Origin of the sequence: Allokutzneria oryzae, assembly GCF_042429765.1 — a bacterium.
Classification (GTDB): Bacteria; Actinomycetota; Actinomycetes; order Mycobacteriales; family Pseudonocardiaceae; genus Allokutzneria; species Allokutzneria oryzae.
Map to the genome: position 1 here is coordinate 1 of NZ_JBHLZU010000014.1, position 57,671 is coordinate 57,671.

The 57,671-nt window shown below is 68.1% G+C and carries 44 protein-coding genes, 2 tRNA genes and 1 pseudogene (1 of these 47 running past the window's edge); 25 read left to right on the forward strand and 22 right to left on the reverse strand.

The annotated features are described in order from the left end of the window. Positions 1 to 302: 302 nt before the first annotated feature. From ACFFQA_RS16380 to ACFFQA_RS16395, 4 genes are read right to left on the reverse strand one after another with little or no spacing between them, the layout of a single operon-like run. Entirely contained in the window at positions 303 to 1,025 is a 723-nt protein-coding gene (locus tag ACFFQA_RS16380; protein ID WP_377852819.1) for a hypothetical protein, read from the reverse strand. Between the two features lie 60 nt (positions 1,026 to 1,085). Beyond that, the gene (locus ACFFQA_RS16385; protein WP_377852820.1) at positions 1,086 to 3,152 is read right to left on the reverse strand and encodes a hypothetical protein; all 2,067 of its coding nucleotides are present in this window, start codon (positions 3,150 to 3,152) and stop codon (positions 1,086 to 1,088) included. A gap of 5 nt (positions 3,153 to 3,157) precedes the next feature. After that, positions 3,158 to 4,141 carry a hypothetical protein gene (locus ACFFQA_RS16390; RefSeq protein WP_377852821.1) on the reverse strand — a complete coding sequence of 328 codons (984 nt, stop codon included), beginning with the start codon at positions 4,139 to 4,141 and terminating at the stop codon, positions 3,158 to 3,160. 52 nt (positions 4,142 to 4,193) lie between these two features. Beyond that, complete coding sequence (locus tag ACFFQA_RS16395; protein ID WP_377852822.1) at positions 4,194 to 4,892, reverse strand: Crp/Fnr family transcriptional regulator; 699 nt, start codon at positions 4,890 to 4,892, stop codon at positions 4,194 to 4,196. Between the two features lie 549 nt (positions 4,893 to 5,441). Between ACFFQA_RS16395 and ACFFQA_RS16400 the strand changes: the two genes are divergently transcribed. After that, positions 5,442 to 6,095: a recombinase family protein gene (locus ACFFQA_RS16400; protein ID WP_377852823.1), complete on the forward strand. Its 654-nt coding sequence runs from the start codon at positions 5,442 to 5,444 to the stop codon at positions 6,093 to 6,095. Next, the gene (locus ACFFQA_RS16405) at positions 6,041 to 6,910 is read left to right on the forward strand and encodes a recombinase family protein (protein WP_377852824.1); all 870 of its coding nucleotides are present in this window, start codon (positions 6,041 to 6,043) and stop codon (positions 6,908 to 6,910) included. Before ACFFQA_RS16400 ends, ACFFQA_RS16405 begins: the two co-directional genes overlap by 55 nt. A 728-nt stretch (positions 6,911 to 7,638) precedes the next feature. Here the strand turns inward: ACFFQA_RS16405 and ACFFQA_RS16410 are convergent. Then, complete coding sequence (locus ACFFQA_RS16410; RefSeq protein WP_377852825.1) at positions 7,639 to 7,986, reverse strand: DUF6355 family natural product biosynthesis protein; 348 nt, start codon at positions 7,984 to 7,986, stop codon at positions 7,639 to 7,641. Positions 7,987 to 8,285: 299 nt separating this feature from the next. Here ACFFQA_RS16410 and ACFFQA_RS16415 point away from each other — a divergent pair, with 299 nt between their 5' ends. The 3 genes from ACFFQA_RS16415 to ACFFQA_RS16425 are packed head-to-tail and all read left to right on the forward strand — an operon-like array spanning position 8,286 to position 10,908. Next, positions 8,286 to 9,353, forward strand: coding sequence for a sensor histidine kinase (locus tag ACFFQA_RS16415; RefSeq protein WP_377852826.1), 1,068 nt, complete (start codon positions 8,286 to 8,288; stop codon positions 9,351 to 9,353). Next, a complete protein-coding gene (locus ACFFQA_RS16420; protein ID WP_377852827.1) occupies positions 9,350 to 10,306 on the forward strand; it encodes a hypothetical protein in 957 nt (318 codons plus the stop codon). Before ACFFQA_RS16415 ends, ACFFQA_RS16420 begins: the two co-directional genes overlap by 4 nt. Beyond that, positions 10,303 to 10,908, forward strand: coding sequence for a response regulator transcription factor (locus ACFFQA_RS16425; RefSeq protein WP_377852828.1), 606 nt, complete (start codon positions 10,303 to 10,305; stop codon positions 10,906 to 10,908). The genes ACFFQA_RS16420 and ACFFQA_RS16425 overlap by 4 nt, the downstream gene beginning before the upstream one ends. 142 nt (positions 10,909 to 11,050) lie before the next feature. Here ACFFQA_RS16425 and ACFFQA_RS16430 read toward each other — a convergent pair whose 3' ends face one another. From ACFFQA_RS16430 to ACFFQA_RS16440, 3 genes are all read right to left on the reverse strand, one after another. Next, positions 11,051 to 11,416, reverse strand: a complete 366-nt coding sequence (locus tag ACFFQA_RS16430) for a hypothetical protein (RefSeq protein WP_377852829.1) — start codon at positions 11,414 to 11,416, stop codon at positions 11,051 to 11,053. A gap of 28 nt (positions 11,417 to 11,444) precedes the next feature. Further along, positions 11,445 to 11,771 (reverse strand): DUF6355 family natural product biosynthesis protein, encoded by a 327-nt coding sequence (locus ACFFQA_RS16435; protein ID WP_377852830.1) that lies wholly within the window; start codon positions 11,769 to 11,771, stop codon positions 11,445 to 11,447. 147 nt (positions 11,772 to 11,918) lie between these two features. Then, entirely contained in the window at positions 11,919 to 12,797 is an 879-nt protein-coding gene (locus ACFFQA_RS16440) for an NAD(P)H-binding protein (RefSeq protein ID WP_377852831.1), read from the reverse strand. A gap of 75 nt (positions 12,798 to 12,872) precedes the next feature. On the opposite strand from ACFFQA_RS16440, the gene ACFFQA_RS16445 reads away from it, so the two are divergent. Then, positions 12,873 to 13,655, forward strand: a complete 783-nt coding sequence (locus ACFFQA_RS16445) for a helix-turn-helix transcriptional regulator (RefSeq protein WP_377852832.1) — start codon at positions 12,873 to 12,875, stop codon at positions 13,653 to 13,655. A 28-nt stretch (positions 13,656 to 13,683) separates the two neighbouring features. Here the strand turns inward: ACFFQA_RS16445 and ACFFQA_RS16450 are convergent, their stop codons facing one another. Then, complete coding sequence (locus ACFFQA_RS16450) at positions 13,684 to 14,046, reverse strand: hypothetical protein (RefSeq protein ID WP_377852833.1); 363 nt, start codon at positions 14,044 to 14,046, stop codon at positions 13,684 to 13,686. 196 nt (positions 14,047 to 14,242) lie between these two features. Further along, on the reverse strand, positions 14,243 to 14,563 hold the full coding sequence (locus ACFFQA_RS16455) for a DUF6355 family natural product biosynthesis protein (RefSeq protein WP_377852834.1): 321 nt from the start codon (positions 14,561 to 14,563) through the stop codon (positions 14,243 to 14,245). Positions 14,564 to 14,786: 223 nt separating this feature from the next. Here ACFFQA_RS16455 and ACFFQA_RS16460 point away from each other — a divergent pair, with 223 nt between their 5' ends. The 5 genes from ACFFQA_RS16460 (at position 14,787) to ACFFQA_RS16480 (ending at position 30,450) form a co-directional block, all read left to right on the forward strand. Then, the gene (locus ACFFQA_RS16460) at positions 14,787 to 15,155 is read left to right on the forward strand and encodes a hypothetical protein (protein ID WP_377852835.1); all 369 of its coding nucleotides are present in this window, start codon (positions 14,787 to 14,789) and stop codon (positions 15,153 to 15,155) included. Positions 15,156 to 15,573: 418 nt separating this feature from the next. Then, complete coding sequence (locus tag ACFFQA_RS16465; protein WP_377852836.1) at positions 15,574 to 21,756, forward strand: DEAD/DEAH box helicase; 6,183 nt, start codon at positions 15,574 to 15,576, stop codon at positions 21,754 to 21,756. Next, positions 21,753 to 24,083 carry a hypothetical protein gene (locus ACFFQA_RS16470; protein ID WP_377852837.1) on the forward strand — a complete coding sequence of 777 codons (2,331 nt, stop codon included), beginning with the start codon at positions 21,753 to 21,755 and terminating at the stop codon, positions 24,081 to 24,083. The genes ACFFQA_RS16465 and ACFFQA_RS16470 overlap by 4 nt, the downstream gene beginning before the upstream one ends. A gap of 791 nt (positions 24,084 to 24,874) precedes the next feature. Next, positions 24,875 to 30,058, forward strand: coding sequence for a P-loop NTPase family protein (locus ACFFQA_RS16475; RefSeq protein ID WP_377852838.1), 5,184 nt, complete (start codon positions 24,875 to 24,877; stop codon positions 30,056 to 30,058). Between the two features lie 197 nt (positions 30,059 to 30,255). Further along, complete coding sequence (locus ACFFQA_RS16480; protein WP_377852839.1) at positions 30,256 to 30,450, forward strand: hypothetical protein; 195 nt, start codon at positions 30,256 to 30,258, stop codon at positions 30,448 to 30,450. A 187-nt stretch (positions 30,451 to 30,637) separates the two neighbouring features. Here ACFFQA_RS16480 and ACFFQA_RS16485 read toward each other — a convergent pair whose 3' ends face one another. The 4 genes from ACFFQA_RS16485 to ACFFQA_RS16500 all read right to left on the reverse strand — a co-directional run bounded on the left by ACFFQA_RS16485 (position 30,638) and on the right by ACFFQA_RS16500 (position 32,780). Beyond that, positions 30,638 to 30,904, reverse strand: a complete 267-nt coding sequence (locus ACFFQA_RS16485) for an AbrB/MazE/SpoVT family DNA-binding domain-containing protein (protein WP_377852840.1) — start codon at positions 30,902 to 30,904, stop codon at positions 30,638 to 30,640. Then, positions 30,901 to 31,032, reverse strand: coding sequence for a hypothetical protein (locus ACFFQA_RS16490; protein WP_377852841.1), 132 nt, complete (start codon positions 31,030 to 31,032; stop codon positions 30,901 to 30,903). Before ACFFQA_RS16490 ends, ACFFQA_RS16485 begins: the two co-directional genes overlap by 4 nt. A gap of 171 nt (positions 31,033 to 31,203) precedes the next feature. Then, a tRNA-Leu gene (locus ACFFQA_RS16495) sits at positions 31,204 to 31,286 on the reverse strand. Positions 31,287 to 31,427: 141 nt separating this feature from the next. After that, positions 31,428 to 32,780 (reverse strand): M20/M25/M40 family metallo-hydrolase, encoded by a 1,353-nt coding sequence (locus ACFFQA_RS16500; protein ID WP_377852842.1) that lies wholly within the window; start codon positions 32,778 to 32,780, stop codon positions 31,428 to 31,430. 107 nt (positions 32,781 to 32,887) lie between these two features. On the opposite strand from ACFFQA_RS16500, the gene ACFFQA_RS16505 reads away from it, so the two are divergent. Then, positions 32,888 to 32,973: transfer RNA gene (locus ACFFQA_RS16505), tRNA-Leu, on the forward strand. Here ACFFQA_RS16505 and ACFFQA_RS16510 read toward each other — a convergent pair. Next, a complete protein-coding gene (locus ACFFQA_RS16510) occupies positions 32,952 to 33,128 on the reverse strand; it encodes a hypothetical protein (RefSeq protein WP_377852843.1) in 177 nt (58 codons plus the stop codon). The genes ACFFQA_RS16505 and ACFFQA_RS16510 overlap by 22 nt on opposite strands. Before the next feature lie 147 nt (positions 33,129 to 33,275). Between ACFFQA_RS16510 and ACFFQA_RS16515 the strand changes: the two are divergent. Beyond that, a pseudogene (locus ACFFQA_RS16515) lies at positions 33,276 to 33,341 on the forward strand (MerR family transcriptional regulator); the annotation flags it as partial. Positions 33,342 to 33,417: 76 nt separating this feature from the next. Continuing rightward, positions 33,418 to 33,561: a hypothetical protein gene (locus ACFFQA_RS16520; RefSeq protein ID WP_377853059.1), complete on the forward strand. Its 144-nt coding sequence runs from the start codon at positions 33,418 to 33,420 to the stop codon at positions 33,559 to 33,561. A gap of 431 nt (positions 33,562 to 33,992) precedes the next feature. Here ACFFQA_RS16520 and ACFFQA_RS16525 read toward each other — a convergent pair whose 3' ends face one another. Continuing rightward, positions 33,993 to 34,403, reverse strand: coding sequence for a hypothetical protein (locus ACFFQA_RS16525; RefSeq protein ID WP_377852844.1), 411 nt, complete (start codon positions 34,401 to 34,403; stop codon positions 33,993 to 33,995). Positions 34,404 to 34,406: 3 nt separating this feature from the next. Then, the gene (locus tag ACFFQA_RS16530; protein ID WP_377852845.1) at positions 34,407 to 34,637 is read right to left on the reverse strand and encodes a hypothetical protein; all 231 of its coding nucleotides are present in this window, start codon (positions 34,635 to 34,637) and stop codon (positions 34,407 to 34,409) included. Positions 34,638 to 34,785: 148 nt separating this feature from the next. Between ACFFQA_RS16530 and ACFFQA_RS16535 the strand changes: the two genes are divergently transcribed. After that, positions 34,786 to 35,220 carry an HD domain-containing protein gene (locus ACFFQA_RS16535; protein WP_377852846.1) on the forward strand — a complete coding sequence of 145 codons (435 nt, stop codon included), beginning with the start codon at positions 34,786 to 34,788 and terminating at the stop codon, positions 35,218 to 35,220. Between the two features lie 634 nt (positions 35,221 to 35,854). Here the strand turns inward: ACFFQA_RS16535 and ACFFQA_RS16540 are convergent. Genes ACFFQA_RS16540 through ACFFQA_RS16550 form a run of 3 tightly spaced genes read right to left on the reverse strand, consistent with a single transcriptional unit; the run spans position 35,855 to position 39,912 of the window. Continuing rightward, positions 35,855 to 36,736 carry a prenyltransferase/squalene oxidase repeat-containing protein gene (locus ACFFQA_RS16540; RefSeq protein WP_377853050.1) on the reverse strand — a complete coding sequence of 294 codons (882 nt, stop codon included), beginning with the start codon at positions 36,734 to 36,736 and terminating at the stop codon, positions 35,855 to 35,857. Positions 36,737 to 36,783: 47 nt separating this feature from the next. Continuing rightward, complete coding sequence (locus ACFFQA_RS16545) at positions 36,784 to 39,735, reverse strand: type 2 lanthipeptide synthetase LanM family protein (RefSeq protein ID WP_377852847.1); 2,952 nt, start codon at positions 39,733 to 39,735, stop codon at positions 36,784 to 36,786. 3 nt (positions 39,736 to 39,738) lie between these two features. Beyond that, entirely contained in the window at positions 39,739 to 39,912 is a 174-nt protein-coding gene (locus ACFFQA_RS16550) for a hypothetical protein (RefSeq protein WP_377852848.1), read from the reverse strand. A gap of 157 nt (positions 39,913 to 40,069) precedes the next feature. On the opposite strand from ACFFQA_RS16550, the gene ACFFQA_RS16555 reads away from it, so the two are divergent. From ACFFQA_RS16555 to ACFFQA_RS16570, 4 genes are all read left to right on the forward strand, one after another. Beyond that, complete coding sequence (locus tag ACFFQA_RS16555; protein ID WP_377852849.1) at positions 40,070 to 40,630, forward strand: serine hydrolase domain-containing protein; 561 nt, start codon at positions 40,070 to 40,072, stop codon at positions 40,628 to 40,630. Next, positions 40,564 to 41,025: a serine hydrolase domain-containing protein gene (locus ACFFQA_RS16560; protein ID WP_377852850.1), complete on the forward strand. Its 462-nt coding sequence runs from the start codon at positions 40,564 to 40,566 to the stop codon at positions 41,023 to 41,025. The genes ACFFQA_RS16555 and ACFFQA_RS16560 overlap by 67 nt, the downstream gene beginning before the upstream one ends. Positions 41,026 to 41,073: 48 nt before the next feature. Then, the gene (locus ACFFQA_RS16565; RefSeq protein WP_377852851.1) at positions 41,074 to 41,250 is read left to right on the forward strand and encodes a hypothetical protein; all 177 of its coding nucleotides are present in this window, start codon (positions 41,074 to 41,076) and stop codon (positions 41,248 to 41,250) included. 408 nt (positions 41,251 to 41,658) lie between these two features. Beyond that, a complete protein-coding gene (locus tag ACFFQA_RS16570; RefSeq protein ID WP_377852852.1) occupies positions 41,659 to 42,564 on the forward strand; it encodes a sterol desaturase family protein in 906 nt (301 codons plus the stop codon). Here ACFFQA_RS16570 and ACFFQA_RS16575 read toward each other — a convergent pair. Together ACFFQA_RS16575 and ACFFQA_RS16580 are read right to left on the reverse strand one after the other, a co-directional pair. After that, positions 42,520 to 43,530, reverse strand: coding sequence for a 3-oxoacyl-ACP synthase III family protein (locus ACFFQA_RS16575; RefSeq protein ID WP_377852853.1), 1,011 nt, complete (start codon positions 43,528 to 43,530; stop codon positions 42,520 to 42,522). The two genes, ACFFQA_RS16570 and ACFFQA_RS16575, sit on opposite strands and share 45 nt — an antisense overlap. Further along, the gene (locus ACFFQA_RS16580) at positions 43,527 to 43,820 is read right to left on the reverse strand and encodes an acyl carrier protein (protein WP_377852854.1); all 294 of its coding nucleotides are present in this window, start codon (positions 43,818 to 43,820) and stop codon (positions 43,527 to 43,529) included. Before ACFFQA_RS16580 ends, ACFFQA_RS16575 begins: the two co-directional genes overlap by 4 nt. A 126-nt stretch (positions 43,821 to 43,946) precedes the next feature. Between ACFFQA_RS16580 and ACFFQA_RS16585 the strand changes: the two genes are divergently transcribed. From ACFFQA_RS16585 to ACFFQA_RS16610, 6 genes are all read left to right on the forward strand, one after another. Beyond that, a complete protein-coding gene (locus ACFFQA_RS16585) occupies positions 43,947 to 46,031 on the forward strand; it encodes an MMPL family transporter (RefSeq protein WP_377852855.1) in 2,085 nt (694 codons plus the stop codon). Continuing rightward, on the forward strand, positions 46,028 to 46,285 hold the full coding sequence (locus ACFFQA_RS16590; protein WP_377852856.1) for a phosphopantetheine-binding protein: 258 nt from the start codon (positions 46,028 to 46,030) through the stop codon (positions 46,283 to 46,285). The genes ACFFQA_RS16585 and ACFFQA_RS16590 overlap by 4 nt, the downstream gene beginning before the upstream one ends. Positions 46,286 to 46,350: 65 nt before the next feature. After that, positions 46,351 to 46,941 carry a hypothetical protein gene (locus ACFFQA_RS16595; RefSeq protein WP_377852857.1) on the forward strand — a complete coding sequence of 197 codons (591 nt, stop codon included), beginning with the start codon at positions 46,351 to 46,353 and terminating at the stop codon, positions 46,939 to 46,941. A gap of 79 nt (positions 46,942 to 47,020) precedes the next feature. After that, complete coding sequence (locus ACFFQA_RS16600; RefSeq protein ID WP_377852858.1) at positions 47,021 to 54,379, forward strand: SDR family NAD(P)-dependent oxidoreductase; 7,359 nt, start codon at positions 47,021 to 47,023, stop codon at positions 54,377 to 54,379. Further along, the gene (locus ACFFQA_RS16605; protein ID WP_377852859.1) at positions 54,376 to 56,562 is read left to right on the forward strand and encodes a hypothetical protein; all 2,187 of its coding nucleotides are present in this window, start codon (positions 54,376 to 54,378) and stop codon (positions 56,560 to 56,562) included. Before ACFFQA_RS16600 ends, ACFFQA_RS16605 begins: the two co-directional genes overlap by 4 nt. Further along, positions 56,543 to 57,671 carry the 5' portion of an amino acid adenylation domain-containing protein gene (locus tag ACFFQA_RS16610; protein WP_377852860.1) on the forward strand. It continues 566 nt past the right edge of the window, so 1,129 of the gene's 1,695 nt are visible here — the first part of the coding sequence; the start codon lies at positions 56,543 to 56,545; its stop codon lies off the right edge, out of view. The genes ACFFQA_RS16605 and ACFFQA_RS16610 overlap by 20 nt, the downstream gene beginning before the upstream one ends.

The following is a 57,671-nucleotide window of genomic DNA, read 5'->3' on the forward strand; positions in this document are numbered from 1 at the left end:
CTTCCACTTCCTCAGCTTCGCGACCCTCGCAGCGGCCCTGACCTGCTACAAAAGACTCTCCAAATAAGACACTCCCTTAGCAGCCTTCATCCCCTTGGGCGTCGGAGTAGAGCAGCACGAGCAGGCCGCCCGTCCGCACCTGACCACCAGACGAAAACCACCCACTTCGGACTCCCCATCAGCTCTGCGAATGCCCGAGTACCCAAGTCCTTGGTCGTTGCCCCCCGCGGCGTCACGTCCCGACCAAGACCGTGCCGCGCTGTTCAAGGCAGCGCGGCACGGGAGTTCGGCGCTACTGGGCATCATCCTCCCAACAGAGAGGTCAGGCGAGCCCGCAAATCTTCCCTGCCGTAACTGGAGAAAGCATTGCCCAGTAAGAAGACCAAGCGCTCGCGAACGACGTCGTCCGCAGTCGTGAGGACTTCATCCACGAGTGTTCCCGGGGACTCGGGCTGCCGTTCAGGAGACAGGATGTCCCGGAGTTCTTGGAAGTGTTGGGCGATCACCACAGCCTGTTCCGGGCTGTCCTGGTTGTCGATGAACCACGAGGCGGTCGCACGAAGCGGATCGAGGATCAACGACCGCGCATGCTCCTCCGCCCGAAGGCGTTGTTCCACCTGCCAGGACAACGCCGCGCGACGACCGTTCTCTCTTTCCCGTGCCTCGACAACGGCGAGCATTTCCTCATCCGGCTGGATCGACACGCAGTGACCGCGCGCCCGCACGGGTGCTCCCGGAACCGGCATCCAGCTGAACAGCGCCGCGTTCAACTCGCCTTGCAGCCGTTCGAACTGGGTCAGTGTGCGCCGCCTGCTCATCTCGTCAGCACGGTGCGCCACGTGCGCCTGCGCCATGCTGAACATCGCGGGCGGTGGCGACTCTGCGCCGACCCACTGCGCCTCGATGATGACTTCCGCTTGGAAACACAGGAGTTCGTCAGCACTGTTAAGCGACAAGTTGTACGTGTCGCTCTGCACGGGGTACCACGTCGTGCCCGCCCTCCCCTGGCTGACGGCCATCGTCACGCCATCGACGTGGGCGTACCGGCGAGGTCGCCACCAACGCCATTCTGCTAGCGGCACGTCTCATCCTCCTGGAACCACAAGGGGATCGACCTCGTCCAGCCGGGTCAACAGCTGGTTCACGACGTCGTCCACCGGGTCGGTTGCGGGTGAACTCGGATTGGGTGGTGTCGGGTGGAGTCGGCTGGCGTAGTACAACTGCGCGATGCGGCTCGACTGGTGGCCGGTGGACTCCACCAGCGGTTCGACCATTCCCTCGCGCTGGTCGGGTGGGAGCTTCGCCGCAGTGCGGAGCCAGCTCGTGACGGCGGGACGGAGGTCCTCCGGCGGCATCTTGTCGAGTGCGTCCCGCCAGAAGGAGGTCGCCACGTCGGCGTCGATGACGTCGGTCTGGCCTTCCAGGACCTTCGCGACGCCTTCGGCCAGCACGTGAAGGCGCCGCGGGGTGGCGCTGTCGAACCACGCGGACAGGTACCGCAGGAATCGGGAGACGGTCAGGTCAGCGCCAATCTGCCGCAGCGCCGACAGAACCGCTCGCGCGACGTTCTCGTCCTCCGTGCTCGCCAAGTGCTTGAGCCGGGTGAGCGCGACGCGCGGGAACGCCCTGCCGATCCCGCCGCACACCTCGGCCGTCAGCAGTTGCAGGTCCGAACCCGCGCCCGCGGCGGTGGACCACTCCCACAACTTGGCCCGCACGTCCGCGCCCAACGACGAGTGGGTCGCCACTGTGGTGAGCAGTCGCACCGCGATGGAACGAGTGGAGCGGTTCGACGTCTGCGCCCACTGCTTCGCCAGCGTGATGGCGACCTCGTAACCGCCCTCGGCCGCCAGCTCGGCGGACCGATCCGCGATCAGCTCCAGCTCTTCTTGGCTCAGTTTTCGGATCGCTCCCGGAAGCCCGCTGATCCAACTGAGCATTTCCTTGTGGACCGCCGGGTGCTCCCGCCAGAAGTGTTGGAGGACAAGGGTTCCGCGGCCTCGTGTCAGGAACTCCCGCGTATCCACGTCAAAACGCTTGGACCCGAGGGTGCCGAGCCGTGAGTACGGACTCGGTCGAAGCAAGGGCGCTGGCCGCTCTGTGGCCAGGCAATTGTTCTCCAGCATCCGATCAGCCGCGTTGGCAATGTGCTGGAGGGCCGCACCTTCCAGCACGGCCGCCGCCATGAGCAAGCAGAGCCATTCGGCGTCGCCCGCTTGTTGCTTCTCCTCGATCGCCTTGCGGAGTTCGGGAGTCCAGTCGTCCAGTTCCCGGTCGAGCGCGCCGCGGAGCGCCTCAACCGGGTTCTTCCCCCTACGGATGCTGTCCGAGACCACTTCCACGACGTACTTGGCCCGCGGCGGCCACAGGTCCTCCAACTGCGCGGAGCAGCCGCTGTCCGCGATGAGTGTCTCGGCGTCGCCTTCGGTGAAGTACTTGGCGAAGACAGCAGCGGACGACGGTTTGCGCAGTCGGTGCGTTCTCTGTGGGAAGGAGTCGTTGAAGATCTTCATCTGCTCGTACGGGACGATCAGGATGAGGTAGCTCTGGTACTCGCGGAGAAGCTCGGTGAACTCCACAAGTCCTCGTCGCACATTCTCCAGCGCACTGCCGCCGCCGCGCAGATCTCCGATCACCACCGCCGGCTCGTGTTCGACCAGCAGATCGTCAGCACGCAGCTCCTCGATGAACTCCTCTCGGACGATCAGCCCGGGCTGCTTCCGCTGGAGTTCGTGCCCGAGCCGCAGACCGGCGGCGAACTGGCCGCCGTCGTGCTCTGAGGCCGTCAGCAGCACGACCCTGCGCGTGTGCAACACCTGGAGCGCCGATTCGGCGTCCCCTCCAGGTTCCTTGTCGAGAAGGCCCGGAGGCACCACGTACAGCTCCGCCAAGCGCTCCAGCGCTTCAGGGTCTTGGAGACCGCGCCCTGCGGGCTTCTCAGACCGAGGTCGTGCCACCTGTTCCGCGAACTCCGCACTCAGGAAGACCTTCTCGATTGTGACCAGGTCCCTTCCTGCGGTCTTGTTGCGGTTTCCGTTGACCGACAGCGCATCCGGGGAAAAGGGAACCTCATCGACAGAGGCCTCAGGCAACGGCTCAGGAAAGGCTCCGGGCTCGAGGATGCCGAAGGAGTCGACGTCGGCGAAATCCACCGAACTCACTCCTCGGCCGAGTCGTTCGCGCCACTGACACGACGCCCGCTCGACGCGCCGAAGTTGGAGTCACCGCGTGTGGTGAAGGTGCCGGAGTACTCGTACTTGTTCGAGGACCGGTCGATGTTGCCGCCGGCAGTGACGTTGCGGTTCCCGGTCACGGCGATGCCACCGCTGGTGGCGCGCGCGGAGCTGGCGTCGATCCCGCCGCCCACGTCGCGAGTCTGGACGGCCTCTTCCGCATTCCCCATCACGGTGTTCGCCGTCAGTGGTCCGACATCGGCTTTGTGCTCGGGCGCACTGTCCTGACCGGGCTCGGGCTGCCCCCACAGCAAGCCCGACCTGAGCAGGTCACCAGACGGTACGGGCACTCGCAGGTAGCCCGTTCCCGCGTAGTCCTTGGCCTCCACCTCCAGCGGTGCCTCGACGAACTCGCTCGGCTGCCTCGCGGTCCGGCCAGCCCGCACGACCTGGTCCATCACAGAACGGGACAGCACCGACGCCACGAACGTGACCTTCGGGTCCGAGTGGTCGAGCAGCGCGCGGACCGACTCGGAGTCCACCATGCGCCCGGTGTCGACCATGACCGTGCCGTTCGGCGAATCGGTGAGGATCTCATCGAACGCCTGGACCGGACCGAGGTTCAGGCTCGTGCGGACCCGGAGGTCGATTCCGGCCAGCTGGGGCTCTCGGGCCCGCTGCCGCAGCTCGCTCTGGAGGGCGTCGAAGAAACTGTCCACCACCGTGCCGACCAACGTCGGGTTGAACCCGATCAGGTACCCGTCACCGCGGTAGGCGCGGAAGCGGGACCCGTGCCACAGCTCAGCCGCCCCCACCCGGCGGGCAGCGGACTCGATAGTGCTCGGCAGCACTTCCGCGATGATGTTCTGCTGGACGTCGTTGTGCTTGCTGAAGCCTCTGACGTCCACCGCGAGAATCCCGATGATCTCACCGAGATCGCGAGTACCGGCGGGCAAAGCGTGTTCCACGGGTGTTCCTCCGTCGTCCGAAGTAGGTGACGAGGAGGAGACTGCCGCCTTTTCACGAGCGGTTCTGTCCAGAAGTGGACACAGGGCCGCCGGTGAACGCCGAGACGTCGACGACCTCTAGCCGACCCCGGCCGGTGGTGATCAGTCCAGCCGCCTTCCACTCGGCGAGCACGGGCGTGATCGCCGAGCGCGCCAGGCCGAGGGTCGAGGCCAGCTCCTCTTGGGGCATGGCGATCGTGGTGGGGCACGGGTGGTCGGGTCCGGCCGCGTCGAGGAACGCGGCGATGAGATCGGTGAGCCGGGCGGCAGTGGTGCGGTGGGCGAGCCGCCAGGCGTGGGCGGCGCTCTCCCGCAGCTTCCCGAGCATGTAGCTGCTCATCTGGCCGCCGATCGCGAGGCTCTGGACGAGTTCGTCGAAGCGCTTCCTGGACAGCTTTGCGGTGATCCCGGGCTCGATCGCCTGCACGGTGGCCGAGCGCGTGTGCCCGTCCAGCCAGGACAGCTCGCCGATGACGTCGCCGGGTCCGCGGACCGCGAGCATGATCTCGCGTCCATCGGGTTCGGCGTAGACCACCTTCAGTCGCCCGGCGAGGCACAGCGACACCCAGCCGCTGGAATCTCCTTGGTTCACGAGTCGTTCCTGAGCGCGGTGGTGGCTGCGCACGCCTTGTTGCGCGAGAGTCGCCCAAGCGCTGGCAGGGACGAGAGATCGCAACCCCCGTACCCGACGGGACTGATTTGCCTCACTCACAGTTCAGTGTCTAGCCGCTGGCGAGTTCGCGCGGACCATCCCGGCGGAAGATCACTCAAAGAGCCTCACGCGACCACGGTGAGTCAACTTCTCGGCGCCAGGAATTCCCTCGAGAGCGACACACATGGAATATGCGATGGTGCCCGACAGTGCCGTGGGTAATGAGAATTCACACAAGCGAGCCAATCAAGTGGTAATGACGGACATGTGATTCGAAAGAGCGTGGCGGCGCTACAAGCCCACCGCAGTCGTCGACGCATGCCCGTCGAACGATGCCCGGAGGCCGTTTTCCTTGCAGAGAAAGGAGTTCCCGGGCAGCACCGGCTCCCCACCGTGACCCGGCATAGCTCATGGCCAGGGAGCCGCCGTCCTCACCCTCACACCAGCCCTGGTAGTTGCTGACCTGCACCACATCTGCTGGAGCAGCGGCTTGGTTGCGCTGGTCTGTTCGGGTGGCGCGGTGGCGTGTGACGTGGTGCGGAGTTCGTGGATGCTGTTGCGTCTCGTCGTCAAAGTTCGCCACAGCAGTCGGGTGAGGTGGCTGGTGGTGTGCGGTTTGCGTTCTACGGCCGGATGTCGACCAGCGAGTTCCAGGATCTTCAGACCTCGCGGGCATGGCAGCGGGCGGTGGTGGACGAGCTGATCGAGGGTTCCGGCGAAGTCGTGGTCGAGTTCTTCGACGAGGGCCAGTCGAGGCGGCGGTCGTGCTGGGACTGGCCGGCGGCCTCGGCGTTGCTGGCGGCCGCGGAGGAGCCGGATCGTGTGTTCGACGCGGTCGTGGTGGGCGAGTACGAGCGCGCCTTTCACGGTGATCGGTTCCAGCAGGTGGTGGCGCGGCTGGCCGCGTTGGGTATGCAGGTGTGGTTACCGGAGGCGGGAGGCCGGGTCGAGTTCGCCAGCCCGGTGCACCAAGCCCTGATGGTTCTGCTGGATGCCCAAGCCCGGCGTGAGGTCGCACGTGCCCGGCAGCGGGTGGTGGCTGCCATGCGCGCACAAACTCGACTGCAAGGCCGCTTCCTTGGCGGACGCCCGCCATACGGATACCGATTGGCCGAAGGCGGCCCGCATACCAACACCCTGCACGCGGCATGGGGGCGGCGGGTGCATGTGTTGGAGCCGGATCCGATCACCGCGCGTGGGTGCGGTGGATGTTCACCCAGCGAGCGAGCGGCCGGTCAATCGCCTCACTCGCACGGGAGTTGAACGAGCGTGGTGTGCCGTGTCCGTCCAATGTGGATCAAGCGCGGAACTCCCATCGCTCGGGGGCACGGTGGATCGTGCGGACCATTGCCATGATCTTGGCGAACCCGCGCTACACCGGGCGTCAGGTCTGGAACCGACAAACCACCAAGGGCCACGGCGCAGGTGGGCGAGCCGATGGCAGAGGCTCCGGGGCTGCGAGCTGGAATCCGGTGCAGGAGTGGGAGGTATCCGAGCACCTGGCCCACACGCCGTTGGTCGATGAGGACACTTTCGTCGCGGTACAGCGCATACGCGCTCAACGGCCTACCAAGGACGGTGACACACGCGACTACGTCTTGGCCGGGCTCGTGGTGTGCGGGGTATGCGGGCGCCGGATGGACGCCCACTGGATTTACCACCGGCCTACATACCGGTGTCGCCACGGCTACACCAGCGGCACACCCCGCCCCAGCGACGCACCCCGCAACGTCTACATCCGCGAGGACCGCCTCCTTCAGGCTCTGCCCGGCCTGCTCGAGGAGCTTCGCCTCGTCCAGGCCGACTTAGCAGAGCCGTTCGCCCTCGCCGAGGCCCTCCGACGACACGAACTGGAGATCGTCTGCAACCACCAGGGCCGCTGCCTGAGACGAGCAGCGCCACCGAAGATCATCAGCACATTGACTTCACCCGGCCAGACAGCACTCGCGCTGGACTGGAACGTCAACGCCGCCGACCATCATCGGCAGCAGGGCGCATCAGCATCCGCAGCGATGCAAAGCCGGACGGACACGGCCCCGCATAGAAACAACCCCACAGATCGACGATCCGTGGAGTAAGGGAGTGTCCGAGGACTCGAACACGTATTCGTCGCATCTATGCACAGGATGCGTGTTCATGCGACAGATCATAGCGTCGACGTTCGGCGGCTCGTTGCCTCACGCGTCCACTTTGGACTGACGCTCCTGGCTGCACCAGCAATGGGCGCCGAGTGAGGGCAGGGCTGCAGGCGCAACATGACGTTGGTGCCCGTCGTGGCCAGGCTCAGCCCCGCACCCGGCCATCACCTGCATGGCCGAGAGTCAGCCGGCCGAGTGAGCGTGGATATCACGTACGGCCGCCGACAAACACCTGCTGCTCCTTGACACCCGAAAGCCTTTGCCTTCCAAGGAATCTGCCTTCATTGGGCGAGCCTCCACGGTCGACATTCCCAGGAGGATGGCTCTCCTCCGAGTAGAGCCACCCATCTCCTTGTCGCAGGTCGCGCCGGGAGCGACCGCCTATCTGTCCTCTTTGGATGGTTGGCCGAGCGCGGTCGCCCAGCGGTTCTCCGGTTTCGGCGGCCGCTCCCGCCCACCAGGACACGAAGGTTCGCTGTCTCGCCCGCAGATCACGAGAAGTTCTCCCAGTCACAGCCCCGGGAAGGTTGACACCACCGTTCCCCCTGGTCAGGTGGTCGACCGGCGGCGCCAACCCGTCCACTGATTCAGCTCACTTCCGCAGCGCGCGAGTGTCAGCCACCTCGCTTTTCGCGTTGCGACTCAAGCCAAACAAGCAGAAGTGCCCGTCAGCAGATCGGATTGCTCTGGTCCACCCACGCGTTTTGCACGGTTCCTGTTGAGTCGATGATGTTCGAACCAGGCCTGGTGCACTTGTACTGATCGGGCCCCATGATGTAGTCGAGCACGATCTTCTGGCCGCGATCCGTGCAATTACCCCACCAGGAATGAACGGCGCTCATCGAATCACGCTTGTACCCGCAGAACGGTGCCTTCGTTACCCCCACGTCCGATCGCGATACTCCGCCGCTGTGCACATCAGCGACAGCCGCCCCCACTGCAGGGCCTCCGGCCACCGAAACGCCAGTCGCGAGCACAGCAAGAACCACCACGCGCGTTGGCAAGAACTTCTTCACCGCAGCCACCTTCCTCTCATTTCGAAATACGTCAACGGCCGCAGGGCCGCACATGAGCCAAACATCGCCCGCAGGCGCATACGATGGGGCTGACCACCCGCAGCAACGAGCGTTTCCCCTGTCAGCCCGATGCGAAACGCAGCCTGCGCACATGAGAAACGCACAGCAGCGACGTTCGCGCAGCAGGAAGCTGCGCATGCAGCTGGCGAACCGACCGCGTGAACAGGCCAACCGGCCATCCGGAACAATGAGTGAAAAGGGCCACGGCCCGTGGACTGATCGATCCAGAGGCGGTGGCGGTGGCGCTTGACCTGGACCGCCTCGCAAGGTGGTCGCCGCCGCTCCTGCTCGTCGGCTACCTGGGGTACTCGGTCGCCGAGACCGCCACGAGACTGCCTTGGAACATCACGGTGGTGACCGTGCTGTGCGCGCTGGGCTATCTCCCGCTGCACCTGCTCCACGTTCGCGCTGAACCGTCGAGGCCGCGCGCGATGACATTGCCCGCGCAGGTGGTGCTGACCTATCTGCCCCTGGCTCTCGGGGCTGAGTGGGCAGGAGTCGGCGGTCTGCTCGCCGGCGCGCTCGCGGTGAGCCTGGCGCGGCCATGGGGACCTGTGCTGTGCGGCACGACGATGCTCGCGCAGGCGGCTCTCGTGCTCGTGCTGCGGCTCGACCTACTCGTGCTCGGCGATGTCGTCGCGCTCGGGTTCGGCTCTGTCGCGCTCGCGGTGCTGCCCGTGATCGCCGATGAGCTGCGGGCCAACCGCAGTGCCATTGCTGACCTCGCGGCCTCCCGCGAGCGGCTGCGCATTGCCCGCGATCTGCACGACACCCTTGGCCACGGTCTCACCGCCGTCGCGCTGAAAGGTGAACTCGCGACGATCCTGTTGCGACGAAAGGACAAGAGGGCCCTAGTCGAGATCGAGGAGCTGACTAAGGTCGCACTGGACACGCTGGAGTCGCTGCCACACCTCGGGGACACCGGCCGCGAGCTCGACCTCGACGAGGAAATCGCCTCGGCCGCAGCCCTGCTGCGCTCCGCCGGAGTGCGGTGCACTGTCGCGCACGTGGACACGACGCCGCCGGAGGTGTCCGACGTGTTCGCTTGGGCCGTGCGGGAAGGAGTGACGAACATTCTCCGGCATAGCCACGCCATGAGCTGTTCGATCTCCGTAACCGTCCACAAAGGACAGCATCGCCTCGACGTCGTTAACGATGGAGTTCTCGCACGCGCGGAGAGGGAGGGAGTCGGTCTCGCCGGGCTGTCCGAGCGCACGGCGGCACTCGGCGGCTCCGTCTCCGCCTCACGCGGCGCGGGCGGTCAGTTCACCTTGTCCGTGACGGTACCGGCGCGGAGTTCGTCATGACCGGCCGTGCGAGGCTCGATGTTCCTGCGGTCTACGTCGTCGCGTTCTGCTTGACCGCAGTGCTGAGCCAGGCCGCGACCGCGTGGAGCGAACTCCGCTCACCCGTCGCGCTCGGCGTGCTCGCGGTCGACGTGCTCGAACTCGCGATCACTCTGGCGCTGCTCCGGCGGACCGACCTGGCGCTGTCCCCGCCCCCGCTGGTGCTCACGGCACTCGCCGTACTGGGCTTTGGCAAGCTCGTGCTCGCGGGCTGGCCAGCTGGCGGCCCCGCGTTCCTCGCCTGCGCGGCGCTATTCGTGCTCCCCGCTCGCACCGCGCTGGCCGCGTTCGCGGCGATCGTTCTCGCGCCGTCGGTGTTCGGCCCGTACCCGTGGTCGGTGCCGGTCTTCGTGTTCCTCTTCGGCGGGGTGCTCTACGTGCTCCTGCGGTTCGTCCTGCTGGTCCGCGAACTCCGGGCGTCGCGAGCGCGGCTCACCGAGCTCGCCAGGTCCTACGAACGCGAGCGTGTGCTGCGAAACCTGCGACAGGACGTGGGAGCACGCCTTGCCGAGATCGCTGACGGTGGCGCTCGCGCCCTCGATCTGGCCACCCAGGATCCGCAGGAGGCACAGCATCAACTCGACGGCGTTGTCGGCATCGCCCGATCGGCCGCCGCTGACGTGCGACGTGCGGCACGCGGCTATCGGCGGATCCCGGTCCGTGCGGAAGTGCTGAACGCTGCGGAACTGCTGCGCGCAGCGGGCATTCCGTGCCGCACCAGGATCCACGACGCCAACGTGCCCGCACCCACCGAGGACCTGTTCGTCGAGCGAATCCGCGCCTGGGTGGCCGACGTGCTGAAATCGACCCCGCGCTCGCCCTGTTCGATCCAGCTCATGCCCGGGCCGCGCCTGGAGCTGAAGCACGGCGAGAACGTCCACCTGTTCGACCACTCGGAGGAAGCACTCGGATGATCAAGGTTCTGATCGCGGAGGACATGCACCTCATCCGCGGCGCGCTGATCGCGCTGCTCGGCATGCAAGACGACATCGAGATCGTCGCCGAACTCGCGCGGGGCGACGAGATCGTCGCAGCCGCGCTCGCGACCACACCCGACGTCGCGGTGCTCGACATCGACCTCCCCGGCCAGGACGGGGTCACCGCCGCCGCAGAGCTCGCCGAGAAACTGCCTTCCTGCCACGCCCTCATCCTCACCGCGCTCGGCAATCCGGCGAACCTGCGCCGCGCGCTTTCCGCGTCCGTGCGCGGGTTCATGGTCAAGGACGCTCCGGCGGAGCAACTCGCCGAAGCCATCCGGCGCGTGGCGAAGGGCGAGTGGACGATGGACCAGGAACTGATCGCGGCCGCGTTGCGACACGGCGAGAACCCGCTCACCGACCGCGAGGCCGAAGTGCTCAAGGAAGCCGCCGCTGGTGCCGGTGCCGCCGAGATCGGCACGAGGCTCAGCCTCTCCACCGGCACGGTGCGCAACTACCTCGCCGCAGCGGTGTCCAAAGTCGGCGCCCGCAACCGCGTTGACGCGATCAGGATCGCCAAGGAGACCGGCTGGATCTGATGCGCTCTCGACCGCGGTCGGACGCGGCGAGCCAACCACGAACAAGCGGGAGTTGACTCGTGATTGACCGCCGCGTCCTGGGGTTGCTTCCGCCGCGGCGGAAGCGTGTTCGGCTCGCGCTGCGAGCTGTTCGGGGCGCGGGTCAGCAGATGGACACGCGGGTTGCCCGGTCGTTGGCCCAGCCGGGGAGGTTCTCGTAGGGGTCCCCGATGTCGCGGTAGGCGAGATAGGTGTTGCCGTCGTAGAGGCAGACCTTGATGTTGCCTCCCGCCTCCCAGCTGCTGACCTTGCGGTAAAGCTCCGGAGGCAGGTTTGCTTTGCCCCCGTTGGCATCGCACAGCCAGTAGCCGATGTTGGCCCCGCTGCGTCCGGCGTGCTCGTAAAGTTGCACGGACGTGCAGCGCGGCGCGGCGCCCGCAGGGGCAGCCGTGGCGGGTGCCGCAGCGCCGCCCGCGGCGGCAAGAATGAGCGTGGTCGCCACGACCGCGCGGCGGAAATGCGTGTTCACCAGATACTCCTTGAAGTTGCAGCGACGGCTAGCACCACGGATTGCTCTGGTCCACCCAGGCATTCTGGAAGATGACATTGCTGCCGATAATGTTGACCCCGACATTCACGCAGAGCCGACCGGAGTTCCCGCCGATTCGGAAATCTCGAATGATGTTCTGGCCTCGTCCAGAGCAGTTGTTCCAGTACGAGTTGACGCCGCCTTCAGAATAGCCGCACGGATAGCCTTCAGTAGCCCAACCCGCACTCGCAGCTCCAGGCGCGGGCTGAGCGATCGCGGGAGCGGAACCGGTGAGACTCGCAGCCACCAGGGAAACACCGACCGCTCCCGCGCCCAGAAATTTGCGCAGCAACATACTGATCCTCCAAAAAAATTCGCCCCCCCAGAACGGGGAAAACATCGAAAACCTAGCCCCGCATTCCTCGCATCGTCAATCAGAAAACGTCAGAACGAGCAAACTCGTGCATCTTCCACGCCGCAGACATGCGAATCTCACAGCGGATCACGCGCCCCGGGGAGTGATCCCGGTGTCGAGGAACGCGGCGCGGTGTTCCCGCGCCCACGTGCGGAAGGCACGGGCGGGGCGGCCGAGGACGTGTTCGACGTGGTCGGTCACGACGGCGTTGCCGCCTTCGCTGACGAGCTGGTACCCGCGGACGGCGACCTCGACCACGGACGGGTCCACACCGGCGGCGAGCATCTGCTCCTTGGCGGCCTCCAGCGGGACGTCAACGGTCGAGAGCGGCTGCTCCAGTGCCTCGGCGAGCGCCGCGACCTGGCTGGGCACGTTGATGAGTTCGGGCCCGGTCAGGGTCAGCACCGCGCCGTCGTTCTCGGTACTGAGCAGGGTTTCGACCGCGACTTCGGCGATGTCACGGGGATCGACGACGCCCTGCGCTCCCGTCCCGGTCATGTTCGGTACGGGCGTTCCGGCTCGGATCGCACCGGCCCACTGCAACGCGTTGGAGGCGAAGGAGGACGGCCGCAGCACCGTCCAGGCCAGGCTGCTCTCGGCGAGCGCTCGTTCTCCGGGTGCGTGCCAGCCCGCCGGCGCGGTGTCGGCTGCTTCGCGGCCGCCGATGGCGGAGACCTTCACGACCTTGCGTACTCCGGCCGCGCGGGCTGCGTTGATCATCGCGAGGTCGTGCTCGGCGACCGACGCCCCGGGCGCGGTGAGCAGGAAAACAGCCTCCACGCCGGTTGCCGCCGCGCGCAGCGTCCTGGGCGTCTCGAAATCGGCCTTCACCACCTCGACGTCCGCTTCGAACGACCGCAGGCGAACGGGATCACGCGTCGACGCCCGCACCGCGACACCACGCCGAACCAACAGCCGAAGGACCTCACTGCCGACAGTGCCCGTGGCACCAGTAACCAAAATCATGGCCACAGCCTGTCGCCGTCGTGCCCCGGCGTTCTAGGAAATTCCGGCACGACTCGACGTGGATAACCTGGCGTCATGAACGCGAGCCAACGACTGCCGGTGCCCGTCTCCCTGCGCCGCTGGGTGGACCATGTCGAGCTCGCGGCCTATCGCACGGACGACGACGGCTGCCCGCTGATCCACGCACCCAACCCGGCGACCACGCTCGTCTGGCGTACCACTGCGAACGGCTCCAGCTCCCTGCTTGTCGTGGGACCGCGCACCCACGCCACCTACCATGACAGCAAAGAAATCCCCGTGTGCGCCCGGTTTCAGCTCGCACCCGGTGCAGCCCGTGCGCTGCTCGGAACCCCCATCGACGAGATCACCGATCGCGTCATTCCGCTCAGCGACCTGTGGGGACGATCCGGCACCCGGCTCGCCCACGAACTCGATGAGTTCGTCGGTCAGCCAACAGCCGCCGCCGAACACATCGCATCAGCTCTCGCCGAACGAGCCCAGAGCGTGCGCCCTGAAGACAACACGGCGACGGATCTGGTCCGCCGAGCGTCGGTCGAACTGTCCCCGAGGGACGACCACCCGCGCCCACGAGTCAACGAAGTGGCACAGAACATGAGCGTCAGCGAACGGCACCTGCGCGCCGCCTTCACCGCCGCAGTCGGCGTTCCACTGAAGCAGTTCGCTCGCCTTGCCCGGCTCCGGAGCATTCTCCCCAGACTGCACCACGAGCCGTGGGCATCGCTGGCCAGCAGTGCCGGCTACTACGACCAATCGCACATGATCGCCCAGTTCCGCGAAGCCATGCACGTGACACCACGCGCGTTCACCGCAGGGCGCCTGCCCACCGTGGCGTGCTGATCCCCGCGAAAACCACCGGCGTCGGCCGCTACTCAAAGCGCGCGATGGCCATGCAGGCGTACTTGGCCATCGCTTGTTCGTTGGATGTCTGCAAGTCCTTGTGCGCGGCTGTTTCGTCGGCCACCCGCCAACGCCTCCGCGTGGCGACGAGATCCCGCATTTCGCAACGGGAAGGCAGTGCGTCCGCGTCGCGCACGGCCATGGCCTGGACGAGGTGATCGTCAAGGGCAACTTCGTCGGTGGACGGGCACGAATCGCAGGCGTTGGCTCCAGCGGAGCTGGAGCCAACCTCAACGCGACTGCTGCCAAAGGGAAGGGCTGCGGCGAGGAAACGGAGCTTTCGCCGTCGAAGGAACGGGGCGCATCTCCGGATGCCCAGCAACAACGACACCGTCGATGCTCTGCGGGCGGGATGGAATGCTGGGCAGGTGAGGACCGCGATCCCAGAAGACTTCCCGCGAGCCTGTGGGCTCGCGGGACGGGACGAGCACAGTATCGTCGACTGTGCCAGCGAGGAACGCGAACTGACCCTTTTCGGGCTGAGACCCGTTCACCGCCACATCGCCCGCGCCGCGTCCGATCATCTCTTAGCAGTGCGGGTTGCTCTGGTCAATCCACGCATTGTGTACATACACCGATGCGCTGAGGTGCGTCTTCTGCCTGGCGGGCGAACAGGTGTACTGATCTGGTCCCCAGACGTAGTCAATGACGATCTTCTGACCTCTGTCGGTGCAGTTGGTCCAGTAGGCCGTCGTCGTCTCCCGGGAGAACCCGCAACCGTCAACAGCCGCCGGACTCCCGGCGACCGCGTGCGAAGGCGTCGCTTGCGCTGGACCAGAGAGGAAGAGCGCACCGCCTGCGACCATCACCGAGGCACCGAATACCGCAACCGAACGTCGAAATGCCATGACACCGTCTCCTAGAACCTTTTCGGCGCGCTCACCGTCGCACCGATGACCCCACGCGGATCACCGCGATATCAGAGCAGCCGCCGTAACAGCCGAGAAGTCGATCTCACACGACTTCTCCCGTGATTTTCCGATGTGCCGACCGTGGGTTCCTCATAACGCCAACTGCGGGAGCGCCGGAGGATTCTCCATAGCGTGAACGGCGGGGTTCTGGCGGTACGACGTGGTCGATCACCGCCTGCTGCAGAACCTGCACTTCCCGAACCCGGCCCTGACCGCGGAGCTGCGGAATGCGCTTGTCCACTGCCCTCCTGGGCAGCCCGCGTTCGCGGAGCTGCTGGCCGGGGTTGTGGAGCGGCCCACCAAACGGCTCGCCGTCGCCAATGGCGGCTCGGAGCTGATCAATGTGCTCGGCCGCCTGCTGGGTCAGACCGTGGCAGTGCCCAATTTCAATGAATACGCGGCCCAGTTTTCCCGGCTACCTCGTACCTCTGGCTGCGCCGGACGTGTCAGAAAGAGAATTTCCCGTCCCGTCCACGATTCCTCCATTTTGAGGAGTTCGCCCGCCTCCGGCTGGAATCCGAGTCCTTGAGCTGCCGTGACCCTGAAGAGAAGAGTGCTTCTGTAGCCGCTCGTTCTTCGGGGTGGCTGGTCCGATCGGGTTGTCGCGTTCCGTCCGGGGTGGTTCGCGAAGCGTGGTCCGATGGGGGCATGTGCCTAGGTACTTCGGCTTGCCGGGGCATTGGGGCGCGGCGCTTCCGGTGTCAGGGTCTTGGCGGGGAGGCCACATCGCCGCAGGAGACGACACGTTGTATCTAGAGAGGTTTGTTGTCCTCCTTGGTGTCGATTGCGGTCGTATTGACATTTTGGTAACGGCATGGAGACGCGGAAGATAGTGAGTAACGCGATCTGGGCGGCCTGCGATGTGCGTCACAGTTGGCCTAATCGTTGCCATGTTCGGCCGGTGTTGGCATTTTCGTCACTGTTCTCGGCGCGGGGAGAAGATAGCGGTGGAGCGTGTTTCACGTGAGGATCCGATGCACCACCTACCGAAGCGGCTCCAACGCGTCGTCGAGCTGGTTGGTGAGTTCGAGTCGGGGTTGACCCGGGCTCAGCTCGGTGACCTCGCGCGCCAACGTGGGCTCCTGCTGCACCAGAGACTCGTCGAGAAGCTCGTTCTTGATGCCTGTGCCGCCGGCGTTCTGACTGAGACAGACGGCGTGCTGTCGCTTCTCGCCCGTGCGGGCGGCGACTCTCCCGATGGCCACAACGCTGATAAGCGGGAACGTGGCGACCAACGGACTCAGACAGCTCGCGCCGTCGTCATCGACCTGGAAGCGGTGGTTCGGACCACAACTGTCGAGCCCTACACCGACAGGCGCGTGTTTCAGATCGGCGCGGTTCGCATCGGTACGGATCCCGATTGGGTTGCTGCTCAGCCGACCTTCGGCAGGTTCCTCGCCCTGCCCGACGAAGCATGGGAGATCCGCTCCCAGGAAGTACGTCGCCGCCACGCTCGTGAGGCGATAGAGCCCGTTGCAGCTCTGCGGGAACTTCGCGACTACTGCGCCGACGCGGACCTGATGGTCAGCTACAACGGGCACGAGTCCGACCTGCCGCTGCTCACTGCCGCATATCAGCGAGAGGAATTGCAGGCGCCGGATCTCGCACATGTGGACGCCCTCTATCTCGCGCACGCGCTGTGGCCCCGGGCCTCGACGCACCGGCTTGCTCCCTTGGCTGCTCTAGTCGGGGTTGATTGCGAAGGACTCAACTGGCACGACGCCGTGGATGACGCCGTGCTTCTTGCTCGGCTCCTGCATTGCGGCGCTGAGAAGGTGCGGCAGTGGCCGAGCGGCATCAGGGACTTGGTCGCGTCGGTGTGCCCGGATTCCGATGCGTGGGGACTGCTTCGCCGCTTGGCCGCCGCAGGCGGGCCAGACGGGGTGATGCTGGGCGAATCTCGCCCGCACGGTCATGCTGATGTCGCCGACGTCCTGGCGGCGAACCTTGGCACGCACACGCTTCGTCGAACCGCCCACGGTCCGCGTACCCATCGGTCCGGTCTGGTCGTGGGCGACGAGCTCCGAGGTGCGGATCGACGCGTTGATCCAGCCGCGCTCGCGACAGCCGCCAGGGGTGTGCCAGCTGACCGTCGAGCCGCGCAGGAGCGCATGGCGACAGAGCTGCACGAGTTGGCACAGGCCGGTACTCCCGCCTTGATCGAGGCGCCGACCGGCACCGGCAAGAGCTTCGCGATTCTGGCGGCGGCGCTGGACTGGCTGGCTGGCGCGCCGCAGCGGACCGCGATCATCACGACGTTCACCAAGCAGCTCCAGGCACAACTCGCCAAGGACGTCGCTCGGCTCGATGGTGCCATCCCGGGGCTTCTCGCATCCTGTGACGTGGTCAAGGGGCAGACGAACCGGCTTTCGTTGCGGTCGTTGACGATGACCCTCGCAGACGCCACCGCTGCCCCGTCGGCGCACGGCCACCCGCGCGCCGGCTCGGGGGGCCGATTCCTCGCCCGCCCCGCGTTTCGTGAGCTCGCGGTGTTCCTGCTCCTGCGTCTCATCGAGACCGATAACATCCCCTCGTCCTGGCGCGCGAGGTCCGTCGACCCTGTCGACCTGCCGCCGTTCTTCCTCACCTACAGCGACCCCGCATTGCCAGTGTGGCTTGACTCCCTTTCCCAGGCCAGCAACGGCGAGTACCCGGCGAAGGCGTCAGCGGCCATCGCCGACCACACCGACTCGGTTCGGGAAGCTCTCTCCTCCCACCGGCTGCTGCTGGCGAACCACGCACTGCTGCTGGCCCACCTGGATGATCTCGGATCGCTGGGCGGGGACACGTTGTTGGTGATCGACGAAGCGCACCAGATCGAAGACGCGGCTACCTCAGCGCTGACGACCACAGTGGACTATCGCGCTGTTGAGAACCTTGTGGAGGAACTGGGAATCTGGTGTGAGAACGCCCAGAGAAGCCCTGCGAGCGACGCGGTGGCAAAGGCTCTGAAGGACGTGCGGTCCCTGCTCGAGCACGAGCAGCTTCCCCGCATTGCCGGTATGGCCTTTGACTCCAAGGGCACCGGCGCGGGTGTGGTTGTGGGCTCGCGAACTGTGACGCTGGCGAGCTCGTACTCGGGAAGCGCCGGAGCGGCGCAGGTGCGGCAATTGTCGTCGCTGCTGCGGCGATTGGGCGGTCACTGCAACTCGGTTTCCCGCGCGCTGGGTGGATATATCGCTTCCCACGAGTCGGTTCTGGACTTCTTCGAACACGAACGCGCCACCGCTCTGCGCGCACGGTGCACGGAGGTCTCGGAGTCCGCTGGGAGCATCGTCGCGGACATCGAGAATACCGTCGGCCCAGTTCCGGTCCACGATGTCGTTGCCCCAGAAGAGGTAGCTGACTCGGGCGTTGAGGATCAGGACGACGTCGAGGATGACGGTCCGAGCTTGGAACTGCATTACAGGACTGACGCCGACGATGGTGAGTCCGACGAGGAAACGGATGAGCTGGACGACGATCCGATCGCGTCGATGTCGATGGCGGCGCTGCCGGACACCTCGAACCGGGTGGTGTACGCGGAAGAGCTCGGGGTGCTCAGTGCCGGGTTGCGTCGCTACAGGTTCCGGATCGCCAGCAGCCCCGTCGAGCTGTTCGCTGACGCCACCTGGCAGCGGTTTCTCATCACCTTCGCGAGGACTTACTACGTCAGCGCCACGTTGCGCGTCGCTGGACGGTGGCAGTTCATCAAAGACCGGCTCGGTCTCCCGGCGGGCATTCGCGCGCTTGAACTGGAGACGCCGTTCGACCTGGACAAGCAGGCTGAACTGATCTGCTTGTCAGACTTTCCCTCCTGGGCCGAGCAGTCAGAAGGGGCGATGCGCACGGTCGCTCATCAGCTGGCCGGGTACTCGCACGAGGTGATCAGGGAGGTCTCCTTCGACGATGACGCCGAGGGGCGTCGAGGGGGCTTCGACGGTGGCGCGTTGGTGCTCACCACCGCGCGCTCGACCGCGGGTGGAATCGCCGATCACCTCGCAACGGCGTTGCGTCGTCGCGGTGACCAGACCACGGTCCTCTCCGCGCTGGTGCTGGGAAATCCGCGTGCGGTGGACCAGTTCACCGATAACGAGCACGGTGGCGGTATTCTTGTTGGCACAAAAGGGCTGTGGCAGGGTGTTGACGTTGCGGATCACCGACGACTGCGGTTGGTCTGGATCAACAAACTTCCCTTCGCGCCCTTCGCGGCCCCTGTCATCGAGACCCGGCGCGCCGCCGTCGCCGCCCGGGCCGAAGCCGCCAGGGCGGATGATCCGGAGGCGGTGGCGACCGAGACCTATTACCTCCCGCTGGCCGCATTGCAGTTGCGGCAGGCGGTTGGACGGCTCGTCCGATCGAAAGAACATCGCGGCGTGGTGGTGATCAGCGACCGGAAGCTGGCCGGTCAGGCGACCCTGCGGCGGATGTACCGCAGGACCTTCCTGGAGTCCCTCGACGGTGGGTTGCTGCGAGCCGATCCGATCACCGGGGAGCCGGCTGGCGGCAACGTGGTCACCATGGCCGAAGGCTGGTCGAGGATATGGGCGTTCCTGGCTGCCGAAGGTGTGCTCAGCGAGGAACGGGCGGCGGAGCTGAGTTCTCCGGAAGCGTTGGAGGAACAGACTCTGCTGCCGGAGACGCGCGAGATCAGAAGACTGGAGCTGACTGCCGACGAAGTCCGCCGGCACCGTGATGTCGGCACCCTCGAAGAAGTGGTGTTGTCCCGTGCGGCGAAGATCGGCGGATTGCTCCGCCTGTCCCAGGAACCCGCGGAACTCAAACCGGCGCAGCGCGGTGTCATCGCCGCGGTGGCTCGCGGCCAGAACGTCCTCGGACTTCTTCCCACCGGTTTCGGCAAGAGCTTCTGCTTCCAGCTGCCCGCGCTGGTGTTGCCCGGCGTGACCGTGGTGGTGTCGCCGCTCATCGCTCTGATGCACGACCAGGCCCTCGAACTCAACCGCAGCATCGGCGGAGCGGTGCGCGCACTGGTCGCGCCACTTCGGGAATCGAACTCGCGGGCGGGAAAGACCGAGGTCGCCGAGCAACTCCTGGGGCGTGCCGACCACGGGATTCGCATGGTCTACGTGTCACCGGAACGCTTGTGCCAGCGTCGGTTCCGGGAGTTGGTCCGAGGAGCTGTCGAGAACGGGATCGTCACCCGGATCGTGCTGGACGAGGCGCACACGTTCGTGCAGTGGGACGATTTTCGTCCTGCGGTGAGCCGGGTCGAGCACTTTCTCGCCGAGCTGCGCCGGGACTTCGACCTGCCGGTTACCGCGCTCACGGCGACCGCGAACCGCACAGTGTGCTCAGGACTGCGTTCAGGTGTGTTCGGCGTCGAACCCGAAGCGCCGGGCGGAGCCTCCGGCGAGATGGTCGAGGCGGCGGCCGGTGTGCTGCACACCGTGCGGGAGAACCCGTTGCGCCCGGAGTTGGCCATCCACCGCAGGAGCATCGGGAACGCTGGGCCGTCGATCTCCGCCGGGCTGGCTGAAGTCGTGCTGGACGCGGTGAGCGACCACGCGATCTTCTACTGCCTCACGGTGAAGGAGGTCGTCGCCCTGCACGCCCACCTGCGCGACTACCTCGGGGATGGCGGCGTGCGGGTGCGTCGATTCCACGGCAGGCTCACCGAGGTCGAGAAGTCCTCGGTGATGACCGAGTTCCGGGAAGCGCCTCGCAAGGACGACGAGGGGTTCGTGCCCCTGGTCATCGTCGCTACGAGCGCCTTCGGTCTGGGAGTGAACAGGCCCGACGTCCGGACCGTGTTCTGCGTGTCAGCTCCGACCGATCTCGCGGCGCTGTACCAACAAATCGGGCGTGCGGGTCGTGACGGGGCGCGAGCGACGACGAGTGCTGGCACCTCCGCGCCCGTGAACGTCGGACTCGCACTGATGACCAATCGGGGGTTGCGGACGATCCGGTTCATGACAACCAGCAGCATCCCGGAAACGCTGCTCGAAAGAATGGGACGCGCGGTGCTGGCGTGTGACGGGGTGCTCGACGCCGTCGCTGTCGCTGACGGGCTCATCGGCGAAGACCTCAAGTCGGGCTTGCTGAGCGCTGACGAGGCGAGGAGGAGCCGTACCAGCGAGAAGTACCAGAGCACAGTGATGCGAGCGTTCGCGGTGCTCTCGGAGCGATCTCTGGTGGCGGACCTCGGGGATTTTCCGCCGCTGTGCACTGTGAAGGCTGGCGAACTCCACGGCGTCGGTATCCAGCGCGGCCCAGCTGATGCCGCGGGTACCGAAGACGCCGTTGTCGCGGCGGTGCTCGCGTTGCCGGTTCGAGCTGAGCGGGCGAACGGTCTCCGTCGTGAGCGACTGGACGTTGTTCGACTGGACAACCAACTCGCCAAGGTGGTGCCGGAGTACCGGACGCTCTGCGAGGACGCGGCTGGCACTTGGCAGCTGTTGGCCGACCTGCACGATCGGGGGCTTCTTGATGTCTCAGCCGCCCCGTCTCGCCGACTGGTGACCGGAGTGCGAGTCGATGACATCGAGCTTCCTCACGACTTCGTCGATCACATGTTGGCCAAGGCGTATCGCGTCGCCCAGGAGGTCCATCTGCTGGAGGAGTTTTTCAAGAACCAACAGATGTGTGCGAACCAGAGCCTCGCCGACTACTTCGGAGTCGACCTCCCGGAGCGGTGTTGTTCTCACGCTGGCAACAGGTGCTCAGCGTGTTGGAACGCGGGCGGCTGGCCGATCGAGGAGAACATGCCGGGAATCCTCGATTCTTTCCTGGCGCCGAAGCCCAGACCCGCCGGAGCGGGAGGTGATTCGGTGCAGCGGAAGCGACTTCTCGACAAGCAGGTCTCGCAGCTGGTTTGGCTGATGTTCAACGGAGTCCGAGCCAGTGAGCTGTACCGGGCGCTGCGTGGTGAGGACTCGTACTTCAATCCGTACACCCGTCGACGAGTGCCGATTCGGACCAAGCTCACCACCAGCCGTTACTTCGGAGCCAATCCCGCTGTGCGCGCCGAGGAAATCGACAGCTCGCTCGCTCGGCTCGCCGACGCCGGTCGGGTGATCGCGGACGGAAAGCGTTGGCGGGACGCGGCAAGCGCAGGCCAGCAAACAGCGCTTGCGGTGCGGGCGAGCACGCCTGGGCAACCGCGACGTTCGAACGGAGAGGAGACTGCGTGACCGAGAACGGTGTGTGGAAGCCGTACAACGATGTGGCGTTGTTGACACCTCCTATGGTGTTCGGTTTTGACAAGGCTGAGGCGCACGACCAGGAAAGACTGCTGGCGTACCTCTCCGCTCTGGTGGCGACGCGGACCGCGCCGGTCCATGTCAACGTCGCCTTCAACGCGGCGTTCTTCGGGTTCGACCTTGCGGAGCGGAGCTATGTCGGAGGCCCGGTCGATCCGTTCGCCTTCCCCGTCGTGCCGCCGACCGAGGTGATCGACGCCCTGCCGGTAGGGGCGATGGTGCGGGTTGACGCTGGGGCGGAACAGGTCTACGCGGAGGTGGTCTACAAGGAAGGCGCACATCCCACGCTCGGTGATGACGGCGAGGTGGACCCGTGGTTGTCCGGTGCGCCGCTCGGCGCTGTTGGCCCAGGGCGCGTCGACGACGAGGCGGATCCTCTGTTGTCCGAGCGACTCGTGGTCGACATCGATGCCTTCGGATCGGCCTTCTCACTCAGCAGCCAGAAACTGGACCGGTTGCGGCGGCTGGGTCGTGGGTTCCGAGAGGACGGTCACCTCGTTCGCCAAGCGCGGTATCCCACTCGCGCTGACGCGGACCTCGACGACATGTCGTTCTACGCGCGATACCTGCTCACCCGGGTCGAGCCACAGATCATGAGTTCCGCTGCTCCGCTGCCGATGGAGGACGTACTCGAAGGCAACGCCGACAGCGCTCAGTGGGAAGGTGCGATTCACGGGTTCCTGCGCACGATCCGCACGGCGCTGGAACAGCTCGACGATGTTCGCATGTGGCGTGGGTACGCCTTCACCAGAGCGTCGATGTGCGCGCGTCTCAACGATTCCGGCGTGCTCGGTGGTGGTGACATGACCGACATCGCTTCCCAACTGGCCCGTAGCCCGATCCCGTCGAGCCCTCGGCGTTTCAGCGCGGAGCGGTCGGTGTCGTACACCGCTGTCGGCCCGCAGCTGCGCGGGGTAAAAGGCGCGGAGAGGCGGCTGGCCGGTCTCGACTACGCGCTGGCTGTGTGCCACGTCAACAGCGTTCTGAGCGACTACACCCATCGTGAGGTCGACCAGGAAACGAAGCTGTTGGCTGGTGACGTCCACTTGCGACTGGATGATGAGTGGCAGGGCGGCGGTGTGTGGCGCGCCGAACGGCCTGGGAGCGCTTTCGTGCGCGTGGACGTCACCGAGCCGCTTGGCAGGGGATGGCTGGACACGCTGCCTGGCTCTCCAGAAGCCGTGGTACCGCAAGAGGAATCCGTACTGGAGTGGCTGTCCGAACCGACAGATGTCGCTGAGGACGACACCATGTCACCCGTCGACTTGAAGATTACTGACAGTCAGCTGTCGTGGTCACAACCACTGAGACTGGTCCACCTGCTCGAAGGACGACTGCCACTGCCCGATCGCATCGCCGACGCCATGGCCGCTTCGCGGCTCGCGGGAGTCGGTCTTCGTCTGCTGAGCAAACACGATGGTTACCAGCTCGATCAGCGGGAAGCCGCGCAGAACGTGCAGGCGGAGCTGCACGGTCCGCGACGAGAGATCACCTCGATCGACTGGCCGTTGGAGTTCTTCCCGGGAATGGTTCTGACCTGCTCGTGGACCAAGGACGGGACCTTGGTCCGGGTGTGCTCAACGCTGCTTGAGGTGCCGGTCTCCGTTGACGGGCAGACGATCGAGCACAGGTACGCGGCGTGGATCTTGGCCAGGGACGCCGCTCCCGGGGAACCTCGTTGGGGTAAAAGGGATTCTCGGTCGGCGGGTGTGCTCACTCTGCCGCAGCGAGTCCTCCGGGCCGTGCGCAGGAACGGAAAGGTGCACAGCGACGGCCGGACCGTGCTGGTGCGTTCCCAGCTCAGTCGCTCCGTGTACGGGGCGGACGGTGCGGTCGAGGTTTCTCTCGACGACGTTGTCACGAAGCTCGTCGCGTCCCACGACCTCCGTGAAGACATCGCGAGCGTCGATGCGAACGGCGGGCTTCGTTTTCCTGCGGTAGCTGGTTTCTCCACCGTTCCCGTCTTGGTGTACAAGCCCTTGATCGTGCCGAGGGGGGGCGGGCCTGGTCGAGAACCGGCTTTGCCGCACCTGGACTCGCGGTTCGTTCGCGAGCACCCCGTCACCGGCCATCTGCGGCGGATCGGTCATCTCGGCAAGCAGCCCACAGAGAAGGCGCGAGAGCTCTACCGGGCCGATTGCGCACTGCGCGGCGTCGCCGAAGCAGAACTACCGGCGGACAGCACTTTCGTCTCCGACTTTCGGCGACGTCCCCGACGTGCGCTTGAAACAACCAATCACTTCACGACGGAGGACTGATGGGCCACCACCGTTCGCGACAGTCTTGCCACTGCGGGCAGACCGCGATCATGGACTCGGTACTCGCCGTGCCCCCGCAGGAGCGTGCTGACAACCCAGTGCTGAACAGCGCGCTGGTGGAGTTGTCCGTCGCGTTGACCGCGGCCCGTCCCGAGCTGCCGACGGTCGTCGCGGACCTCACGGAGCAGGACGTGCGGCGAGCTCTCAAGGTCATTCCTGTTGGCAGGCGAGGGGATGTGCTGCGCCCGCTGGGAATGACGATCCTTCCGAGACGGATTGCACTGCCCTTGTGCCAGGATGTCGTTGCTCGGTTGCATCGAGCGACCGGTCACACCGCGCGGCATGCTGCGCTGGCGCTGACCAGCGCGGTCCGTCGCGATCTCGCACTGTGGGTCTTCGCGGACCAGCTCGGCGGTGACCTGCCCGCCCCAGAGCGGAGCCCAGAGGAGATCTGGGGACCGGCGCTGCTGCGCTTGACCCTGTGGGTCGCCGGCAAAGCAACGATCCAGGATGCTCGATTGTGGCAATGGGCGGCGGGCCGGCCGTGGTTCAGCGCGAGCGGGGGAGCCGATCCCTGTGCTGCTGTCCACCGTGCTGCGGAGCGGGTTGTTCACGAGTCCGCTGCTTACCGCTTCCAGCCGAAACCCAGTGCACGGAGTAAGGGCAGCAAGGGAGAGTCCACTGCGGATGATCAGCCGCCGCGAGAGGTGACCGAAACCGTGCACACCGAGGACAACGTTGGTCCTTTGCCTGACACGAGTGTGGAATCTGAAAGGGATGAGTCCACGAAGGTGGACCTGCGGACAGCGTGCGAAGCACTCGACGGGACGTTCGCTGAGGCGCTGACAGCGGCCCGCCGTGTGGTGGAGTCGCTGGCGGCGTCGTGCCCTCCCGCTCGGGACGACCTGACCGTGTTGGTGTCGGCGAGGTCCTCGTTCGACCTCGTCATCAATGCGCTGGGTGAGGCCGGTGCGGAGATCGAGGAGGAGAGTTCGGCTGCCGTTCGTGAGGCCGTCGACCAGATCGCCGCCGCTTCACAGGACGGTGACGTCAGAACGTCGCTGACATTGTTGTGTTCCTTGACCGTTGCCGACAACGACGTGTTGCTGGCGCAGTTGGCCTCGGTACGCGCCGAGGCCATGGCTCTCCTGGCGTTGAGGGAGTGGGGCGAAGCGGACAGGACTTCGGCGACAGTGCTGGGCACACTCGTGTCGCTGGCGGAACCCACGGTCGACGTGCAGGCGAGGATGGAAGCGATCCAGCTGTTCACGACCGCCAAGCCGGAGTTCGCCGCGCTCGCCGTCCAAGCATCGCTGCTGGTCCTGAACACCGATGGAACCGATGCGGGTTCGCAGGCCGACGCCGATCGTTCAGCTCCTGATCAGTCCATTGTGGATGAGCTGCCCGGTCCTCAGCGGTCAGAGGAGTCCGTCGCGGCGGCGGGGCGCGAGGAGACGAACACCGTACCCGCGGAGACGATTGCCGCAAGCGCTCCAGTTCCCGTTGAGCGCCAGGAACTCGAACGCCCAGTGCTGAGCGAGACGGTCCTGGAACACAGCCGCCTCGTAGCGACTGTCGCTGATCTGGTGGCGGCGCAGCGGTTCGGGATGGCGGCGCTCCTGGCCACCGCCGACAAGTGGCCCGTCGCCAAGCAGTCAGTCTTGCGTGTGGCCGCGCTGGCGGATGTGGTGCACAGCGAGAAGAGCGCTTGCGCCATTGTTCTCCGACGTGAGCTGAGCACGGTCAACATGGACGACGTTGTTGGCGATTTGGCGAGCGTGTTGCTCGCCATTCCTGCCCTCGTGCGCGCCGCCTTGGTCACTGGTGACCCGAACACCGGAGCGCTGCTCGGGGAGCTCTCGAACCGGGTCGAGCCCAATCTCGCCGACCTGGCCGAGCAGGTCGGCAGGCGCGCGCTTCAGGGCGCGCTCGTCGGGTCACCGGTGTTGACGGTGCTCGCGGACGTCAACGAGTCCGAACGCGTCCTTCGGGACGTGACCGACAAGGCGGCGCAGGTGCTCCGGCGCCATCGGTCGTTGCGCTTCAAGCGAGCGACGGACATCGCGAAAGCTTGGCTGGCCGCTGACGGAATGCTCGGCCGCCCGCTGACCCTGGTCGTCGCCAACAACCAGAGCGCGGTCAACGAGGTCAGCGCCGCGCTGGCGACCTTGAGCGACAGTTCCGCTGTGACCGGTGAACTCGACCTGCTCGACCGCAAGCTGCGCGGGTCCGGCGGTAAGCCCGTCGAAGGTGCGGGCAGGCAGGCGCTGCTCAACCTCGTGCAGGAGGCGCTGCGGCCCTTGGCCGAATGGACCGAGACGGTCCTCTCCCTGACCAGAGCGAATCGCCGGGACACGTGGAGCACCGGCGAGATCACCGCCATGCGGGAAGCGCTGTTGACCAGCAGGCCCGCGGTTGTCGAGGCGCTGATGAAGCAGGCTCAGCACAGCGACCGGATGGTCGCCGCTGCCGCCCGTGCCGCGATTGGTTCTCTCACAATGACGTTCTCGGTGCTGGAGGGGAAGCGGGCTCTTCTGGCGCGTGAGCCTGCTCCGGAACTCGTGCTGACTGGCGAGCTGCTGAAGGTTCCCGGCGCGAGTATCGACCTGTCCCTGAGCAAGGTCACCGCGCCGGAGAACACCACCTCGGCTGAACTCGTCGTCGCGGCGGAGCGGGACTGGAACGAGGCCATTGGCGCGCAGATCGAAGCGGAGAACTACGCCGCGGCGCGATTCGTGCTCGACGCCGTGCAAGGAGGCGGGATCTCGAACGCGGACAGAGGCGACGCGCCGCTGGCGGTGTCCGAGGCAGAGCTCGACGCGGCGGAGCGCGCCAGTCGTGAGGAACTGACCGCGCGGTACGCACAACTGACCACCGAGCTTCGTCAGGCGCTGTTGAACGCTGAGATCACCCACGAGCAGGACAACGAACTCGCCGGCCTGCTCAACGATGCCGCGCCCACCGGTCAAGATCTGGGGGCCGCGCGCATAAAGCTGGAGCGCGTCGCCGAAGAACAGGTGCGCTACCGCACCGAAGCCGTTCTGCGCCTTCAGCAACGCCTCGCGGATCTGCCCAATGTCGACGAGGCGACTATCGAACGAGTCACTGGATTGATCAACACCGGCCAGCTCTCCACTGCGGAGGAGCTCACCTATTTCCTCGAAATCGGTGTCCCGGTGCCGAAAGTACGAAAGCGCAAGGACTTCGGACAGTACTTCCCGACCGTGCCGGACGCGTTGCCGCGAGGGCTCACTCCCGAACTCATCGCCGTGATCCGCAGCAGCCGCCAAGTGCGGGGGTGCGAGGTCCTCAACTTTTCGAAACTCAGCTCGGATGTCGCCGCGACCACGGCGGAGGCGTTGTCCGGCTGGCTCCAGATGAGCACGACGCCGCCGGAAGGGCGATGGAACCGCATCAACGAGCGGCAGCTGTTGCTACCGGCTCTCAGGGTCATCGGGATCGAGTGCCGCAGGATTGAGCGGGTCACTGAGGTGCCGCACGGGCCGAACCGACGGTTCGTGGACGTGTGCGACATCAAGGTCCACGGCAGCGCTCTGGTGCCGGCGTTCAGCGAGAAGAAGCTCAACAAGCGACTCCGGGTGTTGCTCGCCTGGGGGCAGCACGGCGCGGAACAGCTCATGGGTTTCGCTGACCAGGACCACTCCGAGGAATGTCTGTTGATCGCGTACTTCGGGACGATGAGCATGCAGACGCGGCAAGAGCTCGCCAGGCGGGCGGTGCGCAGCGCGGCTCCCGTTCTGGTGCTCGATGACTCCGCGCTCGCCTACCTCGCGGCACAGGGCAATGGGCAGATGGACGCGACGATGAGCGTGCTGTTGCCCTTCTCCAACGTGAACCCGTACCTCAGGCAGAAGCGCGGACTGGTCGCGGAGGAGATGTTCTACGGCCGTGACGCGGAACGGAAGAGCCTGCTCGACCCGGACGGCACACAGTTGATCTTCGGCGGGCGCGGGCTCGGCAAGAGCGCGCTGCTTCGCAACGCCGCAGCGCGTTTCGAGGACCAGAAACGACGCGAGCACGTCGCGATCTACCTGAGCCTGGACACGGTCGGCATCGCGCCCGATTCGGCGATCGGGTCAGACGCCATCTGGGGCGCGTTGGCGCGGGACCTGATCGAGCGCGAGGTCATCACGCGTCCACGAGGCCGGAAGTCGGTGGCACCGTACGAGCAGGTTCGTTCGGGTCTGTTGGAGTGGACGAAGACCAACCCGCAGCGCCGTCTGCTGATCCTGCTGGATGAGTGCGACCGGTTCTTCGAGGCCGATGCTCCCCGGTTCTCCGAGACGACCCGGCTCAAACACCTCGGCGAGTCCGCCAACAGCAAAGTGAAGGTCGTTTTCGCCGGACTGCACTCCGTCCAGCGGTATACGAAGAGTTCGCCGAACGGTCCTTTCAGTCACCTGGCGCAGCGCCCGACGGTGATCGGCCCGCTGCACCCCCAGTTCGCTTCGGATCTGCTGACGAGTCCGTTGCAGGCACTCGGATTCGAGTTCGCGGAACCCGACTTCGTCAACCGCGTCCTTGGCTACTGCTCGTACCAGCCGTTCCTGCTGCAAATGTTCGGCAACAGGCTGATCGAGGCGATGCACGTGAAACGCGCGACGGTCGAACCCCTTGGCGAGGGCCCACCGTTCAAGATCACCCGCGCGGACGTGGAGAGCGTTGAGGCCAACGCTGACCTGAAGGCCGACATCAACGCGGCCTTCCGCGACACGTTGCATCTCGACCCGCGGTACAACGTCATCGCGAACGTGTTGGCGCACAACGCACACGAGAGCGGTCTCGACGCGAGGCTGACGGACGTGCAGGTGCGCGAGGAATGTCTCGGCTGGTGGCCGGCCGGGTTCACCACACTGGACATCGAGGGTTTCCGGGCGTACTTGCAGGAGATGGTCGGCCTGGGTGTGCTGGCCCCGAACAACGACGGCAGGGGCTGGCACCTGCGCAGTCCGAACGTGCTGTCGATGATCGGTTCCCGCAAGGACGTGGAGACGCAGCTCGTCGGCGCCGACACCTCCCTGCTCCCGGAGGAGTTCACCGCGTTGGAACAGCGGATGGAGCTTGCGGACGGTCGCTGGTCCCCGTTGACCGCCAGGCAGGTCAACGACCTGGTTGGCGTGCACACGAATCAGGTCCGCGTTGTCCTGGGAACCCCGGCGACCAGGATCGAGATGGCCGCGACCGGGATCAGGAAGGCGACCGGCGAGGGAGGTCTGTTCACGGTGCCGTCCATCTCGATGCGTCGCCACTTCGAGGAAGAGCTGATCGCGGGAAAGCCCGGGGAACGCCGGGTGATCATCGACGACCTCGTGGTGCCCGCGCCGAACGACGAGGCGTGCTTGGAAGCCCTCGCCGCCGCCGTCGAGCGGGTGCCCACGGTGCCCGGCGTGACGCGCTCCGCCGTCATCATCGCCGGACCGGACCAGTTCAGCGTGTGGCGTGCGGTTCTCGGCGGTGCTACTGCCAAGGGTACGACCTCCGCGGGCGTGGTGCTGCTGCGTAGGTACGACAGGGCATCGCTGCGGGTGTGGACGTTGTCGAGCGGTCACTTCTCGCACGAGGAGCGCTTCGAGAAACTGCTCGAGGTCACCGGAGGGTGGCCGATGCTGGTCGAGGAAGCGGCGATGCTGGTGTCGACCGGCAGGGACGAACAGGAAGCCCTTCGGCGGGTGGCAGAGCGGTTGGCGCAGCCAGAAGGGGCAGCGGCCCTGGTTGACGCGGTCGGGCTGACTGCGGAGGAATCCCTCCTCCGGGCATTCGAAGCGGTGGTCGTGCTGGCTGACCTCGGCCCGATCTCGCGCTCCGATCTGCTGGAAACTGTCGAAGAAGTGCTGGAGGAACCAGAAACCACCCTCGATTGCCTGATCGCGTTGCAGTTGTTCGACATCGACGCTGAGGGCAGGTACGAACTGGAGTCCCGAGTGCTCGCGGCCTGGCCACATCGAACGCGCTGACAGGCACGACGCATCGTCCACTGTGGACACCACCGGCCGACGTACTGCACTTTTTATCGAACAGGTGCTCGATAAAAAGTGCAGTACGTCGGCCACAAGGCAAGTTGTCCCCTGAACGGGCGAGCCTGGAAGGCGTGAAAGGATCGCACCGCGCGAACCGCCCCCTACCATTCCCGCACGGCATCGAGCCGGACGCGATGAGCTCTCCGCTGGCGAACACGATCCAGGTGGATCCGTGCACCGCACGCGACCTGCGCGAGGCCCGTTCGGTGAACGCGCGGATCTTCGACACCACGGCGACGATCGTCCACCGCCGCAACGATCTTGAGCATGAACGGCGGCGCAGCGCCGGCCTCGTCGATCTCAAGGCGATGGAACTGCTCGACGTGTAGTACGGACCGTAGGATCGGCGGGTGCCGTCGGAGACCGCGTCAGAGACAACTGGGATGTAGGCCGAGAACGTCGTCGGCACCAGCTTCCGCACGACCGGTACGGGGAAAAGCTGCTCGATGGAGACGCCCATCCGCTCCAGTACGAGCCGGGCCGCTTCCACTTCCGGCGAAGTTCCGGACGGCGTCGTCATGGGCGATCGCCGCCCAGCAGCTCGACGTGACGCGCCACGAGCAGCTCGTCCAGCGCGACATGCGGGTGCACCACCAGTAAGTTCTGGTCGGGGTCGGCCACGAGCAGGACACGATCGCCCGGGACCAGGCCGCAGCAGTGCCGCACCGACGCGGGCAACCGCAGATGCCCCTGCTTGGTCACCGCGAACACCCCACTCGGAACCGCGTGGACAACCAGCAACCCGAAGGCCTCGCGAATGTTCAGCCGCGTTTCCCGGCTCACCGCAGCACGATCATCACGGCATGGTCGGCGACACGGCCCCGGCTGCCCACCGCCGCCAACCAATAGACGACGCTGCTCAAGCGCGAAGCCGGGATCACCGACAGCGGCAACGGAGAACGAGCCGTCAACCGTGTAGACGAGCGGGGTGCGGTAGGTGGAAGCACAACAGGTGCGATCACCGGGCCGATCACGAGGACCACCACCACGCACGACAAACCAACCCGGAAAGGACTGGTTTTGTGTGTTCATGGGGCTTCGAGCACTGGCCCGTAAGATGTAGCACGTATGCCACGAAATTGTGTCCGAGGGGGGACTTGAACCCCCACCCCATTTCTGGGACTAGCACCTCAAGCTAGCGCGTCTGCCATTCCGCCACCCGGACCTACGCGGTGGGTGTTGCTGCCGCGTGTGGGCATACCGTAGCTGATGGCGTAATCGGGGTCTGCACCGGCCCCTCGAACTGTGTCCGAAGAGGACAGACGCTGTCGGCGCGACGCTGGGGCGCCGCGCCGACAGCGGTGGGTCAGCAGTGGCGGAGGAAGCGGTCCAGCACTCGGGTGCCGAACTTCAGGGCGTCCACGGGAACTCGTTCGTCGACGCCGTGGAACAGGGCGGAGAAGTCGAGGTCCGCGGGCAGTTTCAGTGGGGCGAATCCGAAGCAGCGGATGCCGAGGCGGTCGAAGGCCTTGGCGTCGGTGCCGCCGGAGAGCATGTACGGCACGACCTTGGCGCCCGGGTCTTCGGCCATGATCGAGGCGGACATCGTGTCGACGAGGGGGCCGTCGAAGCTCGTTTCCAGGGCGGGGAGGTTCGCGATCCATTCGCGCTCCACGTCCGGGCCGAGGATCTCGTCCAGCTCACGCTCGAACGCCGGCTGGCGACCGGGGAGGATGCGGCAGTCGACGACCGCTTCCGCACTGGAGGGGATGACGTTGGCCTTGTAGCCCGCGTTGAGCATCGTCGGGTTGGCCGTGTCGCGCAGGGTCGCGCCGATGATGCGGGCGAGGCCGCCGAGCTTGGCGACCGCTCCGTCGATGTCGTCCTCAGGAAACTCCAGACCGGTGAGCTCGGTGATCGCGGCGAGGAACTCGCGAACGGAGTCGGTCATCACCAACGGGAACGTGTGGCGGCCGAGGCGTGCCACGGCCTCGGAAAGCCGGACGACGGAGTTGTCGTCGGTGAGCATCGAACCGTGGCCCGCGCGACCGCGTACCCGCAGGCGCATCCAGGCGATGCCCTTCTCCGCAGTCTCGATCAGGTAGGCGCGGACGCCGTCCTTGACGGTGATGGAGAAGCCGCCGACTTCGCCGATGGCCTCCGAGCACCCCTCGAACAGCTCGGGGCGGTTGTCGACGAGCCACTGAGAGCCCTGGAGGCCGCCGGCCTCCTCGTCGGCGAGGAAGGAGAAGACGATGTCGCGAGGTGGCACGATGCCGTCGCGCTTGAGCCGCCGGGCCGTCGCGAGGGTCATCGCGACCATGTCCTTCATGTCGACCGCGCCGCGGCCCCACACGTAGCCGTCCTGCACAGCACCGGAGAACGGGTGCACCGACCACTCGCTGGCGTCAGCGGGGACCACGTCGAGGTGGCCGTGCACCAGCAGCGCCGGGCGGCTTGGGTCTGCGCCCTCCAGCCTGGCGAAGACGTTGCCCCGCCCTTTCGCGCCCGACTCCACGTAGGTGGTCTCGTACCCGACGTCGGCGAGCTGCGCCGCCACGTACTCCGCGGCCGCGCGCTCGCCCACCACGGTGTCCGGGTCACCGGTGTTGGTGGAGTCGATCCTGATGAGCTCGCTGGCCAGGGAGACGACTTCCTCCTCGGCCAGTCCGAGCGTGTCCGTCGCCGGGCTGCCCCCGGTCCTGAAGTCGCTGCTCACCTGGCCTTTCTACCACCTCTCCAGCGCGGCCGACCCCCGATTTGGAGCCCGGCATGTTGATCAGCTAACCTGTGTCCACACGCGGCGGAGACAACGCCGGGTGGTTTGTCCGGGTGGCGGAATGGCAGACGCGCTAGCTTGAGGTGCTAGTCCCAGAAATGGGGTGGGGGTTCAAGTCCCCCCTCGGACACCAGCACTAACCCTCCTCAGTGGGCGGATGGTCACATCGACCGTCCGCCTTTCTGCGTTGTAGGCCCCTTCCAGCCGCCATTCCGCGAACAGCTCTTCCAGTCCTGCCGGGTTGGCGCGCTTCAGCTCCGCGCCGACGTCTCCCAGGGAATCGATCATGGCGTAGACCTCGGCGGCGGTCAGTAGCTCTGGTGCGCGGCAGGCGTCCAGTTCGGCCCGAGCGGCCGCGCGCTGCGCTTGGGCATCGTTGATGTGCGGTGCGTATCGGGGAGTTGGCGGCCTAGGCCGGGGTCAGCGTCCCGGTCGGTGCGGTACTACAAGGAGCAGGGCCTGCTGGCCAGCAGGCGCAGCGCGAGCGCGCAACGGCACTACGCCGACGACGACATCGAGCGGGTCGCCTTCAGCCAGCGGCTCTATGGCGCGGGCCTGTCCAGCCGCACTGGCGCGGATGGCGCAAGAGCGGGACCGGCTCACCGAGCACATCGACGACCTGGTCCACACCCGGGAGGTGCTCGACACGCTCATCGCTTCGAACCGGGCACTGCGCGCGAGCCAGCTGTTCGGTTCTGCGCGAGAGGTCAGCCGGGGGTGATGCCGTAGTGCTCGTGGAGATCGCCGATCGACAGTGTCCCGTTGAACCCGGCCAGCCCTCGTGGACCGAGACCGATCCGTCGTCATTGGTGAACCGCACGTAAACCACCAAAGCGTCGCGCAGATCGGCGAACGCCTGCAGCACGCGCTCCATCACCGCGGACACCTCCGTTTCGGTGGCGCCCTCGATCGTGACCTAGCCCCTCTGGCCCGGGTTGCCGAAGGACTGCTCGCAGGTGAACTCGGTCCCGATCACAGCCGGCACGGAGGTCGCCTCGGCGGTCAGTGCCCCTCGCACGTGCGGGCGGACGCGCCGCCGCAGGCCGCGAGGGTCACCGTGGCCAGGGCTGCCAGGCCGGACGCGGTCAGGAAAGCCCGGAGGGATCGCATGCTGCTCCCGTGTCTCGAGTGGCCCCGTCCAGCATGGCGGTGTCAGCCGGACGTGGTGCCGTAGCGTTCGCGCACCTCCCTGATGTTCGGCGGGCCGTTGAACCCCACGTCGTTCGCGCTGACGATGATCGACCGGTCCCGGGTCGCGTATTCCTGCGGCGTCGACCAGCCGTCTTCGAGGCCGAGTGCTGTGGCGTAGGCGCGCAGGGCCGCGTCCACCACCGCGATGGCTTCGGTTTCGGTGGCCGCCTCGATCACGACGTGCGCGCGTTGCCATCCGCCGCCGAAGTTGTTGCTGCATTCCCATTGCGCGGAAACCACGCCCGGTACCGACGTCGTCGCTGCGGTGAGCGCCTCCTCGCATCGGGCGGCGCCAGACGAACACGCCGGGACGGGCAGGATGAGTGCCAGCGCCCCGAGGGCGGGCCACAGCCGCCGTCGTTCACGTCGCATCGGTCAGCGGCCCTGGCGCCGTTCCTGTTCCCTGCGGGCCCTGGCTCCCCGGCGCCGCAACTCGGCCCGCTTCAGCCACTCGTAGATCGCGTCGTACGCCGCGATGCCGAGCCCGAGCAGGCCCAGGATTCCTGCGATCACCGCGACGGGGATGAGGTCCAGCGCCGCGCACACCACGGCCACGACGACGAGCACCGCGCCGATACCCAGGTTCCACTTCCCGATCCCGCTCATGCCACCACCAGTTCCCCGGGCAGCGCACGCGGCCCGCTCGTCTCAATTTCGACCATGGACGGTGGGCGCGAGTGTTCGGTCCCGTCTCGCACGCTGCATTTGGCGGGGGCTGGTCGGCTCGTGGCGCCTTCTCACCGGTGACCGGTCGATGGCCATACAGGTGATTCACCATCATGGGGGGAGGAAGTCCGTTGAAAACGTTCTCCCGCAGGTTCGGGACCGTGGCGGTAGCCGCCGTCACTCTCCTCATGTCCCTGGGTCTCCTCACGGCCACCCCGGCGTTGGCCGACACCTACAGCAAGTGCACCACCCTGAAGTCGGTCACCTGGAACGGTGCCACGTACCAGTTGCCGGCACCTCGATCCGGAGCGCCGTCGACGAGTACGAAGCAGCCGAGACCACGGAAGCCCGCCGCATACGCGAAGCGGACAAGCTGGAAATGCTCCTCCAAGCCGTCGAGTACCGAGAGATCGGCGTTCAGCGAGTTCAAGGTTGGATCGACAGCGCTCTCAAGGGCCTGACCACCGCAACCGCCCAGCGCGTCGCCGACACACTGTCACCGCTCGCGTGGCGCGACCGCTGAGGGCCGCGTCAACCAAGCCATACCAGCCTCCTCGGCCATCAGACCTATCCAATGCTCTGCGCGCAGCGAACCGGGACGGGACACGCGAGCCACAGCCCTTGGTTGCCTTCTCTCAACGCCATACAGCCGGGTGGGACGCGTGCGGGCAACCCGATCCTTCTCCCTTGGTCCGGTGTTTCTGCAGGCGTCAAAGATCTCTTTCGCCCCAAATGGGCCGGGACGAGCGGGACACGTCCGAAGGTTGCAGCACATGATGATTCGCGTTCGGTCTAAAGCTGCAGACGTGTGGATAGTGTGCAAGTCGCTCCTCAGACACAAAAACGTCGCATACGTGCTACATCTGATGGGCCGGTGCTCAAAGGCCCTCCAATACCCTGAACCAGCCCTATCTGGGCTGGTTCGCTGTGCGCGGCGGTGGTCGCCGTGACCATTGGTTCCGTGACCCAGCTCGTCGGGTGCAGCCGCGAGCCGGTCACGTCGATCGGCTGGGCGGTGGCCATCAGCGTGCTGTCGGCGGCACGCTGATGACCATCGCGGACGATCAGCACGGCTCGTTGCGCAAGACTGAGTGCGGCGGTGTCGAGGCGGTGCGCTTCTTCGCGGGCGGGGAGCCGACTTCGAAGGTGTGCCCTGGTCATTTCTCGTCAAGGAGCACTTCGACGGCGCGCACGGTCGCGAACCCGCGCCAGTCCAGGACGCCCGCCGGGGAGATCTTGGCGTAGTCGACGACCCAACCACCGTCGTCCTGTTGCAGCCGGGCGAGGCGTTCGCGGTCGGCGGCGATCACCTCCGGGGTGAACAGGGATCGCGACGGCAGCCCGGAGCGCGGCGAGATGTCCAGCGGGTGCAGCGACTCGTGCTCCGTGCCGCCGTCGACGTGCACGCGACCGTCCGCGGGCACGTATGAGGCGAGGGAGCTCAGGAGGTCTGCTGCTTCGGCGGGATACCGCTCGTGGACCGCGTCCAGGAAGCGGATCGCGAAAGCCAGGATGTAGGCGAAGGGCCGCTCGTCGATCCGCCCGATCGCGTCGAAGCAGTAGCGGACGGCGCGGTCGAGCCACGGATGCGCCGCCACGGCAGGGTCGTGCGCCGCGACGCGCAGAGCCTCCGCCGCTGTGACCGAGGTGATCTGGAGCGAGGATCCCGGTTCGGCGTTCTGCCACCACGGCGCGGTAGCAGCGGTAGCGGTCAGCGGCAGCGCGAAGGGCAGTCCGCCGTCAGGCTGGGAGACCGAGGCCAGCCAGTCGCACAGCGCTACCGCCTGCGGCGCCCGCACGGGAGCGACGTCGCCAAGCGCCTCGAAAGCGTGCAAGGCCGCGCCGGGCTGGCTCTCCGGGGACCGAAGATCGGGCTCAAGCCCCCAGCCGTAGCCTCCGTCCGGGTTGCGGTACGCGTCGAGGGCGGCGAGCACGGCGGCGGGATCACCACCTCCCAGCAGCAGCTCGAAGCGGCGACGGTCCAGCACGCGGGCATGTCCGGCCATGAACGCGGTAGCGGCGGCGAGGTCGATGTTCATGTGCTCATCGTGCTTCGCCACCGCGACGGCGGTCTTGAAGAAAGCGGTCATTCCCCTCGCGGTGGTTCGAGAGCGAGGACCGAGGGCACCGTCTCCGGATCGAGCAGCCGCAGCACGCCGTAGCCGATCCCGGCGAGGCCGGTGAACAGCCCGGTGCCGACCAGGTTCGGGTGCAGGCCGCAGCGCCACCCGTGCTCGTCGACTCCGTCCAGCACACCAGCCGCCTGGCGCTGGACGGCGTCGGCGAGCGCGGCGTCCCTTCGCGCGGCGAGCAGCAGGAAGTCGAGATTGCCGAGATCGCCGTGGCAGAGCGAGTGATCGTTGCCGAAGCCGGAGCGCAGCGTGGTCGCGGCGGCGGTGCTCAACTCGTCCCGCCAGGACGGATCGTCGACGATGTCCAGCACGATGTGTCGCGCGATGCCGATGCCGGGAGCGCCGTGGCACCACGCGACCGACTGGGCGGGGCCGTCTTGGCCATACGAGACGACGAAGTCGGTCGCGATGTCGCGACGCACGTCCCTCCAGTCCCCGGCCTCCACGTCGAACAGGTGCGCCTCATAGACCAAGGCAGCGCGCATCGCGTCCTCGTAACGCGCATCGCCGAGCACATCGGCCGCGATGGCCAACGCAGCCGCGATGCCGGAAGCTCCATGCGCGAAGCCCCCGAGGGGTTCCGGGGCCACTCCCCAATCCCTGAGCAGGACGGCGGTCCAGCCCGCTCCAACAGCACACGGACGCTGCGCCGAAACGAGCCGGTCGGCCGCTGCGGCGATCGCGTCCCGGACCGCGCCGTCCGGCCGCACGCGGTGCAGTGCGGCGAGCCCGAAGATCGCACCCGCGGCTCCGCCCATGACCTCGAACTGCTCGTCGGAGACCACGTCCGTGCGCAGGTGCTTCGCGAGCCCCAACGCATGATCAAGCAGTTCTCGTTGTGGTACGAGGGAATGCAGCTGCGCGAGTCCGTAGACCAGTCCCCCGGTGCCTTGCAGTCCGACGCGTCCGCCGGGCTCCGGAGCGTGCCCGATTCGGCGCAGGGCGGCACGCGCGGCCTGGGCGGCCAGACGCGTCGTTTCTCGGGAGTCGCGCAGTTCGCCGTGGCGCGCGAGGAACGTCGCGATTCCGGTGAGTCCGTCGTAGAACCCCGCCCCGAGGAGTCCGACCGTGTAGTTCCCGCTGCGACCAGTCGAGCAGCCCAGCCACACCGCCTCGTCGTCGGCGCTGATCGCCAGGGCCGCGACCTTCTCCGCGAGCGCGTCCGCGGCGGCTGCGAGCCGGGTCCGATCGGCGGGATGAGCCGCAGGGGTTGATTCATGCCGTTGGCGTGCCACGGTCAGCTCGGAGCGGATCGTCTCCGACGTGACCGCCGTGCGGATCAACCAGGTCTGCAACTCCAGGTCGTCCGGTCCGAGGCGGTCAAGGATTTCGCGCGCGATGCTCATGCCGGACCGGACAGTCACTCCGGACAACGGCACATCGTCCGCCGCGCAGACGGGGCCGCCGTCCGCGCCGACTGTGAACAGGGGAACGTCGTTGCGCCGCATGTCCCGCTGCTCGGCATCAACGAACGCCGCGAGTCCTGGCCGCCGAGCGACGTCAGCGCGCAGACGATCGAAATGCCGTTCTCGGTCCGCGACATCACGCAGCAAGCTCGGGTGAAAAGACGTGGACAGCAACAAGCCGTACACCATCGTGTCTCGCACGACGCAACGGACGCGGTCAGGCGAAAAGGCAGCGAGAGGACCGGCGGAGTCGACCAGCTCCGCATGGTGGCGGACGAACACCTGATACGTCGCGGCGAAACCGGACACGATGTCGTCCAGGTGCTCGATCGGCCGCGGCGTCCGTGACGGCTCAACCGGCTCCGAGGGCTGCCGGGCGAACTCGATGCGCATGCGATCGGTACCCGCTCCGACGACCGTGGCCTTGGGCAGCGCCGCCCCCGGCCGTGGTGCCACAGCGGACGAACCGAGGCCGGCCAGCTCCGTGGGGTCGGCGGGCCGGGCACCGACCGGCAGGAGCCCGCTGAAGAGGACGGATCCCTCGCACATCGCCGTTGCGGCCTTTTCCGCCGCGGAACCGGAGTCGGAGCGCAGTGAGGTGATGAGCGGCTGGAAAACCGTCTCGACGTCGATGAGAAACGGGCGCTCACCGGAGACGATCACGTTCTCGGTGTGGCAGTCCCCTGCGCGCACAAGATAGAGGACAGCGAGCAGGCCGCCATACCTCTGGAAGAGCCGAGCGGCGGGTTCTCCGGGCTCGCACTCAGCGGCCTCGACGAACTCCGTCCATCCGTATTCACCACGGTCGACACAACGAAGTGTCGGCAGTTCCGGACCGTCGAGGCGGTCGTTCACCCACTCCAGCAAAGCCTGGAAATGGACATCGGTGGCGAGCGATCGCGGCTTGTACACGCAGCGAAGTCCACTCTCGAACTCCACGACGGAGACGGTTCGCGCCCCGCGGTGCGGATCACCGAGTCCCATGTGGACATCGACGACGGCTCCCGGATCGGTTCCACCGGCGAAGCGCTCCACGAGGTCGGGGAGGTCGCGGGCAAGCCGCTCGGAGAACTCGACTGCCTGGGTCACCCACAGGTCGGTGACGACTGCCAGCTGCCTGTCGAGGACTGGGTACCGGTCCAGTACCGACTGCCTGTCATTCGCCAGCCCGACCAGGAAGGATGCGAATCTGCTTTCGCTGTCGTCACCGGAGAGCAGGCCTTGCTCGCGAGCACTGGCCAGCTCGGCCAGGCAGGCGCGCTGCGCCATGCCGTTGAGCCTGCGCGACAACGCGGGCAGCAGCAGCTCCGCCCACTGGTGCGCGTTCGGCTGACCGTGGCCGCGCGGCGCGGACTCCACCAGACGTTCGCAGGCCCAGCCGACCAGGGGGTCGGCGAGGGCGGCGAACGGTGCGGCGACACGGTCGGCCAGTCGTGCGCCGAGAGCGCGGTGGCGGTCGTCGAAGTCGATCGCGCCACCGCGCTCCCGCACCTCACCCATCGGTCAGAAATCGGCGAGCGAACAGCAGGCCGGAAAGGAGGAAAAGGCCGTGGGGAAGGTGAACACGGTGTCTCCCGTCGCACCACTGTCCAGAGTGGCCAGCACGGACAGCTCAGCTTCCACGTCACCTGCGGCGGAGAACACGTCAGTCGGCGCGTCGACAAGCTGAATGGACATCCAGAATCACCTCACGCATTCACACTTCGGTCAGGACCGGGGCATCATGGAGGCAGCGGCGCACCGAACGCAACCCATTCACGAGGGAATGAAGTCCTTCATGTTTTGTCCGGCGGAATTTCATGAGTTTTCGACGCATACGGTCCGCGGCGGACCGATGAGCGATCTGCAAGTCGTTCTGGGCAGGCACGTGGGCAGCGGCGCCGTTCCGGGCGCGGTGGCACTGGTGGCCAGCAACGACGAGGTCGAGGTGGCCGCCGTGGGCGCCTCGATGGCTGGGGATTCGATCTTCCGCATCGCATCGCTCACCAAGCCGATCACGGCGGCGGTCATGCTGCTGGTGGACGACGGTCGGCTCGCGCTGAACGACCCGGTCGCGCGCTGGCTGCCGGAGCTGGCCTCACCCGTCGTGGTGCGCACTCCGGAAAGCCCGATCGACGATGTGGTCCCGGCCGGCAGGCCGATCACCGTGCTCGATCTGCTGACCTCGCATTCCGGGCACGGCTTCCCGTCCGACTTCTCCCTGCCCGCGGTCCAGCCGCTGTTCGGCGATCTCCGGCAGGGGCCACCGCAACCGCAGCTCGTGCCCGCGCCGGACGACTGGTCTCCCGTGCCACGAACCGCCCGCTGCCGGAGTTCCTGGCGGACCGGTTGTTCGAACCGATCGGCATGGACGACACCGGTTTCGCGGTCCCGGCGGCCAAGCGCGAACGCTTGACGTCGTACTACAGCGTGGGCGAGAACGGACTGGAACTGGTGGACGGCCCGGACGGGCAGTGGCGCCGTGTCCCCACGTTCCCATCGCGTGCGGGCGGCCTCGTTTCGACCGCCGACGACTGGCACCGCTTCGCGCTGATGCTGCTCGCCGAAGGCGCGGTTGACGGGCGTCAGCTGCTCTCGGCGAAGTCTGTCCGGCTGATGACCACCGACCACACGACGGCGGCCCAGCGCGTAGCGAGTGAGCTGTTCCTGGAAGGCCAGGGCTGGGGGTTCGGCGGGTCGGTCGACGTGGCGGCCATCGATCCGTGGAACGTGCTCGGACGCTACGGCTGGGGCGGCGGCACGGGCACCGCGGCAACCGGGCCGCCGACAGGCCGAACCAGGTCCGGCTGACCTACCTGACCGAGCACCCCACCGGCGAGGGCAAGCTCGAACCGGAGCGTGGGTCACTCCATCGCTGACCGGAAGGAGTCCTCGATCACCGTGTCCACCCTCGCCCGCCGGACCGCCGCCGGCTGGCCGGTCACCGGAGGCGTTCTGCACAGCGACCACGGCGGACAGCTCCGGTCGAGCACCCTCCACCACATCCTGTCCGGCACCGGATGGCCGGTTCGATGAGCCGAGTCGGATCAGCCGGTGACAACGCCGCCATCGAGAAGCTTCTACTCGCTCCGTTCTCGCGGACAGATCCGACTCGGCCGGTTGACCCCATCAAGCTCCAGCACATCCCGAGCCCGACCGCCGACCAGACAGCCCAAGTTCTTGCGGCAGCCCCGTCGGGACGATCGTGTCCCAGTGGACCGGCCGAGCAGGATGCGCGCGTGCTCGGTGGCGGTCAATACTGCTCCCTCTCAGCCGCGACACATGAGTCGATGAGTTCGCCCGTGTCGCGACTGGTCTCGACGAGATGCGTCAGCCGCTGTGACACCGTCCATCCATCGGGTCCGGCGTGCCGTTCCGGTGGGAGGACAGTGACTGCGCCAGGCTTGGACGCTGTCCGATGAAGGTGAGATTCGGGAGTGGCGTGTGGACATCGGCTGGCTGGTCGAGCTGTTGAACGAGCTGAACGAGCCGATCCTGTGGGCGCTGCCGGTGTTCGTGGTGTTCACAGTCGTGGAGATCGTCTCGTTGCACGTGCTGCGGCACGACGAGGACGCGGCCGGCTACGGGGTCCGGGATTCGGTCACGAGCCTGACGATGGGGGTCGGCTACTTGGTGGTCAACGTGGTCTGGCGGGTGGTGGCGCTGGCCGTGTACGCCGTGATCTACCAGTACTCGCCACTTCGGCTCGATCCCGGTGACTGGTGGGTGTGGCTGGTCCTCGTGATCGGCGACGACCTCTGCTTCTACGCCTACCACCGCAGCAGTCACCGGATACGCCTGATGTGGGCCTCGCACGTCGCCCACCACTCCAGTGTGCGGCTGAACTTCACCACCGCCCTGCGGCAGAAGTGGGTTCCGATGTTCATGCTGCCGTTCTGGATTCCCTTGGCAGCACTGGGAATCCCGCCTTGGATGATCTTCGTGGCGATGTCGTGGAACCTGACCTATCAGTTCTTCCTGCACACCGAGAGGGTCGGCAGGCTGCCGCGGTGGGTGGAGTTCGTCTTCAACACGCCCTCGCACCACCGAGTCCACCACGGCAGCGACGCGGAGTACCTCGACCGCAACTACGGCGGCATTTTCATCGTCTGGGACCGCCTGTTCGGCAGCTTCGCGGACGAGACCCGCCGTCCCACCTACGGCCTGACAACCAATATCGACACCTACAACCCTTTCCGCGTGGCCTTCCACGAGTTCGCCGCGCTCGGGCGGGACCTGCGCGGCAGCCGCGGCTGGCGGGAGCGGCTCGGGTACACGTTCGGGCCTCCGGGGTGGCGGCCCGGTTCACCAGCGCAGTACCAGAATCCCGAGACTGACCCCGCTGGCTAGGCCGATCAGTACCGCGATGTCACCGCGCCGGAGCCGGCCCGAGTCGGCGGCCAGTGTCAGCTGCAGTGGCAGGGTCGCGGCCGAGAGGTTGCCGTGGTCGCGGATCGTGTTGATCGTGCGCTCCAGCGGGATCCCCGAGCGTTCGCAGAAGTCCTTCAGGTAGGCGTCCGCGGGCTGGTGCACGCAGAACACGGCGACGTCGTCGACGGTCAGCCCGAGCTCGGCCAGAACCTTCGCCGGCAGGTCGTGGTCCAGCGTGGCCACGGCCCGGTAGAGGTCGACCGTGCGGACCTGGAGCGCACCCGCAGTGGGTTCGGCGGATTCGGTCCAGTTCAACGGGAGCAGCACCGAGCGCCAGGCGTCGGAGTTGGCGCAAGCGCGGTGCGCGAGGATTCCGGGCTCGTCCGCGCCCTCCAGCAGCAGTGCGGCTCCGCCGTCGGAGAGGCTGTGCGAGGCACCGGAGGCGATGTACTCGTCGACGGTGTCGAACCGCCACCGCGCGGCGCGGCTGAGCGTCTCACCGCAGACGACCAGCACGGTGCGGTAGGCGCCCGCGCGGATCAGGGCGTCGGCGACCTCGATGGCGTTCAGCAGCGAGTTGCAGGCGTTGTGGACGTCGAAGACCGGGCAGCTCGCGCCGAGCTCCGCCGCCACGACATGGGCCGCGGCCGGTTCGAGCACGTCGGTGCTCGCCGCGGCGAAGATGACCAGGTCCAGGTCCTCGGCCCGGATCTCGTTGCGCGCCAACAGGGTCTGGGCCGCGCGCACACCGAGGTCGATGCCCCAGGAGCCGGCCGGCTGGACATGGCGGTAGCGCACCCCGGTGAACCGGCCCAGCAGGCCGCGCGGGACCTCCAGCTCGGGGTTGAGCGCGGCGATCCGGTCCTCGACGGACTCGGTGTCCATCCCGGTCTCGGGCAGGTGCACGGCGACGTCCACCAGCCGCGGGCAGCGGTCGCCGCTCACGCGAGCTCGGTCCCGTGGTGCAGGCGGACCACGGCGGCGAGGTCGGCGATCGTGCGGACCTGGGTGAGCAGGTGCAGGTCGACGCTGATCCCCAGGTGCCGCTCGATGGCGAGCAGGGCGTTGATCAACGTCATCGAGTCGATTCCCGGGACGTCGACAACGGGAAGGTCGATCGGAATATCGGCGGCGTCGACTCCCAGATGCCGCGACAGGGCTTCCAGAATGGCATCGAGGCACGGATCGCCGGAGGGTTCCCGGCATTCCCGGGTGGTTGCGCCGCTGCTGTTCATCCGCGCCAGAATAGACCTCGATCTCACGGCTGACTGATCATCCGATCGGGGAATTCAGATGGCATTTGCACAACCCTGTACTGCGCGCGTGCCCGCCGCGCCGGACCCGCGACGGCGGTCGGCCGCATGACGCGAGGCGTGTTCGCCGGACCGGCACGGTCCTGGCGGTGGCCGCTGGTGTTCGGCGCAGTCGTGGCCGCGGTGGTCGGGGTGCTCGCGGGCATCGGCTCGACCGACCGGCTCAGCTACGGCGGCTACATCCCCGACGGCGCGGAGTCCGCGCGCACCCTCGACGCGGTCCGCGACCGGCTCGGGCACGGCGGGGCGGACGTGCTCGCGGTCTTCCGGCATCCGCACCTGACCGTGACCGATCCCGCGTTCCGGGCGGGTGTGGACCGCGCGGTGGCCGACCTGCCCCCGGGGCTGGCCACCGGGGTCACCACGTATTGGAGCAGCGGCATCCCGATCCTGGCCTCCCGCGACGCGCACGCCACGATCGTCGCGGTGCTGCTCGCAGGCACCGATGACACCGCTCGTGCCCGGTCCTACCAGCTGCTGCGCGAGCACCTGCGACCCGGCGGGTTCGAGGTGGGCTTCGCCGGCCCCGTCGCGATGCTCGACGAGGCGATCAGCCGCTCCGACGCCGACCTGACCCGGGCCGGCCTGTTCGGTCTGCCGTTCGTGTTCCTGCTGCTGTTGTGGCTGTTCCGCTCCGTGCTGGCCGCCCTGGTGCCGCTGGTGATGGCCACACTCGCCATCGGCATCACCCTCGGCCTGGTCAGCCTGTGGATGGAGCTGACCGAGATCTCCGCGCTCACCTACAACGCTGTCGGCGTGCTCGGCTTCACCCTCGCCGTGGACGTCGCCGTGTTCGTGGTCAGCCGCTTCCGCGAGGAGCTGGACCGGGGAGCCGAGGTCGACGACGCCGTCAGCACCACGGTGGCCACCGCGGGACGGACCGCGTTCCTGTCCGGCCTGACCGTCTCCGGGATCGCCTCGGCGCTGTTCTTCTTCCCGCTCGGGCTGGCCTCCTCGATCGGGGTCGGCGGGTGCACGGCGCTCGCCGTGAGCTGCCTGCTCAGCGTGACCGTGCTGCCGGCGATGCTCGGGCTGCTGGGCCGCCGGCTCACCCCCGCGCGCAGGCTGCGGGCGTCGGACACCGGCCAGTGGGCACGGGTGGCCACGGCGGTGATGGCCCAGCCCGTGCACTACCTGGTGCTGACCGCGCTCGTGCTGGCCATCCTCACGACCCCGGCCCTGCGGACCACGATCGGGTTCCCCAACGAACGCGAGCTCCCACCGGACGCCTCCTCCCGGGTCGCCGCCGAGCGGATTCGCGCCGACTTCGCCTACTCACCCCTCGACGCGGCGCAGGTGGTGGTCACCTTCGCCGCGCCGGTGGACTCCTCCCGTGGCGAGGCCGACCTGGTGACCTGGCTGCGCGAGGTTGACACGGCCACGGGTGGGAGGGCGGGCGTCATCGCCGCCCGCGCGGACCGGACCGTGGCGCTGTACTTCACCCACCCCGGCACGGCATCGGACCCGGCCGCGCGGGAGTTCGTCCACCTTCTCCGCTCGCTGCCGCCCCCTGGCGGCGAGGTCCTGGTCGGCGGAGCCGCCGCGATGGCGGTCGACGCCCTGGACACCGTGCACCGCAGGCTGCCGTGGGCGTTGCTGTACGCGGTGCTGTTCGCGCTGGTCTGGCTCACCGTCGCCCTCCGGTCGTTCGTCCTGCCGATCAAGGCCGTGGTGCTCACCGCCCTGTCCCTCGGGGTGTCGTTCGGGGCGCTCACCTGGGTCTTCCAGGAGGGCCACCTGCTCTGGCTGGTCGACGCCACCCACATCGGCCACGTGGACGTCGTGGTGCCCGTGGTCCTGTTGCTGCTGCTGATCGGACTGTCCACGGACTTCGAGTTCTTCCTGCTGGCCCGCATCCGGGAGCGCTACGAGGAGACCGGCGACAACGAGCTGGCGGTCGCCTCCGGGCTCCAGCGCTGTGGCCCGCTGATCACCACCATCGTGCTGATCATGCTGGTGAACGCCGCGGTGTTCGCGGCCAGTGAGATCTCGCTGATCAAGCAGGTCTCGGTCGGCATGTTCATCGCGCTGGCCCTGGACGCGACCGTGGTGCGCGCGGTGCTGGTCCCGGCCGTGATGCGGCTGCTCGGGCGGGCGAACTGGTGGTTCCCCACCTTCGGCGGGCGCTCGTGACGCGGGAGGAGGTCCGCGGACTGGTCTGCGAGGTGGTGGCGCAGCTGGTCGACCTGCCCGACACCGTGCGGGAGGACGAGGACCTGAGCCGGTACGGACTGAGCTCGTTCGACGTCGTCCGGCTGGTGCTTCGGTTGGAGGAAAGGCTCGGTATCGCATTTCCTGACGAGAACCTGAGTTTGCGAAGTTTTCTCACGCTCAACGGAATTGTTGCACAGGCATTTGCCGTAATTCGTCCGAGTGGTCCGCGTTGACTCTACCCGCATGGGAAGGCCATAACGATTTCTCGTTCACGAATTCGGTTGCGGGAGGCAATGCCATGAGGCGCTGGCGTCGGGTCGGAATTCACGCCGCGATGTACGTCGTGCTGGCCGCCGCGCTGGGCTTCGCGGCGACCGACCTCGGAGCCGCGCCCCGCGCGGAGGCGGTGGGCGAGCCGATCCCCACCTCCTGCCGGGCGGACGTCACCATCGGCCAGCCCAAGGACGAACAGCCGGACCCGGACCCGGGCGTCGACGGCCTGGTCCGGGACAAGGTCAAGACCGTCAGCTACCAGGCGTCGGCGGTCCTGCACCACTGCGAGGGCGATCCGGCGGTGACCGGGGGCAGGACCAGTGGCGTCGCGGTCATGACCGGGACCTGCCGCGGCGCCGACGGGTACGGGCCGGCCTCGGTCACCTGGAGCAACGGCGAGACGAGCTCCGGTCAGGTCACGATCACCATCCGGTTCACCGGGATCGGCGGGCCGGAGATCCGGGAGAACTTCACCGGGGTCAGCGGCCGCTACGCCGGCGCGAGCGGGCACGGGTTCGGCATCGGCGACCCGACCTCCTACGCGGCCTGCCTGGCGGCCGACAAGCCGGTGACCGGCGGAACGGGAACCGGCTGGGCCCGGCTCGGCCGGGGCTGAGCTCGCTGCGCGCATCGTCGTCGAGCTGATTGGACGAGCACCGTCCAATCAGCTTTTTCTTATGCCACAAAGGATTGCCATGCCCTCGTACGATCCAGCCACCCCGATCGCGATCGTCGGCGCCTCCTGCCGGTTGCCGGGCCGCATCGCCGGTCTCGACGCCCTGTGGACGGCGTTGTCCTCCGGGGCGGACGCGGTCACCTCGGTCCCGTCGGACCGCTTCGACGCGCGCCGGTTCCTCCAGCCCGAGCCGGCCCGGCCGGGCAAGACCTACACCGTGGCAGGCGGATTCCTGGACGGCGTCACCGGTTTCGACGCCGACTACTTCGGGATCACGCCGAGGGAGGCCAGCCGGATGGACCCCCAGCAGCGCCTGCTGCTGGAGCTCGCGGTCGAGGCCGTCGACGACGCGGGGATCGACCCGGGCAGGCTGGCCGGTTCCGACGCGGCCGTGTTCGTCGGGGTCTCCAGCGCCGACTACGCCGGGCTGCAGCAGCAGAGGGCCGACACCAGCGACATCTTCTCCATGAGCGGTGTCGCCCTGACCAACACGGCCAACCGCATCTCCTACTGGCTCGACCTGCGCGGCCCGAGCATCGCCGTGGACACCGCCTGTTCCTCCGCGCTGGTGGCCCTGCACCAGGCGTGCCAGCAACTGCGGACGGGAGAGAGCGCGATGGCGCTCGTGGGCGGGATCAACGTCCTGCTCTGCCCCAGCGGGTTCGTCGGCTTCTCCGCCGGGCAGATGCTCTCCCCCACCGGCCACTGCCACGCGTTCTCCGCCAACGCCGACGGGTTCGTCCGTGCCGAGGGCGGTGGTGTCGTGCTGCTGAAACCGCTCCAGGCCGCCCTCGACGACGGCGACCGGGTGCACGCGGTCCTGCTCGGAACCGGGACCAACGTGGACGGTCACACCGCCGCTCTCGCGCTGCCCAGCGCCGAGGCCCAGGAAGCCTTGCTGCGACGGGTCGTCTCCTCCTCCGGCGCCGCACCGGAGGAGTTCGTTTACTTCGAGGCGCACGGGACCGGCACACCCGTGGGCGACCCGCTCGAATGCCGGGCGATCGGGGGCGCGCTGGGCCAGCGGCGCACCGAGGGACGGCCCCTGCCGATCGGCTCGGTCAAGTCCAACATCGGCCACCTCGAACCCGCCTCCGGGATGGCCGGTCTGCTCAAGGCGATCCTCGTGCTCCGGCACCGCGCGATCCCGCCCTCGCTGCACGCGCAACCGCTCAACCCGGACATCGACTTCACCGGCCTCGGGCTCGAACCGGTCACCAGCCTGCGCGAGATCGACCCCGGCGAGCGCGCGCTGGTCGGGGTCAACTCCTTCGGCTTCGGCGGCGCCAACGCCACCGCCGTGCTCACCGGGCCACCCGAGCCGCCCCGGGAACCGAAGGCGGACACCGCCGACGGCCTGCTGCCCCTGGTGGTCTCGGCGCGGTCGCGGGCCGCGCTGGTCGAGTCCGCGCAGCGCTTCGCCGACCGGCTGGAGACCGCTCAGCCCGCGGAGTTCTACGACATCTGCCACACGGCGAGCATGCGGCGTGGCCGGCATCCCCACCGGCTCGTCGTGCTGGGCCGCGACCCGGCCGAGGCCGCCGACCGGCTGCTGGGTGCCGCCGCCGACTCCGCCGTGCCCGGAGCCGGTACGGCGCGGGCGGTCCGGCACGGCCGGGTCGCGTTCGTCTTCTCCGGCAACGGGTCCCAGTGGGCGGGGATGGGGGCCGACCTGCTCGACAGCGAACCGGCCTTCGCCAACGCGGTCAAGGCGGTCGACGCCGAGATCACCCGGCGCACCGGCTGGTCGGTGGTCGAGGAGCTGACCGCGACCGCCGAGCGCTCCCGGCTGGACCGCACGGAGTTCGCCCAGCCCGCCCTGTTCGCCGTCCAGGTCGGGCTGGTGGAACTGCTGCGGGAGCACGGGATCGAACCCGGCGCGGTGCTCGGGCACAGCGTCGGCGAGGTCGCGGCGGCCTATGTGGCCGGCGCCTTCGACCTGTCCGAAGCGGTCGAGCTGATCGTGGAGCGGGCCCGCGTCCAGGAGGTGACCGCCGGTCAGGGGCGGATGGCGGCCGTCGGGCTCGCCGAGGCCGACGCGCGGGCGGAGCTGACCCGCCACGGGGACGCGCTGGAGCTTGCCGCCGTCAACAGCGGCACCGATGTCACGGTCTCCGGTGATCCCGATGCCTTGGCCGCACTGGAGGAGGAGCTTGCCACCCGGGGCGTGTTCTGCCGTCGGCTCGACCTGAACTACGCCTTCCACAGCCATGTCATGGATCAGGTCGAACCGGAGCTGCGGCGCCGCTTGGCAGCGCTGAACCCGCGTCCGACGCGGATACCGATGATCTCCACGGTCACCGGAGGGGCTGTGGACGGCACCGCCCTGGACGCCGACTACTGGTGGCGCAACGTCCGGCACCCTGTGGCCTTCGCCCCGGCTGTGCGCACCGCGATCGACGACGGGTTCGACGTCCTGGTCGAGATCGGGCCGCACCCCGTGCTCAGCACCTACCTGCGCCGTCTGTCCACACAGGACGAAGAGGTCGCCGTCGTGCCGGTGATGCGCCGCCAGGGCGACGGACCGGGAGAGGTCGCGACGGCCGTCGCGACGCTGGTCGCTGCCGGTGGCGACGTGGACTGGGCGAGGTACTTCCCCCGGCCGGGCGCGGTCGTGGACCTGCCCGCCTACCCGTGGCAGCGTCAGGAACACTGGAACGGCGACCCGAACTGGTGGGCCGCGCCGCTGGACCACCCGCTGCTCGGCAGCCGCCTGTCCACGATCGCCCCGACCTGGGAGGGGCCGGTCGACCTCGCGCTCGTGCCGTGGCTGGCCGAGCACCGCATCGCCGACACGGTCGTGATGCCTGCCGCCGGCTACGTCGAGATGGCCCTGGCGGCGGGGCGGCTGGCGCTGGAGACCGCGGTGGAGCTGGACGCGCTGCACATTCCCCAGCCCCTCGTTGTCCCCGAGGAGCTCGACGCGCCACCGCGGCGGGCGCAGGTCTCACTGTCCGATGAGGACGGAATCCTCCGCGTGGCCAGCCGGGGCGGTTCGGAGACGACCTGGCAGCTGCACGCGCGCGGGCGCGTCCGGCCGATGCTGGGCCAGGCGCCCGAGCCGCTGGACCTCGACGCGCTGCGGGCACGGCTGACGGGGCGGCTGGACGCGCACGAGTACTACCGGCGCGTTGTCGCGGCCGGTCTCGAACACGGGCCGGTCTTCCAGGTCTTGGACGAGGGGTGGCTCGGACCGGGCGAGGTGCTCGCGCGCTACGGTGCCCGTCTGCGGCAGACCGGGTACGAGCTCGACCCGGTCCTGTTGGACGGCGCCCTCCAGGTAGCCGGATCGCTTGCCGCGGAAGGAGGAGACGAGACCCCGCACCTGCCGGTGTCGATCGGGCGGGTGCGGCGGTGGCGGCCCATGCCCGAGCGCGGCTTCCTCCACGCTCGCCTGACCGGCCGTTCGCCGGTGGAGATCAAGGCCGACGTGCTTGTCCTGGATGAGCACGGGGAGGTCGCCGCGCGGCTGGACGAGGTCCGGCTGCACCGCTTCCGGCCCGACGGTGGCGATCCGGTCGAACGTCTCGTCACGGTGTCCCGTGCGGCCGACCACCTCGACGAGCCCGCGGCACCGAGTCCCCTGCCCGGCTCGTTCGACCCGGCGACGGAAACCGGCGAGTTGCTGAACCTGCTGCGGCGGGATGCCCAGGACACCGGAAACGAACGGTATCTTCTGCGGGGCAAGGAACTCATCGCGCACTTCGCTGCCACCGCCTTGGCCGAGCTGTGCGGCGAAGGTGAGCTGATCACGATCGACCGCCTGCTCGAAGCGGGCATGGCGGCCAAGTACCGCGGCCTGGCCCGCTCGTTGATGGGCCTGGCCGAACGGCACCGTCTGCTGGAGAGCGGGCGGATGGTCCGGCCTGCCGCACCCGCCCCGCTGTTCCAGGCACTGATGCGCGACTTCCCGTACCGCACAGGGGAAACAGTGCTGATCGCGCAGGGCGGCGATCACCTGGCCGACGTGCTCCGCGAGCAGCGGAGTCCGGTGGAGCTGTTCTTCGGCAACCCCGGAATGGAGTCCGTGGAACACTTCTTCGACCAGGCCCCGGGTTGCCTCGTGCAGAACCGGCTCGCCGCGGCAGCCGTGCGGGCCGTCGTCGCCGCGTGGCCCGCCGATCGCCCCCTGCGCGTCCTGGAGGTCGGCGCGGGCACGGGCGGCACCACCGCCGCGGTGCTTCCGGAACTGCCCGCCGACCGCGCCCAGTACGTGTTCACCGACGTCTCGGAGACCTTCCTCAGCCGCGCGGAATCCCGTTTCGCCGACTACGGATTCGTCTCCTACCGCCGCTTCGACCTGGAGCAGGACCCGCACGAGCAGGACTTCGCCGAGGCGGCCTTCGACCTGGTCCTCGCCTCGAACGTCATCCACGCGACCCGCGACGTCCGGGCCACGCTGCACCGGCTGGGCGGCCTGATCAGCGACGGCGGTCACCTGCTCGCGACCGAGCTGCACGATCCCGACCAGACGGCAGTGAACTTCGCGCTGTTCGACGGGTGGTGGGCGTTCACCGACACCGACCTCCGTCAGGACGGCCCGCTGCTGCCGTTCGCACGGTGGCGGGAGTTGTTGGCCGACACCGGGTTCACCGACATCGCGGGGCTCGGCCTCGCCGAGGAGTCCGAGGACAACGATCACTCGACGATCCTGGCCCGCCGGGTCCGGCGAGCTGTCCCACCGGCCGTCGCGAGCCTGCCGCCGGGGTCGCCGACCACCTGGGTCATCGCCCACGAGCACGCCGAGGACGCGGATTTCGCGACCACACTGGCGGATCTGCTCACCGCAGCCGGGAACTCCACCGCCACCGTGGTTGCGGCCGGGTCGGACTGGCCGCCCACCGCGGGGGAGCTCGGGCTGGTCCTGATCACCGGTGCGGGCGCCGACGGCGATCCGGCGGCCGCGACCGAGCTGACGCTGCGCCGCGCCGAGGTGCTGCGGCGGCTCGCCACCGACCCGGCCGCGGCAGGCTCGTTCTGGCTCGTCACGGGAAGCACCCACGCTGTGCCGGGTGCCCGGCCCGAAGCCTCCACAGTGGACGCCGCAGTCTGGGGTGTGGCGCGGTCACTGGCCAACGAGGTGCCGGAGCTGGCCGTTCGCCGGATCAGCCTCGACCGGGGAGACGATCCGGCCGCGGACGCGCGTCGGCTCGCGCGGGAACTGCTCGCCCCCGGCACCGAGGACGAGGTCGTGCTCTCCCCCGGTGGCCGGTTCCTGCCGAGGACGCTGCGCTGCGCTCCCCCGGTCGTGCGGGATCTCCCGTGCACGCTCGACCTGCGGGACCAGGGCTTCGCCTACCGTCTGGCGTGGGTGCAGGCGCAGCCGGTCGAACCCGGTCCGGGCGAGGTCGTGATCTCGGTTCGGGCCGCTGGCCTGAACTACCGGGATGTGTTGTGGGCCAACGGAGTTCTGCCCACAGAGGCGATGGAGGGCGGTGGTTTCGGCTGTGGCCTCGGGCTGGAGTGCGCGGGCGTGGTCACGGCCATCGGCCCCGGAGTGTCCGGAGTCGCCGTCGGCCAGCGGGTGAGCGCGACGGCACGCCAGTCCTTCGCATCCCACGTGCTCGCGCGCGCCAGCCGGTGCGTCCCGATCCCGGCGGGGACCTCCTTCGCGGAGGCGGCGACCATGCCCGTCGCGTTCGTCACCGTCTCCTACGCGCTCAACGTCGTCGCCAGGCTCCTGCCTGGGGAGACGGTGCTGGTGCACGGCGGCGCGGGCGGGGTCGGCCTGGCCGCGATCCAGTACGCCCACGCCGTCGGGGCGCGGGTCATCGCCACCGCGGGCACCCCGGCCAAGCGCGACTTCCTCCGGTTGCTCGGCGTCGACCACGTCCTGGACTCCCGTGGCCTGGAGTTCGCCGAGCAGGTCATGGACCTCACCGAGGGACGGGGGGTCAACGTCGTCCTCAACTCGCTGTCCGGCGAGGCCATGAGCCGGAGCCTGGAGGTCCTCGCCCCCGGCGGCCGGTTCATCGAGCTCGGCAAGCGGGACCTCTACGAGAACAAGCCGGTGCTGCTGCGCCCGTTCCGCAACAACCTGGCACTGTGCGGAGTGGACGTCGACCAGCTCGACACCGAGTTCCCCGAGCTGGCCGACCACGCGTTCGCCGCGGTGGCGGAGAAGATCCAGAGCGGCGAGTACCGCCCGCTGCCGCACCGGTGCTTCCCGGCCCGGCGGGTCGGCGAGGCGTTCCACCTCCTCCAGCACTCCCGCCACATCGGCAAGGTCGTGGTCACCTTCGACGAGCCGGTCCCGGTCGAGTCCCGCCCGCGCGGCCTGGCCCTCGATCCGGACGCGACGTATCTGGTCACCGGCGGGCTCGGGGGCTTCGGCGCGGCCACGGCGCTGTGGCTGGCCGATCGAGGAGCGCGCCACCTCGCGCTGGTCAGCCGCCGGGGCGCCGAGGCCCCGGAGGCACGGGAAACGCTGGCGGCGCTGGCCGAACGCGGCGCGAGCGCCACCGCGCACTCCGCTGACGTGACCGACCCGGCGGCGATGCGGGCCGTGCTCGACGCCGTCAGCGACATGGGCCACCCCCTGCGCGGGGTGGTGCACGCGGCGATGGTCCTCGACGACGCGCCGCTGCGGGAGCTGACCCCGGAGCGCTTCAGAGCCGCGGTGGAGCCGAAAATGCGCGGCGCTCTGGTCCTGGACGAGCTCACCCGGGGCAGCGACCTGGAGTTCTTCCTCGCGTTCTCCTCCGCCACGGCGCTGCTCGGCAACGTCCACCAGGCCAACTACGTGGCGGGCAACCTGTTCCTGGAGGCTCTGGCCCGTCGCCGGCGCTGCCTCGGGCTGCCCGCGCTGGCCGTGTCCTGGGGCGTGATCGGCGACGTCGGCTACGTCGCCCGCAGCGAGCGGACGGCGCGGTCCACTGCCATCTTCGGTGCCCGGCCGATCAGCCCGGCCGAGGCGTTCACCGTGCTCGACGAGGCCCTCGGCCAGGACGGTGACGTGGTCACGGCGGGCCGGTTCAGCTGGGACCGGCTCCGCGACCTGCTCCCGACGCTGGACGTCCCCCGGCTCGCGGCGGTGCTGCCGCCGAAGCGCAGCCCGAAGGGATACGGCAGCCTCCGGCGCACGCTGGTGACCCTCGGCCACGAGGAGGCGCGCCTGCTGGTGGAGGACGCGATCGCGGAGCTGATCGCCGGGGTGCTGCGGACCACGCCGGACCAGATCGACCGGCACCGCAAGCTGGACCAGCTCGGGATGGACTCGCTGATGGGCGCCGAACTGTTCGCGCGGATCCGGTCCGAGCTCGGCTGCGAGGTCCCGGTGATGCAGGTGCTCGCGGCGGCGGGGATCTCCGACCTCGCGGGCCGGGTGGTGACCCGGCTCAAGCTCGCAGCGGCGCAGGACGAGGCGGGGGCGCCGTGAGCCTCGGGCTGGACCTGGTCGGGATCGGGGTCAGCCTCGGCCAGAGCGAGGACACCGATCGCTGGGAGGCGGCCATCCACGCGGGGGAGGCGATCACACCCGGCCCGGCCGCCGACCGCCTCGGTGCGGCCGTGGCACAAGCTCGCGCGGACGCCGCTCTCCCCCAGGGAGAGCAGGCGTTGGCGCGGGTGACCGTCGAAGCCGGCACGAGCGAGGCGCTGCTGGCCGCGGGTGCCCTGTTGTCCGACCGTCGGGTCGAGGCGGTCCTGGTCGTGGCCTCCGATCGGGTCTGGGGTGCGGTGGCCCTGGTCATCGCGCGGCACGAGCCGGATACCCGCCGCTGGCCCCAGGTCTACGCGACGGTCGAAGCCGTGGCACGCCAGCACGACGAGGCTCTCGCGGCGGCGGGGACCGATCCCGCCATGATCGACTACGTCGAGGTCGGGCCGTCCGAGTCCCTCGACGGCCTTGCCCGGACTTGGTCTGAGGCGACGGTCGGCGCGCGGCACACGGCCCTCGGCACGTCTGGCCTGCCCCCGGCAACGGTCAGCTCGCTGGCGGCTGTCGCCAAGGCCGCGCTCTGCCTGCACCATCTCTACCTCCCGGCTGCCCCGCAGGCCGAGCCGTCCCTGCCCGAGGGGTCCGGGTTCTACCGGCCCACGGACAGCAGGCCCTGGGTGCGCACCTCTCGGCGCCGCGTGCGGCGGGTCTGCGTCGTGGCGCTCGGCGTGGTCGTGCTGGCGGCCGCGACCACACGAGGAGACCTGGTCTCCGTCGACTGGCGGCGGGTCAGCCGCACCCGGCTGCTGGCACTCGGCGGCAGCGACCACGAAGGCCTGCTGCGGGAGCTGGCCTCGGCCCGGGCGGCGTTGCTGGCCGGGACCGCCCTCGACGTGGTCTGCGACCAGGCGCGGCGCACCCTGCCTGCGGCGAGCCGCAGGGTGGTCCTGCTCGCGGGCGACTCCGCAGGGATGGTCGGGGAACTGGACTCCTGCCTGCGGGATCTCCCCTCGGCCGAGCGGGAGGGCCGGGAATGGCGCAGTCCTGCGGGCAGTTGCGCGGCGACCCGCCCACTCGGCGCCGACGGCAAGATCGCCCTGGTCTATCCCGGCCTGTTCAGCGTCTACCTCGGACTCGGCGCCGACCTGACCCGGTGCTTCCCCGGCCTGGCGCACTGGGGGGAACGCAGCGCCGGACTGCCACCCGACACGCTGGCGGCGCGCGTGGTCCACCCCCGGACCCCGATCGCCGATGCGGACGGCCGGATGCGCGCGGCCGCCGAGCTGGTCGCCGACCCGGCCACGGTGCTCACCGCCGGGCTGGTGTTCGCGACCGGCCAGACCGAGGTGCTCCGCCGCTTCCTCGGCCTTCGCGTGGACGGTGCTTTCGGGTACTGCCTGGGGGAAATCGCGGTGCGGATCGCCGTCGGCTGCTGGCGGCTGACCGAGCAGGAGGACATCGTCAGCCACCTGACGACGATGTGCCCGCAGACGCTCGTGGACGCCAAACGCATTGTGCGCCGAGCATGGGCAGCTCCGGCGACCACGCCGGACGAGAACCTCTGGTCGATGCGGCTGCTGTTCGCCGACGCGGAGGAGGTCCGGGGTGCGCTCGACGACTACGACCGAGTGTTCCTCACCCACGTCAACGCTCCGGGAGAAGTCGTGATCGCTGGCGACCCCGCGCAGTGCGAGGCCCTGGTCGCCCGGCTCGGCGGCACCGCGCTGCGGATCGGCCACAGTGCCGTCGTGCACTGCCCCCTGGTCGAACGGGAGCGCCTGGCCACCGAGCTGCGTCGCCCGACCTCACCGCCGCGCGAGCCGATCGAGGTGCTCAGCACCTACCGGTACCGGCCGACCGAGGAGACCGATCCGCGGCGGGTCGCCGCGCAGGTCGCCGACACGTTGGCCAAGACCGTCGACTTCCCGCGGCTGGTCCGCGCCGCCTACGACCGCGGCTACCGGTACTTCGTGGAGGTCGGCCCCGGCGACACGTGCACGCGGTGGATCACGAAGATTCTCGGCGGCCGCGAGCACGTGGCCGTCTCGGCCGACCGGGCCGACGAACCCGTCCACCTGACCGTCGCCACACTCGCCGCACGGCTGATCAGTCACGGCGCCCCGGTCGACTCGGCTATTTTCACTGCCGCACAAGGAGATGGGCGTGCCCTGGTCCTCCGGTGACGTGACGCCGCTCGTGGTCACCGACCCCGGGCACGCCGTAGACCTCGCGCTGACCAGACGCGTCGAACTCGACAGGACCGGCTCGGTCACCGAGCACCTGATCGGGCAAGCGCGCCGACAGCCCGACAGACCAGCCGTGGAAGACCGGCGAGGGACCACCACCTATCTGGGGCTGCTCCAGGACGCGACCCGGATCGTCGACTGCCTGGCCGCCGAAGGTGTCCGCCCGGGTGACGTCGTCGCGGTCGTCGGCCCCCGGAACGGGGACACGATCGCGATCCTGCTTGCTCTGGAGGGGCTCGGAGCCGTGTACCTTCCCCTCGATCCGAGCTGGCCGCGGCGGCGATGCCTGGACATCCTCGACGACAGTCGCGCCTCGGCACTGGTGCGCCACGCGCCGGGATCACCGGAGGCAGAGGCGGCCGCGGCCACTGCGGGTATCCCGGTGCTCGATCCGCGAAGCCGTTGGGGCGCCAAGAGAACCAGTGTCGGGACGTCCCGTGCGGTGCCCGACGCGGAGCCCCGCTACCTCCTCTACACCTCCGGCACCACCGGTGAGCCGAAGGGCGCCGTGGTCGAACAACGCGGCATGCTCAACCATCTGTGGGCGAAGGTACTCGACCTCGGCCTCACCGGCGAGGACCGCATCGCGTTCACCGCGCCACTGGTGTTCGGCATCTCGATCTGGCAGATGCTCGCGGGCTTGCTCGTCGGCGCTACCGTCGTCGTGATCGATGAGGCCGACACGCTGTTCCCGACTCGGCTGCGCACCGCGTTGGCCCGCTCGTCGGTGTCTGTGGTCGAGCTTGTCCCGGCGATGCTGGACTGGTTGGTCGAGTGCTTGCGCGCCGTTGCGGAGAACGACCGGCTTCCGGCGCTGCGCTGGCTGATCTCCACCGGGGAGGAGCTGCTCCCGGCCGTGGCGCGCCGGGCCGCCGACGTGGTACCGCACGCTCGGCTGCTCAACGCCTACGGGCTCACCGAGTGCTCCGACGATGTGGCCCACCACGAGGTGCGCGGCCAAGACCTGGACGCCGTCCGGCTGCCGATCGGGACGCCGGTTGCGAACGCGGCTCTGTACGTGCTCACCGATGACGGTGGCTCGTGGC

Coding starts and splice junctions, on each gene's coding strand:
- ACFFQA_RS16445 (WP_377852832.1), top strand. CDS start 12,873: ATGAACGCGAGCCAACGACTGCCGGTGCCCGTCTCCCTGCGCCGCTGG.
- ACFFQA_RS16520 (WP_377853059.1), top strand. CDS start 33,418: ATGGCGCAAGAGCGGGACCGGCTCACCGAGCACATCGACGACCTGGTC.
- ACFFQA_RS16510 (WP_377852843.1), bottom strand. CDS start 33,128: ATGATCGATTCCCTGGGAGACGTCGGCGCGGAGCTGAAGCGCGCCAAC.
- ACFFQA_RS16600 (WP_377852858.1), top strand. CDS start 47,021: ATGCCCTCGTACGATCCAGCCACCCCGATCGCGATCGTCGGCGCCTCC.
- ACFFQA_RS16585 (WP_377852855.1), top strand. CDS start 43,947: ATGACGCGAGGCGTGTTCGCCGGACCGGCACGGTCCTGGCGGTGGCCG.
- ACFFQA_RS16550 (WP_377852848.1), bottom strand. CDS start 39,912: ATGTCCATTCAGCTTGTCGACGCGCCGACTGACGTGTTCTCCGCCGCA.
- ACFFQA_RS16535 (WP_377852846.1), top strand. CDS start 34,786: ATGGCCATACAGGTGATTCACCATCATGGGGGGAGGAAGTCCGTTGAA.
- ACFFQA_RS16545 (WP_377852847.1), bottom strand. CDS start 39,735: ATGGGTGAGGTGCGGGAGCGCGGTGGCGCGATCGACTTCGACGACCGC.
- ACFFQA_RS16425 (WP_377852828.1), top strand. CDS start 10,303: ATGATCAAGGTTCTGATCGCGGAGGACATGCACCTCATCCGCGGCGCG.
- ACFFQA_RS16595 (WP_377852857.1), top strand. CDS start 46,351: ATGAGGCGCTGGCGTCGGGTCGGAATTCACGCCGCGATGTACGTCGTG.
- ACFFQA_RS16405 (WP_377852824.1), top strand. CDS start 6,041: ATGTTCACCCAGCGAGCGAGCGGCCGGTCAATCGCCTCACTCGCACGG.
- ACFFQA_RS16440 (WP_377852831.1), bottom strand. CDS start 12,797: ATGATTTTGGTTACTGGTGCCACGGGCACTGTCGGCAGTGAGGTCCTT.
- ACFFQA_RS16420 (WP_377852827.1), top strand. CDS start 9,350: ATGACCGGCCGTGCGAGGCTCGATGTTCCTGCGGTCTACGTCGTCGCG.
- ACFFQA_RS16555 (WP_377852849.1), top strand. CDS start 40,070: ATGAGCGATCTGCAAGTCGTTCTGGGCAGGCACGTGGGCAGCGGCGCC.
- ACFFQA_RS16455 (WP_377852834.1), bottom strand. CDS start 14,563: ATGGCATTTCGACGTTCGGTTGCGGTATTCGGTGCCTCGGTGATGGTC.
- ACFFQA_RS16580 (WP_377852854.1), bottom strand. CDS start 43,820: ATGAACAGCAGCGGCGCAACCACCCGGGAATGCCGGGAACCCTCCGGC.
- ACFFQA_RS16530 (WP_377852845.1), bottom strand. CDS start 34,637: ATGAGCGGGATCGGGAAGTGGAACCTGGGTATCGGCGCGGTGCTCGTC.
- ACFFQA_RS16480 (WP_377852839.1), top strand. CDS start 30,256: ATGAGCTCTCCGCTGGCGAACACGATCCAGGTGGATCCGTGCACCGCA.
- ACFFQA_RS16525 (WP_377852844.1), bottom strand. CDS start 34,403: ATGCGACGTGAACGACGGCGGCTGTGGCCCGCCCTCGGGGCGCTGGCA.
- ACFFQA_RS16435 (WP_377852830.1), bottom strand. CDS start 11,771: ATGTTGCTGCGCAAATTTCTGGGCGCGGGAGCGGTCGGTGTTTCCCTG.
- ACFFQA_RS16540 (WP_377853050.1), bottom strand. CDS start 36,736: ATGAACATCGACCTCGCCGCCGCTACCGCGTTCATGGCCGGACATGCC.